At 64.6% G+C, this 57671-nt stretch carries 51 protein-coding genes (2 of these 51 cut by a window edge); 34 read left to right on the forward strand and 17 right to left on the reverse strand.

What is annotated here, in order from left to right; genetic code table 11:
- The 3 genes from GC148_RS03515 to GC148_RS03525 all read right to left on the reverse strand — a co-directional run.
- Positions 1 to 923: the 5' portion of a DHA2 family efflux MFS transporter permease subunit gene (locus GC148_RS03515; protein ID WP_291068725.1), read on the reverse strand. The gene continues 685 nt to the left of window position 1, outside the view; 923 of the gene's 1608 nt are visible here — the first part of the coding sequence; the start codon lies at positions 921 to 923; its stop codon lies off the left edge, out of view.
- Between the two features lie 14 nt (positions 924 to 937).
- Positions 938 to 2101, reverse strand: a complete 1164-nt coding sequence (locus GC148_RS03520) for an HlyD family secretion protein (protein WP_291068727.1) — start codon at positions 2099 to 2101, stop codon at positions 938 to 940.
- A 162-nt stretch (positions 2102 to 2263) separates the two neighbouring features.
- The gene (locus GC148_RS03525) at positions 2264 to 3388 is read right to left on the reverse strand and encodes an acyl-CoA dehydrogenase family protein (RefSeq protein ID WP_291068729.1); all 1125 of its coding nucleotides are present in this window, start codon (positions 3386 to 3388) and stop codon (positions 2264 to 2266) included.
- Positions 3389 to 3582: 194 nt separating this feature from the next.
- Between GC148_RS03525 and GC148_RS03530 the strand changes: the two genes are divergently transcribed.
- A complete protein-coding gene (locus GC148_RS03530) occupies positions 3583 to 5007 on the forward strand; it encodes an aldehyde dehydrogenase family protein (RefSeq protein ID WP_291068731.1) in 1425 nt (474 codons plus the stop codon).
- A 97-nt stretch (positions 5008 to 5104) separates the two neighbouring features.
- Positions 5105 to 5890, forward strand: a complete 786-nt coding sequence (locus GC148_RS03535; protein ID WP_291068733.1) for a glutathione S-transferase family protein — start codon at positions 5105 to 5107, stop codon at positions 5888 to 5890.
- Here GC148_RS03535 and GC148_RS03540 read toward each other — a convergent pair.
- Positions 5877 to 6797 carry a LysR family transcriptional regulator gene (locus GC148_RS03540; protein WP_291068734.1) on the reverse strand — a complete coding sequence of 307 codons (921 nt, stop codon included), beginning with the start codon at positions 6795 to 6797 and terminating at the stop codon, positions 5877 to 5879. The genes GC148_RS03535 and GC148_RS03540 overlap by 14 nt on opposite strands.
- 110 nt (positions 6798 to 6907) lie before the next feature.
- Between GC148_RS03540 and GC148_RS03545 the strand changes: the two genes are divergently transcribed.
- The 13 genes from GC148_RS03545 (at position 6908) to GC148_RS03605 (ending at position 21263) form a co-directional block, all read left to right on the forward strand.
- On the forward strand, positions 6908 to 8404 hold the full coding sequence (locus GC148_RS03545) for a CoA-acylating methylmalonate-semialdehyde dehydrogenase (protein WP_291068735.1): 1497 nt from the start codon (positions 6908 to 6910) through the stop codon (positions 8402 to 8404).
- 93 nt (positions 8405 to 8497) lie between these two features.
- Positions 8498 to 9280: a hypothetical protein gene (locus GC148_RS03550; protein ID WP_291068736.1), complete on the forward strand. Its 783-nt coding sequence runs from the start codon at positions 8498 to 8500 to the stop codon at positions 9278 to 9280.
- Between the two features lie 49 nt (positions 9281 to 9329).
- On the forward strand, positions 9330 to 10106 hold the full coding sequence (locus tag GC148_RS03555; protein ID WP_291068738.1) for an enoyl-CoA hydratase-related protein: 777 nt from the start codon (positions 9330 to 9332) through the stop codon (positions 10104 to 10106).
- A complete protein-coding gene (mmsB, locus tag GC148_RS03560; protein ID WP_291068739.1) occupies positions 10107 to 11006 on the forward strand; it encodes a 3-hydroxyisobutyrate dehydrogenase in 900 nt (299 codons plus the stop codon).
- A gap of 128 nt (positions 11007 to 11134) precedes the next feature.
- Positions 11135 to 12190, forward strand: coding sequence for a hypothetical protein (locus GC148_RS03565; protein WP_291068741.1), 1056 nt, complete (start codon positions 11135 to 11137; stop codon positions 12188 to 12190).
- Positions 12187 to 13404 (forward strand): oligosaccharide flippase family protein, encoded by a 1218-nt coding sequence (locus GC148_RS03570; protein ID WP_291068744.1) that lies wholly within the window; start codon positions 12187 to 12189, stop codon positions 13402 to 13404. The genes GC148_RS03565 and GC148_RS03570 overlap by 4 nt, the downstream gene beginning before the upstream one ends.
- 3 nt (positions 13405 to 13407) lie before the next feature.
- Positions 13408 to 13674: a hypothetical protein gene (locus GC148_RS03575; protein WP_291068746.1), complete on the forward strand. Its 267-nt coding sequence runs from the start codon at positions 13408 to 13410 to the stop codon at positions 13672 to 13674.
- Positions 13671 to 14672, forward strand: coding sequence for a glycosyltransferase family 2 protein (locus GC148_RS03580; protein ID WP_291068747.1), 1002 nt, complete (start codon positions 13671 to 13673; stop codon positions 14670 to 14672). Before GC148_RS03575 ends, GC148_RS03580 begins: the two co-directional genes overlap by 4 nt.
- A 162-nt stretch (positions 14673 to 14834) precedes the next feature.
- Positions 14835 to 16337, forward strand: coding sequence for an NAD(P)/FAD-dependent oxidoreductase (locus GC148_RS03585; RefSeq protein ID WP_291068749.1), 1503 nt, complete (start codon positions 14835 to 14837; stop codon positions 16335 to 16337).
- Positions 16338 to 16396: 59 nt separating this feature from the next.
- Complete coding sequence (gene mgtE / locus GC148_RS03590; protein WP_291068750.1) at positions 16397 to 17773, forward strand: magnesium transporter; 1377 nt, start codon at positions 16397 to 16399, stop codon at positions 17771 to 17773.
- A 120-nt stretch (positions 17774 to 17893) separates the two neighbouring features.
- Positions 17894 to 19096, forward strand: a complete 1203-nt coding sequence (locus tag GC148_RS03595) for a lysozyme (RefSeq protein ID WP_291068751.1) — start codon at positions 17894 to 17896, stop codon at positions 19094 to 19096.
- Positions 19097 to 19134: 38 nt separating this feature from the next.
- The gene (locus GC148_RS03600) at positions 19135 to 20307 is read left to right on the forward strand and encodes an isovaleryl-CoA dehydrogenase (protein WP_291068753.1); all 1173 of its coding nucleotides are present in this window, start codon (positions 19135 to 19137) and stop codon (positions 20305 to 20307) included.
- Positions 20304 to 21263: an alpha/beta hydrolase gene (locus GC148_RS03605; protein WP_291068755.1), complete on the forward strand. Its 960-nt coding sequence runs from the start codon at positions 20304 to 20306 to the stop codon at positions 21261 to 21263. Before GC148_RS03600 ends, GC148_RS03605 begins: the two co-directional genes overlap by 4 nt.
- Here the strand turns inward: GC148_RS03605 and GC148_RS03610 are convergent.
- The 3 genes from GC148_RS03610 to GC148_RS03620 all read right to left on the reverse strand — a co-directional run bounded on the left by GC148_RS03610 (position 21256) and on the right by GC148_RS03620 (position 25659).
- Positions 21256 to 21672 (reverse strand): SRPBCC family protein, encoded by a 417-nt coding sequence (locus GC148_RS03610; RefSeq protein ID WP_291068757.1) that lies wholly within the window; start codon positions 21670 to 21672, stop codon positions 21256 to 21258. The two genes, GC148_RS03605 and GC148_RS03610, sit on opposite strands and share 8 nt — an antisense overlap.
- A 174-nt stretch (positions 21673 to 21846) precedes the next feature.
- On the reverse strand, positions 21847 to 23805 hold the full coding sequence (locus GC148_RS03615; RefSeq protein ID WP_291068758.1) for an ATP-binding protein: 1959 nt from the start codon (positions 23803 to 23805) through the stop codon (positions 21847 to 21849).
- An 87-nt stretch (positions 23806 to 23892) separates the two neighbouring features.
- Positions 23893 to 25659, reverse strand: a complete 1767-nt coding sequence (locus GC148_RS03620) for a patatin-like phospholipase family protein (RefSeq protein ID WP_291068760.1) — start codon at positions 25657 to 25659, stop codon at positions 23893 to 23895.
- A 146-nt stretch (positions 25660 to 25805) separates the two neighbouring features.
- Here GC148_RS03620 and GC148_RS03625 point away from each other — a divergent pair, with 146 nt between their 5' ends.
- The 6 genes from GC148_RS03625 (at position 25806) to GC148_RS03650 (ending at position 30448) form a co-directional block, all read left to right on the forward strand.
- Entirely contained in the window at positions 25806 to 27413 is a 1608-nt protein-coding gene (locus GC148_RS03625) for a carboxyl transferase domain-containing protein (protein WP_291068762.1), read from the forward strand.
- A 64-nt stretch (positions 27414 to 27477) separates the two neighbouring features.
- The gene (locus GC148_RS03630; protein WP_291068764.1) at positions 27478 to 28077 is read left to right on the forward strand and encodes an NAD(P)H-dependent oxidoreductase; all 600 of its coding nucleotides are present in this window, start codon (positions 27478 to 27480) and stop codon (positions 28075 to 28077) included.
- A gap of 159 nt (positions 28078 to 28236) precedes the next feature.
- Positions 28237 to 28527: a hypothetical protein gene (locus tag GC148_RS03635; RefSeq protein WP_291068766.1), complete on the forward strand. Its 291-nt coding sequence runs from the start codon at positions 28237 to 28239 to the stop codon at positions 28525 to 28527.
- Between the two features lie 197 nt (positions 28528 to 28724).
- Complete coding sequence (locus tag GC148_RS03640) at positions 28725 to 28892, forward strand: hypothetical protein (RefSeq protein WP_291068768.1); 168 nt, start codon at positions 28725 to 28727, stop codon at positions 28890 to 28892.
- On the forward strand, positions 28885 to 29070 hold the full coding sequence (locus tag GC148_RS03645; protein ID WP_291068770.1) for a DUF465 domain-containing protein: 186 nt from the start codon (positions 28885 to 28887) through the stop codon (positions 29068 to 29070). The genes GC148_RS03640 and GC148_RS03645 overlap by 8 nt, the downstream gene beginning before the upstream one ends.
- A 577-nt stretch (positions 29071 to 29647) precedes the next feature.
- A complete protein-coding gene (locus tag GC148_RS03650) occupies positions 29648 to 30448 on the forward strand; it encodes an enoyl-CoA hydratase-related protein (RefSeq protein ID WP_291068772.1) in 801 nt (266 codons plus the stop codon).
- A 9-nt stretch (positions 30449 to 30457) separates the two neighbouring features.
- Here the strand turns inward: GC148_RS03650 and GC148_RS03655 are convergent, their stop codons facing one another.
- Positions 30458 to 30790, reverse strand: a complete 333-nt coding sequence (locus GC148_RS03655; protein WP_291068774.1) for a hypothetical protein — start codon at positions 30788 to 30790, stop codon at positions 30458 to 30460.
- 131 nt (positions 30791 to 30921) lie between these two features.
- On the opposite strand from GC148_RS03655, the gene GC148_RS03660 reads away from it, so the two are divergent.
- Entirely contained in the window at positions 30922 to 31821 is a 900-nt protein-coding gene (locus GC148_RS03660; protein WP_291068776.1) for a DUF817 domain-containing protein, read from the forward strand.
- Positions 31784 to 33685, forward strand: a complete 1902-nt coding sequence (locus GC148_RS03665; RefSeq protein WP_291068778.1) for a biotin carboxylase N-terminal domain-containing protein — start codon at positions 31784 to 31786, stop codon at positions 33683 to 33685. Before GC148_RS03660 ends, GC148_RS03665 begins: the two co-directional genes overlap by 38 nt.
- Positions 33686 to 33804: 119 nt before the next feature.
- Here GC148_RS03665 and GC148_RS03670 read toward each other — a convergent pair whose 3' ends face one another.
- From GC148_RS03670 to GC148_RS03685, 4 genes are all read right to left on the reverse strand, one after another.
- Positions 33805 to 34641 carry a MaoC family dehydratase N-terminal domain-containing protein gene (locus tag GC148_RS03670; protein ID WP_291068780.1) on the reverse strand — a complete coding sequence of 279 codons (837 nt, stop codon included), beginning with the start codon at positions 34639 to 34641 and terminating at the stop codon, positions 33805 to 33807.
- A 60-nt stretch (positions 34642 to 34701) separates the two neighbouring features.
- On the reverse strand, positions 34702 to 36501 hold the full coding sequence (locus tag GC148_RS03675) for an NAD(P)/FAD-dependent oxidoreductase (protein ID WP_291068782.1): 1800 nt from the start codon (positions 36499 to 36501) through the stop codon (positions 34702 to 34704).
- Positions 36502 to 36608: 107 nt separating this feature from the next.
- A complete protein-coding gene (locus GC148_RS03680; protein WP_291068783.1) occupies positions 36609 to 37448 on the reverse strand; it encodes a hypothetical protein in 840 nt (279 codons plus the stop codon).
- The gene (locus tag GC148_RS03685; protein ID WP_291068784.1) at positions 37438 to 39153 is read right to left on the reverse strand and encodes a molecular chaperone HscC; all 1716 of its coding nucleotides are present in this window, start codon (positions 39151 to 39153) and stop codon (positions 37438 to 37440) included. The genes GC148_RS03680 and GC148_RS03685 overlap by 11 nt, the downstream gene beginning before the upstream one ends.
- A 159-nt stretch (positions 39154 to 39312) precedes the next feature.
- Between GC148_RS03685 and GC148_RS03690 the strand changes: the two genes are divergently transcribed.
- Complete coding sequence (locus GC148_RS03690) at positions 39313 to 41244, forward strand: PhoX family phosphatase (RefSeq protein WP_366063094.1); 1932 nt, start codon at positions 39313 to 39315, stop codon at positions 41242 to 41244.
- Here the strand turns inward: GC148_RS03690 and GC148_RS03695 are convergent.
- Both GC148_RS03695 and GC148_RS03700 read right to left on the reverse strand, forming a co-directional pair.
- Complete coding sequence (locus tag GC148_RS03695; RefSeq protein WP_291068786.1) at positions 41241 to 42404, reverse strand: META domain-containing protein; 1164 nt, start codon at positions 42402 to 42404, stop codon at positions 41241 to 41243. The two genes, GC148_RS03690 and GC148_RS03695, sit on opposite strands and share 4 nt — an antisense overlap.
- 20 nt (positions 42405 to 42424) lie before the next feature.
- Positions 42425 to 42931: a hypothetical protein gene (locus GC148_RS03700; protein ID WP_291068787.1), complete on the reverse strand. Its 507-nt coding sequence runs from the start codon at positions 42929 to 42931 to the stop codon at positions 42425 to 42427.
- Positions 42932 to 43138: 207 nt separating this feature from the next.
- Between GC148_RS03700 and GC148_RS03705 the strand changes: the two genes are divergently transcribed.
- The 8 genes from GC148_RS03705 (at position 43139) to GC148_RS03740 (ending at position 55341) form a co-directional block, all read left to right on the forward strand.
- Positions 43139 to 43951 carry a hypothetical protein gene (locus GC148_RS03705; RefSeq protein WP_291068788.1) on the forward strand — a complete coding sequence of 271 codons (813 nt, stop codon included), beginning with the start codon at positions 43139 to 43141 and terminating at the stop codon, positions 43949 to 43951.
- Positions 43952 to 43999: 48 nt separating this feature from the next.
- The gene (locus tag GC148_RS03710; protein WP_291069019.1) at positions 44000 to 44134 is read left to right on the forward strand and encodes a hypothetical protein; all 135 of its coding nucleotides are present in this window, start codon (positions 44000 to 44002) and stop codon (positions 44132 to 44134) included.
- Positions 44124 to 44774, forward strand: coding sequence for a hypothetical protein (locus GC148_RS03715; RefSeq protein ID WP_291068790.1), 651 nt, complete (start codon positions 44124 to 44126; stop codon positions 44772 to 44774). Before GC148_RS03710 ends, GC148_RS03715 begins: the two co-directional genes overlap by 11 nt.
- A 45-nt stretch (positions 44775 to 44819) precedes the next feature.
- Complete coding sequence (locus GC148_RS03720; RefSeq protein WP_291068792.1) at positions 44820 to 46280, forward strand: AMP nucleosidase; 1461 nt, start codon at positions 44820 to 44822, stop codon at positions 46278 to 46280.
- A 5-nt stretch (positions 46281 to 46285) separates the two neighbouring features.
- The gene (cdd, locus tag GC148_RS03725) at positions 46286 to 46669 is read left to right on the forward strand and encodes a cytidine deaminase (RefSeq protein WP_291068794.1); all 384 of its coding nucleotides are present in this window, start codon (positions 46286 to 46288) and stop codon (positions 46667 to 46669) included.
- A gap of 60 nt (positions 46670 to 46729) precedes the next feature.
- The gene (locus GC148_RS03730; protein WP_291068796.1) at positions 46730 to 50317 is read left to right on the forward strand and encodes a TIR domain-containing protein; all 3588 of its coding nucleotides are present in this window, start codon (positions 46730 to 46732) and stop codon (positions 50315 to 50317) included.
- A gap of 107 nt (positions 50318 to 50424) precedes the next feature.
- Positions 50425 to 54690: a trypsin-like peptidase domain-containing protein gene (locus tag GC148_RS03735; RefSeq protein ID WP_291068798.1), complete on the forward strand. Its 4266-nt coding sequence runs from the start codon at positions 50425 to 50427 to the stop codon at positions 54688 to 54690.
- A 24-nt stretch (positions 54691 to 54714) separates the two neighbouring features.
- Positions 54715 to 55341, forward strand: coding sequence for a DUF1353 domain-containing protein (locus GC148_RS03740; RefSeq protein WP_291068800.1), 627 nt, complete (start codon positions 54715 to 54717; stop codon positions 55339 to 55341).
- Between the two features lie 9 nt (positions 55342 to 55350).
- Here the strand turns inward: GC148_RS03740 and GC148_RS03745 are convergent, their stop codons facing one another.
- Both GC148_RS03745 and GC148_RS03750 read right to left on the reverse strand, forming a co-directional pair.
- On the reverse strand, positions 55351 to 55707 hold the full coding sequence (locus tag GC148_RS03745; RefSeq protein WP_291068802.1) for a RyR domain-containing protein: 357 nt from the start codon (positions 55705 to 55707) through the stop codon (positions 55351 to 55353).
- 50 nt (positions 55708 to 55757) lie between these two features.
- A complete protein-coding gene (locus GC148_RS03750) occupies positions 55758 to 55913 on the reverse strand; it encodes a hypothetical protein (protein WP_291068804.1) in 156 nt (51 codons plus the stop codon).
- Between the two features lie 135 nt (positions 55914 to 56048).
- Between GC148_RS03750 and GC148_RS03755 the strand changes: the two genes are divergently transcribed.
- Entirely contained in the window at positions 56049 to 56837 is a 789-nt protein-coding gene (locus GC148_RS03755; RefSeq protein WP_291068806.1) for a tyrosine-protein phosphatase, read from the forward strand.
- A gap of 3 nt (positions 56838 to 56840) precedes the next feature.
- Here the strand turns inward: GC148_RS03755 and GC148_RS03760 are convergent, their stop codons facing one another.
- Positions 56841 to 57401 carry a dihydrofolate reductase family protein gene (locus GC148_RS03760; protein ID WP_291068808.1) on the reverse strand — a complete coding sequence of 187 codons (561 nt, stop codon included), beginning with the start codon at positions 57399 to 57401 and terminating at the stop codon, positions 56841 to 56843.
- 164 nt (positions 57402 to 57565) lie between these two features.
- Here GC148_RS03760 and GC148_RS03765 point away from each other — a divergent pair, with 164 nt between their 5' ends.
- Positions 57566 to 57671, forward strand: partial view of a transglycosylase domain-containing protein gene (locus tag GC148_RS03765; protein ID WP_291068810.1) — the beginning only. The gene runs 2324 nt beyond the window's last position; only the first 106 of its 2430 coding nucleotides appear in the window; its start codon is at positions 57566 to 57568; its stop codon lies beyond the right edge, outside the window.

The raw sequence follows: 57671 nt of genomic DNA on the forward strand, positions 1-57671 counted from the left end.
ATCGCAGTGCCGGTCGCCACGATCACTATGCTGAACGCCCAGAACTGCCGGTACTTGAAGATCGCCGGATTGAGCGCGGGGAAAGGATGACGCCGTTCCCAGAAGAAAAACACGATGCCCGCCAATGTCGAAACGGCGATCCGGATCAGGGTCTTGTCCGAATCCCATCCGTCCCGGTTGGCGTTTGCGAAGGCGGACAGCAAACCCACCAATGCCACTGCCAGCAGGATCAAGCCCTGCCAGTCGAGCGGCTGCTTCCTTGCACCGGCCCGGTCGCCGGAAGGCATCAGGAACGGAGACACCATCAGCGCGAGTATCGCGAGAGGCAATGTGGCCACGAAAACAAGCCGCCAGCTGGCGACGTCGACCGCAATTCCGCCCAGCGCAGGTCCAAAGGCTGGCGCCAGAACCACGCCAATGGAGAACAATCCCATCGCGGTGCCGCGTTGGCGGTCCGGAAAGGTCTTGAAGATCAGGAACATCGACATCGGCTGCAGCAGGCCCGCCGACACGCCCTGCATGGCGCGGGACAGGATGAGCAGCTCGAGGGTATTGCTGACGGCGCCCAGCAACGACCCCAGAATGAACGATGCCATTCCGAACACATAGGTAGCGCGCGGGCCAAAGTTGGTCATGGCCCAGGCATTCGCCAGCATGGCCAGCGTTGAGGAGGCCAGGAAAGCAGTCGACATCCATTGTGCCTGATCCTGGCCCAGGCCGAATGCCCCAATGATGGCGGGCAGGGCCACGTTCACGGTCGTTGCCGCCAACAGGGTCGACATGGACCCCATCAGCATCGTCAACAGGAGGAACCAGCGATAGTTTGCCCCGAACTGCGCAAAACGCTCGCGGATCGCGGCACCGGCATCTTCAGGAATCTCAACGCTCGCCCGTGCAGGTGGCGAGCCGGCAGGTAGCGACATGCCTGCCGCGCTGGTCAAGTCTTCGCCGGCGAGCGTTCGGACTTGCGGATCCGTACACGCACCATCGTGCCAGCCCTCAGGTGGACAACCGTCGAGTCGAGATCAATCCGGACCTTGATCCTCTGGGTGATCTTCGTGAACACGCCATTGGCATTCGGGTTCGGCATCATGGCCGCTTCCGACAATGTCGTCTCGCGGATACCCGTCACATGCCCTTTCAGGGTATTTCCCGGATTACTGTCCGCTATCACGAGCACGCTCGCACCCGGATGGATATTGCGGATGTCGGTTTCCTTGATGTTGGCCGTGATCCAGACATTTGCCGGATCGTGCATCAGCGCCATCCGGAAGCCGCGCAGCGAATGCTCGCCGGGATCATAGAAGAGTTCGTCTATGACACCGCCGACGGGCGCGCGGATCGTATGCTGTTCCACCACCACCTTCTGCGCCTCGACGCGCGCTTCGGCCTGTTCCAGCTCAGCCTTCAGCACGGTCAGGTCATAATCGATCAGCCGCACTTCTTCGCCTGTGATGCTCGCCGTGCGTTGCTCGGCTGCGGCGGTTTCGCGTTCGGCCTGTGCCCTCAGCAAAGCTTGCTGCGCGGTCTCCAGCGCGTTCTTTGCCTGATCATAGGTGCTCTTCGGAATCCGGCCCTGATCCAGCAGGTTCTTGGTCCGGTCGTGTTCCTGCTGCGCCGTTTCGAGATTGGACCGGGCGGCTTCGACTGATGCCGATGCCGAGCGCGTACCTGCCTGGCGGGCAGCGACCTGGCTGCCGGCCTTGGATGCGGAGAGACCTGCGCGGGCCTCTTCACGGGCGATTTCGGCGCGTAGCCGCGCGGCCTCCGCCTCGTACTCCGCCAGCGTGAATTCGGCTTCTCGGTCGTCGATCGTATAGAGAACGTCGCCTTCGGCCACGCGGTCGCCTTCGCTGACCGCCACGCGTGTGATCCGGCCGGATATGTCGGTAGAGACAGCGATCATTTCGGAGGCGACGCGCGCGTCCGCAGTCGTCACATAAGCGGCGCGGTCCATCACGAAATGCGTTGCCAGAAGCACAAACAACAACACAGCCCCGGCAGCCAGCCAGCGCCGGGACTGCTGCGACTGCAACAGGCGCCGGGCCCGCTGCGGAAGCGTCAATTGGCGGTCATCAAGCAGTTGCGTATCACCGTCCATTGGTCGCGTCCGGCAAAGGGATTGCCGGCCTTTTCCTCCCTGCGGTCAGTTTCCGGACCCCGGGTTCCCGGTGATTCCACTGCCGTGAATTCCGATTGATCGGTATATAACGCAAAGGCAAGCAAGCCCTATTTCGTGAGGGCAGAGCCCGACCTCCAGTCGCTAGGGGCAACCGATTGCCCGGGCGATGATGTTGCGATGGACTTCGCTGGTTCCGGAGTAGATCGTGGCGGCCCGGGTCGCGAAATATTTCGCCAGTGCAAAGTCGCTGTTTGGTGCCAGTTCGATGCCGATTTCTGTGATCGCCTGGTGCAGTTCGGTTGCGAGCACCTTGAGCACAGATGTGGCAGGCGCCTCGTCGATCCGGATACGTCCGGCACCCGCGTGGACCTCCAGCGCTTCGAACATGTCGATCCGCAAGTCGAGTTCGGCAAGGCGTGCCTGCAAGGCCGGATCGGCATACCCGGAGTCCCTGTACCCGCGCTCGGCAGCGCGAAAGGCCCGGCGCAACATGCCGGTGGTCGTGTTGTTCGACCGCGCAATGGCCATTAACCGCTTCGCTGTCTTCCAGCCCGCTCCAATGTTGCCAACGCGGTCAGCAGCCGGTGTGCGTACACGGTCGAAGAAGACCTCGTTGGTTTCGTGGTCGCCATCGATGAACCGGATCGGGTTCACGGTGATACCGGGGCGGTCCATCTCGATCAGCAGGAAGACGAGCCCGTCGCCGCCTGTGCTGCCTGCCTCGCAGCGGGCGAGCAGGAACATGTGCGTTGCGTACTGGGCGAAGCTTGTCCAGATCTTGCTGCCGCTAAGAATGAAGTCGTCGCCATCACGTTCAGCGCGCAGCGACAGGGCGGAGAGGTCCGATCCGGCTTGCGGCTCGGAAAAGCCCTGGCACCACTCGTGCTGCCCGTTCAGAATGGCGGGCAGGTAACGGGCTTTCTGTTCAGGCGTGCCTTCCGCAATGATCAGTGGGCCGATCGTGCGAATTCCGGACGATTGCAGCAATGGTGCGTCGCGCATCGCGCAAGCATTCTCGAAATAGAGCCGCTGCTCCGTGCTCCAGCCCGCACCGCCATGTTCGACCGGCCAGGATTGGGCGTACCAGCCCTGCGCATGCAGTTTTTCTCGCCAGGCTGCGCAGGCCCAAGGGGCGGACTTCAAGCCGGTTGTCGCACGGCCCGCTGCCCGCAATTCGTCGGTCAGGGCTGTGTCGAGAAAGGTATCGACCGCGCGCTGGAATGCCTCACCGGCCTCGCTGGTTGTGATTCCGAAGCTTCCGTCCACGGCGACTCTCCCATGTCACAGCATCGGGTCGAGTACCGCCCGGCGCAAGAAACCGGGCAATCAGGGAAAGTACGTGGTTGCCCCGCGGTCCACTCGTCCACCTCCGGGTCTTGATCAGCCAAACGGGCCTGTAGAGGGCTCCGAACTCTTGTGCCATACCTTATCGGGACCAAAAAAACTCGGGAGTGAACACAATGGCAAATCAGACCTATACAATGACGATCAACGGCAAGGCCGTTGCTGGCGGCGAAACGTTCGGGGTCGAGAACCCAGCGACCGGACAGGTCTTTGCGCAGGCCCCTGATTGTTCGAAGGCCGAACTCGATGCTGCCGTTGCGTCAGCCCGTGCGGCATTCCCGGCCTGGAAAGCCACCCCGATTGCAAAGCGACGTGAACTGCTCAACGCCATGGCCGGCGTCATCATGCAGAACTTGCCCGAGCTGTCGCGCCTGCTGACGCGGGAGCAGGGCAAACCGCATCCGGACGCCGAAGGCGATGTCGGCGGCGGCGCTTTCTGGCTCATGGAATCGGCCAAGCACGAAATTCCCGAGCATGTCTCTGAAGACTCGGCAGAACGCCATGCCGTCACCCGCTACGGGCCCATCGGCGTCGTCGCTGCCATCGTGCCCTGGAACTTCCCGATTATTCTCGCTGCCTTCAAGCTGGGGCCCGCCCTGCTGGCCGGCAACACGGTTGTCCTGAAACCCGCGCCGACGACTCCGCTGACCACGCTGCGTATTGGAGAGCTGCTGCGCGGCGTCCTGCCGGACGGCGTGCTGAACGTCGTTTCGGGATCCGATCGCCTCGGGCCCTGGCTGACGGCCCATCCGGGCATCGACAAGGTCAGTTTCACCGGCTCCACCCAGACCGGCAAGAAAGTGATGGAGAGCGCCGCTCACTCCCTGAAGCGCGTGACGCTGGAACTGGGCGGCAATGACCCGGCCATCGTGATGCCGGATGTCGATGTGAAAAAGGTCGCAGAAGATCTCTTCTGGGCCGCGTTCCGCAACACCGGGCAGATCTGTATCGCCACCAAACGTATGTACATCCACAAGGACGTGTACGAACCATTGAAGGCGGCCATTGTGGAATACGCCGCCACGGTGAAAGTCGGTGACGGCGCCGAACAGGGCACCCAGATCGGCCCGATCCAGAATTCGGCCCAATACAAGCGTGTTCTGGAACTGATCCAGGACGCCAAGGACAATGGCTACAAGTTCCTGATTGGCGGGGACGAGGCCAAAGTGCCCGGCTACTTCGTACCGATCACCATCCTCGACAACCCGCCGGAAAATGCCCGCATCGTGCAGGAAGAGCAATTCGGCCCGGTCCTGCCGCTCCTGAAGTTCGACAACCTCGATGAGGTCGTCGGTCGCGCCAATGACAGTGAATACGGTCTCGGCGCCTCGATCTGGACCAGCGACATCGAACGCGCGCAGGATATCGCAACGCGCCTTCAGGCGGGCACGGTGTGGATCAACGAGAGCCAACACCTCAGCCCGCACGCGGCCTTCGGCGGCTTCAAGCAGTCCGGTATCGGCGTCGAGGGCGGCCCCGAAGGCGTGCTCGAATTCTGCCAGGCACAGACCGTGTTCACCCGCAAACCCGCGACCGCCTGAGCCTTGACGTGGCGGACGGGCCACCCGGCGTCACATCTTGTGCGCCGGGGCGTTCATGGCAGTGTGAAGGTCCTTACGGTTCTTCAGAGGCCAAGCCATGACCGACCTCGTTCTCTACGAACATCCGCTGTCGCCCTATGCGCAGAAAGTCAAAATCGCCCTGCGCGAAAAGGGTGTGCCTTTCGAGGCGCGCTTGCCCGAGGGCATTGGCACGGGCGTCACCGGCTCCGGATTCGCTAAGGCCAATCCGCGCGGCGAGGTGCCTGCGCTTGTGCATGGCGACACATCCATTTTCGACAGCACGATCATCCTCGAATATATTGAGGAGGTCTGGCCATCGCCGCCCATGCTGCCGTCCACGCCGGCCGGCAAAGCCCGCGTCCGGATGATCGAAGACATCATGGACACCCAGTTCGAGGCGATCACCTGGGGGCTCGGAGAGCTCAACTTCTTCAAGCGCGCAGAAGGTGACTTGAAGGCTCAGATTGAATCCTGCGCCCGGACCCAGGCGGCCGCCTTTTTTGCGATGCTTGAAGCGTGGCTCGGCAAGGCAGACTGGTTCAATGGCGCGGACTTTGGTTGGGGCGATCTGAGTGTCATGCCCTTCCTGAACGGAGCGGCGGGCTTTGGCATTGCGCCGGAAGCGGGCAGCGCGCTTTCAGCCTGGGCCGCCCGCGCCAACGCGCGCGGAAGCGTCCGGCAAACTCGCGCCGAGTCTGAAGCGTCGATGTCAGGCATGGCGCAGGTTGATCAGGCCGTGAAGGCGGGCCTGTTCAAGCGTCAGTACCGGGACCACCGTCTGGAGTGGATGATGAAATCCGGCGGCGCAGAAATCGTGCGCCAGGGACTGAAGGACGGAACGATCCGGTTTACCGGCCCTTGAGCGGAGGTTTGGACGCTTGCTCTCCGAGAAGCTTGCCAGGTGAGGCTTCGAACAGATCGATCAGGAATTCACTGGTCGCCCGGACCCGGGCAAGGGTGTGGACGTCTTCATGGATCGCCAGCCACAGCGCCCGCTCGATCCGGACGGCATCGGGCAGAACCTGCACAAGCTCCGGATCAGCTGCGGCCATGAAATGAGGCAGTACCGCTATCCCGGCGCCCGCCCGTGTCATCTGCCATTGCGCGACAATCGAGGGACTGCAGAAGCGCAGCGACAGACCAGCCATGATCTCCTCATGGTAGCGCAGCTGGGAGGAGTAGATCAGGTCGTCGACATACCCGATCAGCGAATGGCCAGCCAGATCGGTGACATCCGTGATCGCCCCGTGCGCGTTCAGGTATTTCGGTGCAGCATAGAGGTGCAGTGAATAGTCGGACAGCTTGCGCACTTTCAGCCGCCCTGCTTTCGGGCGCGTCAGCAGGATGGACATGTCGGCCTCGCGCTTGGGCACGCTGACGAAGCCGGACAGGGCGATCAGGTCGAGACCCAGACGGGAATGACGGGTCGCGAAGTCGGCGATGGCCGGCGCGATCAGCTGATTGCCCAGACCTTCGGGCACGCCGATGCGGACCCGCCCCGTGGCCTGCGGTCCGCCAGGTTCGGACACGGCCGCGACCTCGGCGGCGGCGTGTTCCAGTGCCTCGGCCCTCGACGCGACGGTCTGGCCGTTGGGGGTCAGCAGGTGCCCCTTGGCCGTGCGCTCGAACAGATCGAGGCCCAGATCGGCTTCGAGTCTGCGCAAGCGCCGGCTGATTGTGGTGGCATCCAGCCCCGTCCGGGCGGCGACATCGGCCAGGCGCGGATGGCGGCTGACCTCGAGCAGCAGTTTCAGGTCGTCCCAGTTCAAATCGATCTACCTGCAAATTTGCAGCCACTGGCTGCGATATTGTCCGTTTATTTGGACTTACGCGCTCTATAGGTTGCCGTCAAAATTCGAGGGCAAAAGGGAGACACGCGATGCGTGAAGTGCACCATTTCATCGGCGGCAAGGTCGTTTCGGGCCAATCCGGCCGGTTCGGCGACATCTACAATCCCAATACCGGAGAGGTTCAGGCCCGCGTGGCGCTGGCCACCGAAGCCGAGCTGGACGCCGCGGTTGCAGCCGCCCGGGCCGCACTTCCTGCCTGGGCCGCCACCAACCCGCAGCGCCGCGCGCGCGTCATGTTCGAGTTCAAGCGCCTCGTCGAAGCCAACATGAATGAGCTCGCCCACCTCCTGTCGTCCGAGCATGGCAAGGTGATCGCAGACTCCAAAGGCGATGTGCAGCGTGGCCTCGACGTGGTCGAGTTTGCCTGCGGCGTGCCGCACTTGCTCAAAGGCGAATACACCGAAGGCGCCGGCCCTGGCATCGACGTTTTCTCCATGCGTCAGGCGCTCGGTGTCTGTGCCGGCATCACGCCGTTCAACTTCCCCGCCATGATCCCGTGCTGGATGGCCGCCGTTGCGATTGCCTGCGGCAACACCTTCATTCTGAAACCGTCCGAGAAAGACCCCTCCGTGCCGATGCGGCTCGCCGAGCTCATGCTCGAAGCCGGTGCGCCGGCCGGCGTGCTCAACGTTGTCAACGGCGACAAGGTTGCCGTCGACGCCATCCTCAAGCATTCGGACATCAAGGCGGTCAGCTTCGTCGGATCGTCCGACATCGCACAATATGTCTATTCGACCGGCGCCGCGAACGGCAAACGCGTGCAGGCGATGGGCGGCGCGAAGAACCACGGCATCATCATGCCGGACGCCGACATGGACCAGGCCGTCAAAGACATCGTTGGCGCGGCTTACGGGTCGGCCGGCGAGCGCTGCATGGCGCTGCCTGTGGCGGTCACGGTCGGCAAGAAGACCGGCGACGAATTCGTGGCGCGCATGATTGATGCTGCGCGCGGCCTCAAGGTTGGCATCTCGACCGACAAAGACGCGCACTACGGCCCCGTCGTCTCCGCCCAGCACAAGGCGAAGATCGAAAACTACATCCAGATGGGCGTCGATGAAGGCGCCAAACTCCTGCTCGACGGCCGTGGCCACACGCTGCAGGGCCACGAGAACGGCTTCTTCGTGGGCCCTTCGCTCTTTGACAATGTGAAGCCCGGCATGCGCTCCTATCAGGAAGAGATCTTCGGTCCCGTCCTGCAGGTCGTTCGCGCCGAGTCGCTTGAAGAGGCTGCGGCCCTTGCCACGAACCATCAGTATGGAAACGGCTGCGCCATCTTCACGTCGAACGGCCGCGCCGCGCGCGAGTTCGCCGCGCAGGTCAATGTCGGCATGGTTGGTATCAACGTGCCGATCCCGGTACCGGTCGCCTACCATACCTTCGGCGGGTGGAAACGCTCTGCCTTCGGCGACACCAACCAGCACGGCCCGGAAGGCATCAAGTTCTGGACCAAGATCAAGACGGTCACCCAGCGCTGGCCGGACGGCGACGTCGGCGACCAGGCCTTCGTCATCCCGACGATGGGGTGAGATCGCAGGCAACGGCCAGGCCCCTGCGCTTGTCGGGGGCCGAAGCCTGCGATACTTGCTAGGCGGTCTCGTTTTCAAGCCGGGGAGGGTTTGATGTCTGACTTGTCCATCGGGTCGCCAGCAACAGGTGACCGTGTTTTCATCCGCAACCTTGTCACGGTCATGGCCGTCATTCTCGTGTCCGGGTTCGTCGTCCAATTGGCGGCCGGCAGGTCGAGTTTCAATGCGCCGTTGATCGTGCATGCACACGCCTTCGTATTCATGGGATGGGTGGACATCGTGATGATGCAGGCCTGGCTTGCCGGAGCCGGCAACATGAAGCTGCACCAGCAACTCGGAAAGCTCGCCTGCGTTTGGGCGATCGGGCTCCTGATTTTTGGAACTTGGGTCACGGTCGCGGCCGTTCAAAGCGGTCGAACGCCTTTCTTCTTCCAGCCGCAGCATTTCATCGTTGCCAATCCCCTCAGTCTTGTGGCGGCGATGGGGCTGCTCGGCGCGGCGGTCATGTTGCGCCACCGGCCTGACTGGCACGCGCGTTTGCAGGTCGGCTCGTTCATGCTTCTGATGGGCCCGGGATTCGGTCGTCTGCTACCTATGCCGCTTCTCCCGCCCTATGCTTTTGAGATCGCCGGACTCATAGCGATTGTCTTCCCGGTCTTCGGCATCTTGCGCGACTGGCGCGTGCTCGGCCGTCCGCATCCGGCCTGGTTCTGGGCGATTGGTGTACTGATTGCCGTCACGCTCCTTGTCCGCGTGATCGGTCTTTCCCCTGTCGGGGCAGGTGTCTACGAGGCTGTCGTTGCAGGCACGCCGCTCGAGGGCACCAGCGGTCTCGACTATCTTCCGCCGCCGGGGCCGCCACCGGCTCCAAGCTGACGCCGGGCTCGGCGCCGGCATGTATGAACACTCACAACAGGCTTTCTTCATGTCCCAATACAAGACCATCACCTTCGAACAAAAGGGCCGCGTAGCCGTTGTCACGCTGAACCGGCCGGACAGTCTGAACGCCCTCAATGCGGAGATCATGCGTGAAGTCGTCGATTGCTTTGCCGCCATCGACCGTAACAAGGACATTGCCGTCAGCGTCCTGACCGGGGCAGGGCGCGCCTTCGCCGCTGGCGCCGACATCAAGGAGATGCAGCCGCAATCCTTCTCCGACATGTATGTCGAGGACTACTTCGCCGGCTGGGACCGCTTCGCTGCGTGTCGCAAGCCGGTCATCGCGGCGGTCAACGGCTTCGCCCTCGGCGGCGGCTGCGAACTCGCAATGATGTGCGACCTGATCATTGCGTCCGAGAAGGCGAAGTTCGGCCAGCCGGAGATCAAGCTTGGCGTCACCCCCGGCATGGGCGGCTCTATTCGCCTCACCAAGGCTGTTGGCAAGGCAAAGGCCATGGACATGGTGCTCTCTGGCCGCATGATCGACGGCGCCGAAGCCGACCGGATCGGTCTTGTCTCTCGCGTCGTGCCGCATGACACGCTGATGGACGCCGCCATGGCCGCTGCAAACGAAATAGCGGCCTTCTCCATTCCGTCCTTGATGGCAGCGAAGGAGATGGTTGGTCGTGCACTGGAACTTCCGACCACGGAAGGTGTCAAGTTCGAGCGCCGACTCTTCCAGGGCCTGTTCGGCACTGCCGACCAGAAAGAAGGCATGGCGGCGTTCAGCGACAAGCGCGCTGCGAAGTTCGAGGACAAGTAAATGACGAAGATCGCCTTCATCGGCCTGGGTAACATGGGCGGCGGCATGTGCGCCAACCTCGTCAAGGCGGGTCACACCCTTGCGGCCTTCGATCTCAATGCGGATGCGGTCAAGGCTGTCGCCGCAAAGGGCGCGCGCGCGGCGGCGTCCGTCGCCGATGCGGTCAAGGATGCCGAAGTCGTTGTCTCGATGTTGCCGGCCGGCAAGCACGTCCTTAGCGTCCATTTCGGACCGGACGGCGTGAAGGACCACGCCCCCCGCGGCACGCTCCTGATCGATTGTTCCACCATCGCCGTTACGGATGCGCGCGAAGCCCACGTGCAGGCGGACCTCTCGGGCTTCATCATGGTCGATGCGCCGGTCTCGGGCGGGGTTGCCGCCGCCGAGGCTGGCACGCTCACCTTCATGGCGGGCGGCACGGCCAAGGCGTTCGAAAAGGCGGAACCGATCCTGAAAGGCATGGGCAAGAACATCTTCCATGCCGGCGGCGCCGGGAACGGGCAGGCCGCCAAGATCGCCAACAACATGCTGCTCGGCATCTCGATGATTGGCACCTGCGAGGCCTTCAACCTTGCCGAAAAGCTCGGCCTCGACGCGGAGACGTTCTTCAGGATTTCGTCGGTCTCCTCCGGTCAGTGCTGGTCCATGACCAGCTATTGCCCCGCGCCTGGTCCGGTGCCCTCATCTCCTGCGAACCGCGACTATGCCCCCGGCTTTGCCGTCGCGATGATGCTCAAGGACCTGCACCTGGCCGCCGACGCCGCGCGCTCGGCCGGTGCGGAGATACGCCTCGGCGAGCACGCAGAAAGCATCTACCAGTCACTCGCTGACCGGGGGCTCGCCGGGCTCGATTTTTCGGGTGTGATGAAGGACGTCAAAGGCGAAATCCCCCGCAGTTGATTCAATTAAAAGGTTAGAGGTCACAGCGCTTTAACCATCCGGCCCGTGGCACGGGAGTTGCGCCAATACCGCCCAGAAGCGCCGCATTTGCAGCGGTGCCTGATGCGTATTGGGACAGAGACCGCCAAATGGCCGCCGGATCCGAGGGGAACATTCTCTTTGTAACACACGGCGCGGGGCGAGGCCGCATCGTGCCGACCGGCGACGTGTTCTTCTCGCGGCTCAAGGTGCGCGATCCGGAACTGGCCGCCCGGCTCCAGTTCCACCAGACCGGAACCCCTGCACCGAGCCTGAATGGCGTGGCCCTGGCCGTGTTCTGGCTGGGCGATCCGCTGCGCCAGAAATATCCGGATTGCTATGCCGACGCATCCGCCATCGCCCGCGACGCGGCGCGCCGTGGTATTCCGGTGCTGAACCATCCGGACGGTTTGTCGAACACAACCAAGGCCGTACAGTCCGAAATCTGGATGAAGGCCGGCCTTCCGTGCGCGCCCGTCGCGTGCGTCTCGACATCGGCCGAACTGACCGACGCTTTCGCCGGCATGGACGGCCCGTGCTTCCTGCGCGGCAACGATACCCATGCAGAACGCGAAATCCGCATGCTGTGCGCGCCGAAGCAGGTTCGCGCCGCAGCAGAGGCGATCTGCAATCCGGTCGCGCTCGTCAGGATCCACGATGTCCGCGCCGAATACCGCCGCGCCGGCACCCCGGCGTCGAGCCTGTACAGCCGCTTCCACCACAAGGCCCGCGCCTTCGTGTTCCAGGGCGACGTAAAATCCAGCCACCTGTTTTTCTCGCACCATCTCGCCGTTGGCCTGTCCAACAGCCTGTTCGCGCGCGAAGAGCGGCCCAAGCGCCGCCTGCTTCGCAAAATCGGTTTCCGCAAGCAGCTGTTCAACGACATGATCGCGGAAGACCTGAGATACTTCCGCACGCCCGCAGCGCACCGGAACGTTCTGGTCAAGGCAGTCGCCGCGCTGGGTCTCGATGTGGCCGCCGTCGATTACAGCATCCGGCCCGATGGCTCGCTGATCCTTTGGGAAGCCAACCCGTACTTCTTCCTGCCACCCGGCGAACAAAGCGTTCTCGCCGACGAACGCCTGGCCGTTGCCCGCGTCAACGCTTCGCTGGACTGGATGGCCAACTGCCTGTGGGCGGCGCTGCCGAAGCGGCTCGCATCATGACTTTGTCGGTTCCGGTCTCTGCAGGTCGAGGTCGCCGCGACCTCCTCAAGAAGTTCGGCTGGACCAGTCTAGCTTCGATCGTGCAGATGCTTGCCGGGATCGCTTCCGTCGTCGTCCTGACGCGCTTCCTCTCGCCTTCAGATTACGGCCTCTACGGCATCGCGATCATGTCGGTGGCCGTCGCCGAAATCCTGACCGGCGGCATCCTGTCCAGCCCCATCGAGCAAAAGGCCGAGGTTTCGCGCGCCGATCTCAATTCGGCCTTCTGGGCGAATTTCGGCCTCGCCCTGATCTGCAGTGCCATCACAATCCCGGCAGCTGCCCTCATCGTATCTTCGCTGGATGCGGCCAGAGCCTTGCCCGTCATCGCAGCGGCCTGCCTCCTGATGACGCTCACTGCCGCCGGCATCGTGCCGGAAAGTCTGCTGCGCCGTCGCCAGCAGTTCCGCGCGCTCGCCAAGGTGGGCATGTTTGCGGCCATCGCCGGTCTCGCCACCGGCATCACGATGGCTGTCATGGGGGCAGGGGTCTGGTCCCTGATCGGACTGGAACTCGTGCGCCGCGTGATACTGGTCACGACAAATTTCGTCCTGTCGCGCTGGCGTCCGGACGGCGGCCTCGACTTCGCCGCGATGCGCACCACGCTGCCTTTCGTGTCCGGCATGTTCGTCGCCAACGCGCTCGGCCGTCTGGACCGGATGGCTCCGCAAATCGCCGCAACCGTCTTTTTCGGCCCGCAAGGCCTCGGTCTCCTGACCGTGGCGACGCGCATCGCCGAGCAGATCCAATCCTTCGTGGCCCAGCCCGTCGGCGCGATGGCGCTGCCGGTCCTGTCGAATGCGGCCACGGACCGGACCCGGTTCCACACGCTCATGGCGGATGCCTGGCGCGCGATCTCGATCTCCAGCTTCCCGATGCTCGCGGGTTTCGCGGCCATTGCCCCCTTGCTGGTGCCGATGGTGGTCGGGAAGGAATTTGCCAGCGTCGGCGTGATCTCGGCCTTGACCGTGCTCGCGTATCTGCGCGTCGTGTCCTCGAAGGTGAACATTGCGGCGACCCAGGCAGCGGGCAAATCGCTCGCCGCCAGCGCCTCGATCGCCACCAGCGTCGGCGCCCACCTGATCCTGCTCGTCTTCCTAGCCCCGTTCGGTGTGGTCGCGATTGCCGGCGCGTCTTTGCTACGCGGTTGGCTCACGTGGCCGTTTGCCGCCTAGTTCGTGAAGATCACCACCGGCTTCTCGCTCCGCCGCCAGGCTGCCATCCTGGTTCCGCCTTTCTTCGCCAGCCTGCTGATGGGCGCCGGCGTCATGTCTTTCTCGTCGATGCTGCAAGGGCATCTCAATCCTGTTGCGGTCCTCGCCGTACTCATCCCGACAGGCGTTGTTCTGTACGCCGGCCTGCTTTGGCTTCTGGACCCCTGGGTCCGGCAAGCCGTTGCCTCGCCGCAGATCCAGCGCCTCATCTTCAAGGCGGGTTCTCCATGATCGTCATTCTTTCCACGTTCAACGGTGAAAGCCGCCTGCGCGACATGTTCGAAGCCATGCTCCGTATCCGGATTCCGGAAGGCACGCGCTTTCACGTCGTCGACAATGCCAGCACCGATCAGACGCGTGCCGTCCTCGCGCAGTATGAGTCGACGCTGCCACTCACCGTCCATGAACAGCCAGTGCGCGGCAAGAACAATTGCCTGAACCTCGTTCTCGACAAGGTCGTCCATCAACTGGCTCCGGATGAGCTCGTTGTGCTCACCGACGATGATATCCTGCCCAGCATCGAATGGCTGGACGAATTGCAGGCCGCCGCCAATGCGCACTCGGATTGCGATATCTTCTCGGGTCGCATCCTGCCGCATTGGCCGAGCAATTTCTCGCCCTGCCTCGAACCGGTCCGTCGCTATTACGGCATCCTGTTTTCGTTGACCTCGAATGTCGAAGGACCATGCGACGCAACTCAGGCCTGGGGTCCGAACATGGCGGTGCGGGCTCATGTCTTCCAGTCGGGTGTCCGGTTCGATCCACGCTTCGGTCCCAACAGCACGATCGGTTATCCCATGGGCTCGGAAACCGAGCTGATGGAGCGCCTGGACCAGGCCGGCCACCGAGCCTGGTTTGCCGAGCGCGCCTGTGTGCGCCACATGATCCGCGCCTCCCAGCTCAATCCCACCAGCGTTGTCCAGCGAGCGTTCCGGCATGGTTACGGCGTCGGCTGGCGCTACCAGCGCGGCCGCGGCCGTCTCGGCCTCGCGACGATGATGTTCCGCGCTGTGCGGGGCGTGGCGGCGGCCCGGATCCGGAGTATCTGGTCTTCAGCCGACGACCAGCTGCTGCAGGACTATCACGAAGCCTGGGCTCGCGGCCTCGCCAGCGGCGCCTTGTTCGAATATCGCCGGTCGCGCCGGGTTCCCACCGCGACAGAGCTTTTCCCGGAAACGGCCGAACAACTCGGCACCAATGCCGGCGCGGGCGCAAATATCGGCGACTGAAATCCGGACCAGCTGCCAAACCGCTTGCTTGCCTCCACGGCATATCAGGTCGTTTACTTATTGCAGCGCCTTCCTCCCGGGCGAAACTGAGACGTGCAAAGTCAACGACTGGCGCCTTGAAGCGCTGGCAAGGAACGCCTGCAGGCAAACCGGAGGAATATCATGCCCGACACCGCCACACTCCAGACGAGGAAGCCCAAAGCAAAGACCGAGCATTTCGACGTGCTCATCGTCGGGGCAGGAATCTCGGGGGTCGGCGCCGGCTACCACCTCAAGACCCGGATGCCCAAAAAGAAGTTCGTCATCCTTGAGGCTTACGAAAGCTTCGGTGGCACCTGGTACATGCACCGCTATCCGGGCATCCGGTCGGACTCCGATCTCTATACGTTCGGCTACCGCCACAAGCCTTGGGTCGGCCCGCCGATCGCCAGCCGTGACGAAATCCTCAAATACATGGACGAGGTGATCCGCGAGAATGATCTCGCCGACCACATCCGCTACCGCCACAAGATCAAGTCGGCCAGCTGGTCGAGTACGAAGAAGAAATGGACGGTCAAGGCCGAACAGTTGGAAACCGGCGAAATCCTGACCTTCACGGCCAAGTTCCTCTGGATGTGCCAGGGCTATTATGAGCACGCTGCCGGCTACACGCCGGAATGGCAGGACATGAACAAGTTCCGTGGGCAGATCATCCACCCGCAGACCTGGCCGGAAGATCTGGACCTGACCGGCAAGCGCGTCATCTGCATCGGCTCGGGGGCAACCGCGGCCACGGTCGTGCCTGCCATTGCGGCCAAGTGCGAACACGTCACGCTGCTCCAGCGCTCGCCGACCTACTTCATCCCCGCACGCAACGAAAACGTGTTGGCCGACGAACTGCGCGTTCTGGGCATCGACGAGCACTGGATCCACGAGATCGTCCGCCGCAAATACCTGTTCGAGCAGGCCGAGTTCACGCGGCGTTCGTTCGAGGATGCCGAGGCGCTGCGCAACGAACTTCTCGAAGGCGTCAAGGCCTATCTGCCGGAAGGCTATGACATGTCGCACTTCACGCCGGCCTACCGGCCTTGGCAGCAGCGCGTCGCGTTCGTTCCGGATGGGGATCTGTTCCAGGGCATCAAGGCCGGCAAGGCTGATGTCGTCACCGACCATATCGACCGTTTCACGGAAAAAGGCATCCTGCTCAAGTCCGGCCGTGAGCTGGAGGCCGATGTCATCATCACCGCCACGGGCTTCAACCTGTCCGTCCTCGGCGGGATCCCCTTCGAGGTCGATGGCAAGCCCGTCGACTGGGGCAAGACGATCACCTATCGCGGCATGATGTTCACCGGCGTGCCGAACCTTGTCTGGGTCTTCGGCTATTTCCGCGCCAGCTGGACCCTGCGGGTCGACATGCTCGGCGATTTTGTCATCCGCCTGCTGCAGCACATGGACGCCAAGGGGGCCAAGCAAATGGAAGTCGCCCTCCGCCCGCAGGACCACAATATGGAAATCCTGCCCTGGATGGACGCCGACAACTTCAACCCCGGCTACCTCATGCGGTCCATGGACCAGATGCCCAAGCGCGGCGCCAATCCGGAATGGCAGCACACCCAGAATTACTGGAAAGAGAAAGACGAGTTGCCGCTGGTCGATCTTGATGCCGAGGAATTCCGCTACAGCTAGCCGGTCGCCCCCAAGCCCTCTCTTGCCGCGGCCTTGCAACCCCGGCATGAGAGGCGGCTATGAGTGATACCAGCGCCCCCACGCCGACCGAGCAGGGCAAGATCGACCCGGTCTTCCTGCACGATCTCGCCGATGCCATCGACGAGCGCGATGTCCGCTGGCTGTCGCGCACGCTAAAGCGCATGCACCCCGCCGATGCGGCCGATGCGCTCGAGGCCCTGTCCTACGACACGTTCGAAGAGGCTGTGGAGCTTCTGGGCGGTGAGCTGCCCCCCGAAATCCTGATCGAGCTGCGCGATTCCTACCGCGAAGGCGCTGTGGAAATGCTGCCTGACCAGGCGGTGGCCCAGGCCCTCGACGAGCTCGACTCGGACGATGCAACCACAATTCTAGAAGACCTCGAGGAAGACCGCCGCGAGCGCATCCTTGAAGACCTTGCGCCGGTTGACCGGGCGGAGCTGGAGCGCAGCCTCGGATATGACGAGGAAACCGCTGGCCGCCTGATGCAGACCGAATTCGTGGCCGTGCCCGAATTCTGGAGTGTCGGGGAAACCATCGACCATGCCCGCGCCCTCGGCACGGACCTGCCGGAAGTCTTCTACGACATCTACGTCATCGACCCCGCCCACCGCCTGCTCGGAATCGTTCCGCTCGCCAGCCTGTTGCGCCAGCCCCGCGATACGGCGCTGGAGGACATCATGCACGATCCCAGCATGACCCTCAGCACCGATGACGACCAGGAAGACGTCGCCTACCAGTTCCAGAAATACTCGCTCGCCTCCGCGCCGGTCACCGACCATGCCGGCCGCCTCGTCGGCATGATCACGGTTGATGACATGGTCGACGTCATGCAGTCGGAGCACACCGAAGACCTGCTTGCCCTGTCGAACGTGTCGTCGGCGGACGCGTCCGACACCGTGTTCGAAACGGTAAAGGCGCGGCTGCCCTGGCTCGCGATCAACCTGTTCACCGCTTTCATCGCCTCGGCGATCATTTCCGTGTTCGAGGGCGCGATCGAACAGGTCGTGGCGCTGGCCATCCTGATGCCGGTTGTTGCTGCGCTGGGCGGCAATGCCGGCAGCCAGGGGCTCGCAGTGGCCGTGCGCGCCATCGCCTCCCGCGAACTCGAAGGCGCCGCCGCCCGCCGCTCCGTTCTGCGCGAATTCCTCGCGGCCGCCATCAACGGCCTCCTGATCGGCGCCGGCGTTGGTATCATTGCGATGTTCTGGTTCGGCGATACCGGTCTCGGCCTTGTCATCGCCTTCGCCATGTTTGGCACCTTCCTGTGGGCCGGCCTCTCTGGCATCCTTGTGCCGCTGGGCCTGAAACGCCTCGGCGCGGACCCCGCGGTGGCGTCCTCGGTCTTTGTGTTGACATTGACCGACGTCATGGCGTTCTTCAGCTTCCTTGGCCTTGCATCGCTCGTCCTGTTGTAAACAGACGGAATTTCAGCCGAATCTCGTGCTTCAGGCGAATGGGCGCGCGTTTTGCAGGGCGTACCTGTAGGCATTTTGCCTGTTGTACCAGATCGGGAGCGAGGGGAATTGGCCCGTCCCATGCGCATGTCAGCAAGTGGCATCGAGCTCATCCAGAGCTTCGAGGGCTTCCGGCCGCGCGCAGCGCGTCTGCCGGGCGGCGGCTGGCTGATCGGTTACGGCCACACCGCCACCGCTCGCGCCGGCCTCCAGATCACCCCGCGCGACGCCGTATTGATCCTGCGCCACCATGATCTGCCGCCCATCGAGGCCCTGATCGCCGAACAGGTGCTCACCCCGCTCAGCCAGAACGAATTCGACGCCCTGGTCTCCTTTGCCTTCAATATCGGCGCGGAAGCCTTCGCAGCATCGGAAGTCGTGTCGGCCCTGAACGCAGGCGACCGGGCCCGCGCGGCCGATGCCATGTGGGCCTGGCGCCTCGCGAACGTGTCAGGGGAACTGCGCGTCGTGGACGCGCTCGCCCGCCGCCGGGCTGCGGAGATCGCGATGTTCCTCGAACACCCGGCCGGCCGCGCCGCCATTCCCGGCGCGCTGGTGCGCCCGCTCGCCCGTCAGGGCCATGACGACGAAGACCATGACGCCGGCGCCCGCTCGGTCGTGATCGGGCCGCGCCCAACAACGGACTCTGCGCCGGGCCCCGTCTTGCCGCCCGAAAACTCCACGCAGGCCGCCGCCCGCGCCGTCAGCGAGCGCATCGCCCGCATCCTGGGCGAAGCGCCGCGCCAGACGCCGGCCCCGCCGCTTCCGCCGGTTGCGCCCGGCGACGGCCCGACCCCGGAAGAAATCACCGACGCTGTGAAAGCCCTTGTCGGTGACGAACCGCCCTCCACGCTGCCCGCCCGGGCCAAAGGGCCGCCGGAAGGCATCGAGCGCCGCCGCACGCCGCGTCCGGCTGGCGACACCGGCGCCCCGCAGGAAGACGCGCCGTTGCTGCCGCCTCTGCCGCTCGCCGAAGGCGTGGTTGTGGACGATCTTGAAATCGTCGAGATCGACGAAAGCGATCTTGAGCGCGCCATTCAGGAAAACGGCGAGCTCGACACGGCCTCGATCCGCAATCTCGGCGCATGGCTGCCCTACGCCACGCTATCCGGCCTTGGCTTCGTCGGCATGATCGCCGGCCTCGAACGCTTCCTGTCGCAGGGATCGCGCCCCCTGATGCACCAGAGCGACGTCTATGCCGGCCCGGTGCTGGCCCTGGGCGGCGGGTTCCTGTTCCTGATCGCCAGCTATTACCTTTACCGGGCGCTGACGCGGCAAGATTAGTCGCTGACAGGGCAGGGCGTGCTTGCTAGTAAACGCCCATGATCCCGAACACCTATCCCACCCTGAACTTCGATCTCGGCGAAACCGCGGACATGATCCGCGAAACCGTGAAAAACTTTGCCCAGAACGAGATCGCGCCGCGCGCTGCGGAGATCGACCGGACGGACAAATTCCCGCGCGACCTTCTGCCCAAGATGGGCGAGCTAGGCCTCCTTGGCATCACGGTCGAAGAGGAATGGGGCGGCACCGGTCTAGGCTATCTCGAACACGTCGTTGCAATGGAGGAAATCTCCCGTGCCTCGGCCTCCGTCGGCCTCTCCTACGGCGCCCACTCGAACCTCTGCGTCAACCAGCTGCGCCGCTGGGGCAGCGACGCCCAGAAGGCGCGCTACCTGCCAAAGCTGATCTCCGGCGAACACCTCGGTTCCCTCGCGATGAGCGAGAGCGGCGCCGGCTCCGATGTCGTCTCGATGAAACTGCGCGCCGACAAGAAGGGCGACCGCTACGTCCTCAACGGCACCAAGATGTGGATCACCAATGCTCCGGATGCGGACACTCTGGTCGTGTACGCTAAGACTGATCCGGACGGCGGCTCGAAGGGTATCACGGCCTTCCTGATCGAGCGCGGCTTCAAGGGCTTCTCCGTCGCGCAGAAACTCGACAAGCTCGGCATGCGTGGCTCGGAAACGGGCGAACTCGTGTTCGAGGATTGCGAAGTCCCCGCCGAGAACGTCATGGGCCCGGTGGGTGCCGGCGCACGCATCCTGATGAGCGGTCTCGACTATGAGCGCGCCGTACTGTCCGCTGGCCCTACCGGCATCATGCAGGCCTGTCTCGATGTCGTGATCCCTTACATCCACGACCGCAAGCAATTCGGCCAATCCATTGGTGAGTTCCAGCTCGTGCAAGGCAAGCTCGCCGACATGTATGTGCAGATGAACGCGGCCAAGGCTTACGTCTACGCCGTCGCCAAGGCGTGCGACCGAGGCGAGACCGCCCGCAAGGATGCGGCCGGCGCCATTCTGTATGCGGCAGAAACCGCCACGAAGCTTGCGCTTGACGCCATCCAGCTCCTCGGTGGCAACGGCTACATCAACGAATACCCGACCGGCCGCCTGCTGCGCGACGCCAAGCTCTACGAAATCGGCGCTGGCACCAGCGAAATCCGCCGCTGGCTCATCGGCCGGGAACTCTTTAGCGAAACGGCATGACCTTTCGCCCGGCGATCACCGTCTTCGGGCTCATCTTGACGGTCTTGGCCGTCGCTGCCGTTACCATGACAATTCTGGCGCGTTTGGAAGCTGGCCAACGACGCGCGACGCTCGCAGCCCGAAGCCTCGTGACGGACACGCCATTCGGCCAGATCGAATACAAGATCTGGGGATCTGGACCCGCAGTGCTGGTGCTGCACGGCGCAGGTGGTGGATTCGATCAGGGCGAGTTGTTGGTCGAAGCCTTGGCGGGCGGCGAGCATACGTGGATTTCAGTTTCCCGCTTCGGGTATTTGCGCAGCAAGGTTCCCGAAGACGCTTCCACGCCCGCGCAAGCTGATGCGCTGGTCAGCTTGCTGGATCAGATTGGCATAGAGCATTTCAGCGTGTTGGCCATGTCCGGCGGAGTGCCGCCGGCCCTACAACTGGCGATCCGAAGTCCGGATCGGGTTGAAGCTATGGTGCTCCTTTCGTCTGCGCCGTTTACGCCGTTTGCGCCGCAGGTTGACGGACGCCCGGTTCCCGCAAGCGTGTACAACGCCGTGGCTGGCAATGATGTTGGCTATTGGCTGATGTCGCGAATTGCCCGTCGTCAGTTGGAGTCCGCCTTCGACGCGCGTCCGGAACTGCGCGGCGCAGCGGCGGACGACCTGTTCGTCCGTCGCCTGATAGAAACATTTTCACCCGCGTCGGACCGCTTGAGGGGGCTTTTGAATGAAGCCGCCGCCGTTGATCCGGATACCGTCTACGATCTGGAGTCGATCATCTCACCCGTGCTTCTGGTGCATGCCGAAGATGATCGAATCAATCCTGTGGAGATCGCTGAGACCATCTCGAAACAGATTCCATCGGTCCGCTTCCTGCGCCTGCCGTCGGGCGGTCATCTGCTGCTGGGTCACCATGCGTTGCTGCAAGCGCAGGTTACAAGCTTTCTGTCGTCCGCTGAGCCTACTTGAACCGCTCCGGCTGGCTCGCAATCAGCGCTTCCAGCTTCGGCATGCCTTCTTTCAGCCCCTTCGTCAGTTGCGCCGTGACAAGCCCGCCGAGAAACAGCGGCGCGCTTGCCTTGCCGCTCCAGTGTAGTTCGCACCCGCCCTCGACCGGCACGACGCGGTAATCTTCGACGGCAGCCGAGACGGGCAGGGTGGAACGCTCGAACCGGAACGCCATCCGCTTGCCCTCGTCCCAGGCGAAGAATGTTTCCTCAACCTTGTGGTCCCCGACTTCCACCGTCCGCGTCGTACCCGGACCAAACGGTTTCGGGCTCGTCCAGGTCACCCCTGTGATCGCCAGCCACTCAGTCCACGCCGGCCCGTCCAGCAGGGCGTTCCACACCATCTCCGGCGGGAAGGGAAACTTGTGCACCGCGCTCGATGGCTTGGCTGTGGCGAGATAGTCCTCGCCGACCTGCTTGTGCGGTTTCAGTGTTCTGGCGATGGGCGGCGATCCTCCTGAGCTGACCGACGGAGCGTGCCATCATCCGCGGGGCGCGTCACGGGCAAACTGCGCTGCGCGGCAGGATCACGCGGCGTCAGGCGCTCAGGCGGTGAAGCGCCATTCGTCTTCGGCTTCCGCAACGCTGAGGATCTTGTTGATCGCGGTGATCAAGGCGCGTTCCTCGATCGGCTTGGACACGTATCCGTCGAAACCCTTGGCGAGGAATTTCTCCCGGTCGCCATGCATCGAATCCGCCGTCAGCGCGATCACCGGCGTCGTGCGGTTCACGCTGCCGGAATTACGCAGGCGCTTGAAGGCTTCAGCGCCATCCAGGCCCGGCATGTGGATATCCATCAGCACGATGTCCACCTTGCCGCGGCTCAGCACGTCCAGCGCCTGGTTGCCGTCGGCTGCTTCGCTGATGATCAGCCCGTGGATCTCCAGGAAGGAGCGCGCGACCCGGCGGTTGATTGCGTTATCGTCCACAACCAACGCGCGGCAGCCCGTCAAGCCCGTCCGGGGCTTGCGGACCGGCATTTCGCTGACCGTCGAGTCCACAACCGAAACTGCCATCGGCGTGTGCATATCCGCCTTAAACGTCAGTATAAAGACCGATCCCTTGCCAACTTCGCTGACCGCCGTTACATCGCCGCCCATCATCCGCGCCAGCTTGCGCGTGATCGCGAGGCCAAGCCCCGTGCCGCCGAAGCGGCGCGTTGTGGAGCCGTCTTCCTGCGCGAAGGATTCGAAAACGCGGTCGATCTTGTCGGCGGCAATGCCGCATCCCGTATCAGAAACGTGGATCTTCACGATGTGATCGCCCGCCGGTTGCGGCTCGCTGGTCACCACGATCATCACCTGGCCCTGCGCCGTGAACTTGATCGCATTGGAGACGAGGTTGCCGACGCACTGGCGCACGCGCACCGGATCGAACACCAATCTCGAGGGCACGCTCGGGTGCACGAACAGCTGCACGTCCACGCCCTTTTCGCGTGCCGAAGCTTCCAGCAGCTTGAACAGCCCGCTCAGCTTGTGGCGCAGGTCGCCCGCGACGGGCGCCGCTTCCATCCGGCCGGCTTCGATCTTGGACAGGTCGAGAATGTCATTCAGCAGCACCATCAGTGTGTTGCCGGAATCGAGGATCACCGAAACCTGTTCGGCCTGGCTCGGCGTCAGGTTGCTGTGCGCCAGAACCTGCGCCATCCCCAGCACGCCGTTCAGCGGTGTACGGATCTCATGGCTCATGTTGGCGAGGAATTCGGACTTGAGCCGGGTCGCCTGCTCGGCGCGGTTCAGCGCATCGCGCAGCTCATGCGCCTTGCGGCGTTCTTCGCGGATATCGCGCACATACGTGATGAACACTCGTTCGCCGGTATCGCCCCAGGGCGCGCTCGACAACGACAACTGGACCTGGTTGGTACCGCCCGATTTCGTCGGCGTTTCGGCATCGCTCACATGGCGCAGCACTTCGCCGCGGGCCATCTGTTTGGCCAGTTCGGGATCCGGACGATAGGATTCCTGCCCCGTCAGTATGCCCACATTCTTGCCGATCAACTCCTCGCGCGACCATTCGGACATTTCGCAGAGCGCATCGTTCACGTAGACGATATTGCCGGCCATATTGGTCAGCACGATTCCGTTTACGGCATGGTCACAGGCCGCGCGCGCCAGTTCGTACAGCCGGTTGGCCTCGTCGCGCTCCTCGGCAATATCGGTCACTTCGTGGGAGCAGGACAGGGCGCCGCGCTCGGTCGGGATGATCATGGTTTTCATGACCTTGCCGAGCATCTTCGCCGCACGGCCCTGCTGCGTGATGAACGAGGTCGGCTCGCCGGTCTCGATCACCGTCATCACCTGGCGCACCATTTCGGACTCGCGATAGGCCGGATCGAACTCGAAGATCCGCATGCCGACGACGCTGCCCCCGTTCGGCAGGATCGATTCGTTCATCAGCTTGTTGGCCGCAATCCATTCCAGATCGACGATCTGACCCGCGGCGTCCCGGACGGGCGCCGTCTCGCAAATGACGACTGGAAGCACGTCAAGCAGGTCAGCGCTCATGTGTGGTCCTCGGTCGGGAATCAGCCCAATTCCCGAATCTTGGCCCAACATGCTTAATGCTCTGTTGACATTACATTAGGTTGCGGCTCACGCCGGACAGCACAGGCGGGGGATTTCGCTCGCCTGCAGGGCTGCCTTGGCCGCTACATAGCCCGCCTCGACGGCGTTGTCATAGGCGGTCCAATCCCTCAGTTCGATGCCCGGAAGATCCGGCAGGATCATCACATCGGTCAGGTCGCGGCCCAGTTTCGGGTCATTTCGCACGGTCGCCGCCCGCATCAGCAGGCCGGCAATCGGCGGGGGCGAGGAGAATCCATTGCGCACCACCCACTGCCAGAAGTTCAGCGGCCGGACGAACTCCTCCCGGTTCAGGCCCTCCGGCTGGCCGGACACGTCCGACCCGATCACGAAACCCTGGTGCAGATCGCGCATCGTCTCGGCCGGGAAATTGTTCAGTACAGCCCCGTCGACAAGGATGTCATCCCCCTCGACGACGGGCGGCAGGATGCCGGGCAGGGAGATCGTTGCGCGCAGGGCTGACCGGAGCAGGCCGTGGCGGTGGATATGCACAGCGCCGGTCGTCAGGTTGGTCGACAGCGCGAAGAAGGGAATTTTCAGCTCGCCGATCTCCGCGTCGCCGAAATGCTCCTCCAGCCTTGTGTTCACCCGCTTGCCCTTCACCATGCCCACCACAGGCAGGTTGTAATCGCCCAGCGGATTGGTCTCGACGAACGCCTTTCGGATCCGCTGTTCGATCTCGGCATCGTCCCAGCCCATCGCGGCGCAGGCCGCCACTACGGCGCCCATCGAGGCCCCGCCCGCAAAGTCGATCGGGATGCCCATCTCGCGGATCGCCCGGATCACGCCGATATGGCTGTAGGCGCGCGCGCCGCCGCCGGATAGCACGATGCCGACCGAACGGCCCGCCATCACCCGCGCCAGGCGCGCAGCATCTTTCTGCGCATCGCCGAACCAGTGGAACAGCCGGTTTGCGCCGGCCGCCAGCAGCCATTCCTGCGGCCGCGCCGCCCGTCGCTCCGCCCCCGGATGGATCAGGATCACGTCGACCAGTTTCAGCCGTTGCGCCGGTGAGGTCTCTTCCGGCATCAGCGGCACGGACGGGCGCGCATCGCCTCGGCCGAGCACCCAGATCCGGTCCGCCTGCCGCGTCGACAGACGGAACCAGGGCGTATCGCCAATCGCCGTTATCAGGATCACCGTGTCATTGTTGCGTTCTAGTTCGTCGAAGAAGGCCGCCGGCTTTTCGTCGCCCTGCGCCTCGTCGACAATCGCCACCTTCTGGCCAAAGCGCATCAACTCCTCGCGCAGCGCCCGCGCCCGAACGCGCAGGTCGATGGTGGGAGAGGTGGCAATGAGCGTGTAAACCTTCGGCAGCGTGGTCACGCTGCGCTGTCCGGTCCGGCCCAGACGGCGCAGGATGATCCGGATCATCCCCTCCAGCAATTCGGGCTCGGACCGCGCCAGCTTGTTCCAGCCTGCCCGGGACAGCGCCAGCACTTCGGAATCGCGCAAGGCATAGACCGAGCCGGTATGCGGCTTGTCGTCGGTAACCCCGTCTCCGTTGGCATCCACCCCGCCGAGGAACAGGGCCATCTCGCCCACCGGTTCGCCCGGCCGGATATGGCCCACAAAGTCATTGCCCGCCCCGAACGCGCCCAGCGAGCCGGAGACCACGAAATAGATCGAATCGGCGGGTTCACCCGCCAAAAACAGGGGCTGTCCGGCTGGCAGCGAGAACCAGCGGGCCTCCTTGCCGGCGGATTTCATCGCGCGTTGCGACACGTCCTTGAGCAGGGGGATGTTCCTGAGATCGGTGGTGAAATCGGTCCGCATTCCGCGATCCATGCGTGTTTCCAGAAGGGATTTGAAGATAGGCACGCAACTCCCGTAACACAAAAGAGTTTACCAACGGGTGACAGTGTCGTGAGGCGCCGCTAATCCTGCCGCACCGGCCCCGAGACCGGCCAGAGGGAGTTCCCATGCCTGTCCTGAAATCCGCGCTGGACGTTGCCGGCGCCAAGTTTGCCGCCAATCGCCGCGCCATGGAGGCGCTGCTGACGGACCTCGGCGCCAAGACGGCCGTTGCTGCGCTCGGCGGCCCGGAATCGGCCCGCCTGCGCCATACCGAACGCGGCAAGCTGCTGCCCCGCCAACGCGTGGAACGCCTGATCGATCCCGGCAGCGCCTTCCTCGAAATCGGCGCGCTGGCCGCCAATGGTATGTACGACGACGAGGCGCCCGGCGCCGGCCTGATCACCGGCATCGGCCGCGTCGAAGGGCGCGAATGCGTGATCGTCTGCAATGACGCCACCGTGAAGGGCGGCGCCTATTTCCCGGTCACCGTTAAGAAACATCTGCGCGCGCAGGAGATCGCCATGGAGAACCAACTCCCGTGCATCTACCTGGTGGACAGCGGCGGTGCGAACCTGCCGCACCAGTCCGAAGTCTTCCCGGACCGCGAGCATTTCGGACGCATCTTCTACAATCAGGCCCAGATGAGCGCGAAGGGCATCCCCCAGATCGCCGCCGTCATGGGCAGCTGCACGGCCGGCGGCGCCTATGTGCCGGCCATGTCGGATGAAACCATCATCGTGCGCCGGCAAGGTACCATCTTCCTCGGCGGCCCGCCGCTGGTGAAGGCGGCCACGGGCGAAGTCATTTCCGCCGAAGATCTGGGCGGCGCCGACGTGCATGCGCGCCGCTCCGGCGTCGCCGACCACTACGCGGCCCACGACTCCCACGCCCTCGCCATCGTGCGCTCCATAATCCGTACCTTGAACAAGCCGAAGCCGGTCCCGTTCGAGCTGACCGAGCCGATGGAGCCGCTTTACGATCCCGCCGAACTGCACGGCCTTGTCCCGCAGGACGTGCGCGAGCCCTACGATGCCCGTGAAGTCATCGCCCGCCTCGTGGACGGTTCAGACTTCCACGAGTTCAAGCAGCTGTATGGCGAAACCCTCGTCTGCGGCTTTGCGCGGCTTTACGGCATGCCGGTCGCCATCCTGGCCAACAACGGCATCCTCTTCTCCGAGAGCGCCCAGAAGGCGGCGCACTTCATCGAACTCGCCGACCTGCGCCGTATCCCGCTCGTCTTCCTGCAGAACATCACCGGCTTCATGGTCGGCTCCAAATATGAGGCCGGCGGCATCGCCAAGGACGGCGCCAAGATGGTCACCGCCGTCGCCACCGCCTCCGTTCCGAAGTTCACGGTCGTCACCGGCGGCAGCTACGGGGCCGGCAATTACGGCATGTGCGGGCGCGCCTATTCCCCGCGCTTCCTGTTCATGTGGCCGAACGCGCGCATCTCCGTCATGGGCGGCGAGCAGGCGGCCTCGGTCCTGGCCACGGTCAAGCGCGAAGGCATCGAGCGCAAGGGCGGTCAGTGGAGCGCAGAAGAAGAACAGGAATTCAAACAGCCTATCCGCGACCTCTACGAAGCCGAGGGCAACCCGTACTACTCCACCGCGCGCCTCTGGGATGACGGTATCATTGACCCCGCCGACACGCGCCGCGTCCTCGGCCTCGCCCTCTCCGCCAGCCTCAACGCCCCCTTCGGCGAGCGCGGCTTCGGTCTGTTCCGGATGTAAGTAATTCGCCGGATGCTCTTCGCGGGTCTGTGGCTCTAGCCTGTTCCCGTCAGGAGCCCGTGCCATGACCCGCCATGTCTGCATTCTCGACGGTCATCCCGATGTTGACCCCTACCGGCTGATCCATTCGCTGGCGAACGCCTATGCCGAAGGCGCCATAAAGGCCGGCCACACGGTCTCGCGTATCAAGATCAGTGACCTCGACTTCCCGCTGCTCACCAGCGCGGCGGACTTCCAGACGCCGCCGCCCGAGCCTGTGCTGACCGAGCGCAAAAAGATCGCCGACGCCGACCATGTCGTCATCTTCTTTCCGCTCTGGCTCGGCGGCATGCCGGCCAAGCTGCGCGGTTTCCTCGAACAGGCCGCGCGGGCGTCTTTCTTTCTGGGCGTCGCCAGGGACGGGGCGAACTGGCCTGCCAGGATGATGGAAGGCAAGTCCGCCCACACGGTCATCACCATGGGCATGCCGGGCCTAGTCTACCGCTTTGCCATGGACGAGGGCAGCCTGAAGGCGCTCGAGCGTGCCGTGCTCGGCCTTGCGGGGTTCAAGCCACTGCGCCACACGATCATCGGCGATGCGGGCAATGTGTCGCCGGAGCGCTTTTCGAAACTCTGCACCGAGATGCGCGCCCACGGACGAAACGATCTGGAACCGTCTGCCTAAGGAAGATCCGCGCGCAGCGCGTTCCGCCCCATTCCCGCCACATCCTTGCCGTCATGATGTAAAGTCTGTCGTGAAGGCATTGTCACCCCACATTTCGGCGTTTGCCACTACATTCGTGTTGCCGCGGACAAACCTGCGGCGCAACAAACGGAGCAACACATGAAACGCACATCCATACTTGCGGCCGGCCTTTTCGCCGCCGCACTGGGGGCACATGCGGGCGAAGTGGCTGGACTCCCGTCCTACGATACCGACGCTGACAGCAAGATCAGCAAGGCCGAGTTCGTGATCGCCAAGACCGCTGATGGCAAGGTCAGCGAAGAACAGGCCGAAGAAAAATTCCTCAAGGCCGACACGGACGCCGATGGCTACCTGACCCAGGCAGAATACGACACCGCCCTCGAAGCCTGGAAAGCGGCCAAGGGCGAACCCGCCCCCTCTGGCCAGTAACCCCCTCCCACTCACCCTCCCATCCGGCCTCCGCGCTTTCCCCGCGGAGGCCGCTTTGTATTCCGGGTCCGGGTGCTCGCCGGATTTTGATAGCTACAGGCTATGAATCCGGCAGATTCTTTCAATTTGAACGATGGCCGCGCGCGGCCATTTCTTCAGCAGGGCGAGGGGTTGTCCCAACTGAAGGAGAAACAAAGATGATTTCCGCCGCTGACTTCGATCACGTGTTCGCGCGCCGGGCCCCCGCCCTGGTGCCGGCGCCTGCGCCGAAACGGCCGGCCTTCCCGAACCGCGCAATACCAGCGCCAGGCCCGCGCCTGCCGCTGCCGCGCCCCGCTCGCCAGCCGGAGACGAGCGATGTCTGACTATCCAAGCCCCGAAACCTCACGCCGGCTGGCCTCGCTGCGTACACACCACGCGCGGCTCGAAGCGCAGGTCGATCACGAATACCGCCAACGCGTGCCGGACAACGAACGCCTGAAGCGCCTTAAACGCCGAAAGCTGACTCTGAGGGATGAAATCGTCCGGCTCGGCGGGCAGTGACTGCCACGGCGTTGCGGGTGGCGCCGCCCGCATCGCTTCCCTCCCGCGCAACCTGCCTCTACGCGGAGCACGCCCCAGCGGTGTAGCCAGCGTAGATGAGTGGAATGCGGCCGGTTCGTTTCGACCTGATCCGCCTTGTCCTCGCGGGGGTTTTGTCTTTGATGCTGCGGGCTCTCAGGATTTCGGGTGCGCCGGAGCAGGGGCTTGCCCAGCGGGCCGCGTCACTGAAGTCAACGGCGCGCTGTGGACGCTGAAGATCGAGGTAGTTTTCGATATCATATTGCCCTTGATCCTCATTGGGCTGAATAAGCTGCGCGGTGCTTGAAGGTTGGGTATACTCGCGCTCTTTGCCGCCATCGCCTTCGCGCCCGGCCCCCGACTCAATGCCGTGCGTTTCGGAGACATGTCCTACGGCCTCTTTTCTACGCTCGGCGCGCCGGCATTCTTCGGTCTTGCGACAGAGCTGGTCGCCGCGGCAAATTCTGCGCTTTGGCACTTGATTGAGAAGCCCGCCTTGCGCCCTTAGAGCCAGTACCGCACAGTGGTTGCAAACAGCCTTCCTGAGAGGAAACCCGCCATGCGCGATGCCGATTACGATCTCATCAAACTGGACGTCACCCGCGCCGGCGTGGCCATCGTCACGCTCAACCGGCCGGACGTTCACAACGCCTTCAATGCCGAGCTGATCGCCGAGCTCACCGATGTGTTCGCGATGATCTCGGACCAACCCGGCATCCGCATGATGATCCTGCGCGGGGAGGGCAAGTCCTTTTCGGCCGGCGCCGACCTTGAGTGGATGAGGCTCGCCGCCACCCACACGCGCGACGACAACGAGACCGACGCGCTGCGCCTCGCCGAAATGCTGCTGCGCCTTTACGAGATGCCGCAGATGACGCTCGCGCTCGTCCAGGGCGCGGCCATGGGCGGTGGAGCCGGGCTGATTGCCGCCTGCGATGTCGCCATCGCCATGCGGGGCACGCAGTTTCGCTTCTCCGAAGTCCGCCTCGGTCTGACGCCCGCCACGATCAGCCCCTTCGTCATCGAAGCCATCGGCCCGCGCTGGGCCCGCGCCCTGTTCGTCACCGGCGAGAGCTTCGATGCCGACTACGCGCACAAGATCGGCCTCGTGCAATATGTTGCTCAGTCAGCGGATGAAATGGCGGAACTGGAAGAACACGTCGCCAAGCTTGTCTTCGCCGCCGCGCCCGGCGCCATCGCGGACTCGAAAAAGCTGGTGCGCGATTTCTCCGGCAAGACGATCGACAGGGAAGTCAGCCACCGCACAGCCCGGCGCATCGCCGCGCGCCGCACATCGGATGAAGGCAAGGAAGGCGTCAGCGCGTTCCTCGAAAAGCGCACGCCGAGCTGGAAAAACTAGGGGCCCGTTTTACTCGGGCGGCGGCGGCAGCGGAATGCCCCAGCCGGCCATCGTCCGGTAAACCGCATCAACCGGGTTGATCCCGGTCAAGCCTTCTATCGTGTCCCTGAATATATACACCACCAGCCCGAACATGATGACGTAGACGACGAACTGCATCGCCGATTTCAGCACGAAGGCGCCCGCGCTGAACGCGATCATGCCCACAGCGCCAAGGATCAGCGCGCCCTGCACAGGCGGCATGCTTTCCGCAATCGCGTAGTTGTAGCCGAAATAGGCGCCCAGTCCGCCGCCGACGATTCCGGCGAGGCCTGCCAGTTGAACACCAGAATTGTAAGCCATCGGATCCCCCGTTGCTTGCTGAGGCTTCATGCTTACGCCATCCGGCGGGCCCGACAAAGCCTCAAAATCACGCCGCCCCGTCCACGCGGGGGCCTTGTTTGCGCCGCCAAACCCGGCGATCTCGTCAGGCGATGACATCAGAACTCTCCGCGCCCGCGCGTTTGCGCGCCCGTCTGCACGCTGCGCGCGAATCGCTGCGCGCGCGCTGGGTCAAAGGCCCGTTCAGCCTCGGCCTCTTCGAGTTCGTCAGTTTTGGAATCAAGCAGGCCTGGGCCTGCCTGTTCGGCGGCGCCATGCTGTCCCTGCTGCTGCTGACGCACCTGTTCTATCCGGAAGGCGCCGCCCTTTCGCGCTACGATTTCCTCGTCCTCGCCGCCATCACCCTGCAGGCGGCGATGATCCTCTCCGGCCTCGAAACGTGGGAGGAGGCGCGCGTCATCCTCGTTTTCCACATCGTCGGCACCATCATGGAGCTGTTCAAGACCTCCGCAGGGAGCTGGATCTACCCTGAACACAGCTACCTGCGCATCGGCGCCGTCCCGCTTTTTTCCGGTTTCATGTATGCCGCCGTGGGGTCCTATCTCGCGCGGGTCTGGCGCATCTTCGAATTCCGGTTCGACCGGTTCCCGCCGCTCTGGCTGCAAGGCCTGCTCGCTGCGGCGATCTATGTGAACTTCTTCGCCCACCACTGGCTGGCGGACATCCGCCTCGGCCTCTTCGCCGCCATCGCGGTCATCTACCTGCGCACCGTTGTCTGGTTCCGCCCGGACGAGGTCCACCGCCCGATGCCACTGCTGGTCGGCTTCTTCCTCGTTGCGCTGTTCATCTGGTTTGCCGAAAACCTCGGCACCTTCGCCCGCGCCTGGTCCTATCCGGGCCAGGAACACAGCTGGAAGATGGTGTCTTTATCCAAGCTCGGATCATGGTATCTGCTGATGATCATCAGTTTCGTTCTGGTTGCCACCGTGCACCGGGGCGCGGGAGGCAAAAAAAGTGAAAATCAACAAGCTCCTCGTCGCGAACCGCGGTGAAATCGCCGTCCGCATTTTCCGCACCTGCCGCCGCCTCGGCATCGCCACGGTCGCCGTCTATTCAGACGCTGACCGCGCCGCGATGCACGTGCGCGAAGCGGATGAAACCGTGCATATCGGCGCCGCGCCCGCCGCCGAAAGCTATCTGCGCGTCGAGGCGATTCTCGCCGCCGCGAAGGCGTCGGGCGCCGATGCCATCCATCCCGGCTACGGCTTCCTGTCGGAGAATGCCGCCTTCGCTGAAGCCGTCGTCGCAGCCGGCCTCATCTGGGTCGGTCCGCCAGCAGCGGCCATCCGGTCGATGGGCCCGAAGGATGAAGCCAAACGCATCGCCGAAGAGGCCGGCGTGCCGGTGCTGCCGGGCTATCGCGGCGAAGCGCAGGATATCGGCACACTGACGAAAGCGGCCGAAAAGGTCGGCTACCCGCTGCTCATCAAGGCCGTCGCGGGCGGCGGGGGCAGGGGCATCCGCCAGGTCTCGAACGCCGCCGATCTCGAAGCTGAACTCGTCAGCGCCGTGCGCGAAGCCGAATCGAGCTTTGGCGATGGCCGCGTGATGCTCGAAAAACTCGTGGAGCGCCCGCGCCATATCGAAGTGCAGGTCTTCGGCGACAGCCATGGCAATGCCGTCCACCTGTTCGAGCGTGATTGCTCGCTCCAGCGCCGCCGCCAAAAGGTCATTGAGGAAGCCCCCGCACCCGGCATGCCGGACGCGGTGCGCAAGGCGATGACCGACGCCGCCGTGAAACTCGCCAAAGCGGTCGGCTATCAGGGCGCCGGCACGGTCGAATTCATCGTGGACGGATCAAAGCCGCTCGGCGTCGACACGTTCTGGTTCCTTGAAATGAACACGCGCCTTCAGGTCGAACACCCGGTCACGGAGGCGATCACCGGCACCGACCTTGTCGAGTGGCAGCTGATCGTCGCCTCCGGCGGCAAGATCCCGCTGAAGCAGAAGGACATCAAGCTGAACGGCCATGCCTTCGAGGCGCGCATTTGCGCCGAAGACCCCGCCGAAGGCTTCCGCCCCGGCGCCGGTCTCATCCTCGAATTCGGACTGCTGGAAGAACCGGACGACGAAACCGTGCGCTGGGATGCTGGCTTCGAGTCCGGTGACCGCGTACCCTCCAGCTACGATTCCATGATTGCAAAGCTGATCGTACTCGGAGAAACTCGCGAGGCGGCGCTCCAGCAGCTGACCGATGTGCTGGCCCACACGCAGCTCTGCGGCGTCCCCTCCAATGCCGGCTTCCTGCGCCGCTGCGCCCTGTCGGACGCCTTCGCGGCCGGCACCCACCACGTCAACTGGATCGGCCAGCACCTTGACGCTCTCGCCGCTGTGCCGGAGGCGCACCGCGCTGCCGCCCTTGCCGCCACCATGTCCATGCTGCTGGACGATGAAGGCGCCGTCTCGCCCTGGGGCCTGCACGACGGGTTCCGCCTCAATAGCGTGCCGAACCGGCATGTGCTCCTTGCGGCAGACGGCCATGCGCAGCTCATCGACGCCGATGCTCCGCCCGGCGAGGATACGCCGTTCCCTCTGATCACGGATCTTTCGCCCCGCCGCTTCGCGGTCACCTGCGGCGGCGACACGTTCCTCGTTACCATCCCGGAATTCTCCGCCGATGCCGACGCCGCCCTTGGCGGCAATGTCGTCAAGGCGCCGATGCCCGGCAAGGTCCTCGCCGTTCACGCCAGGCCGGGCGCCACCGTCGCGCGCGGCGACACGCTCGCCGTGCTCGAAGCCATGAAGATGGAGCACGCCCTCACGGCGCCCCGCGACGGCACCATTGAAGCCATCCACGCCACCGCCGGCCAGCAGGTCTCCGAAGGCGAGCTGCTTATCGAAATGGTCGAAGAATAATCCGCCCTGTCCCCTCCCGATTCATGGGGAAGGGACCGGGTGGGGCGAGGCCATGCGCGCCGCTGAAGTCGCGCCCGCACCCCAACCCCTCTCCCTCCGGGACGTGAGGGGGCTTCAGGTCAGGCCCACACCAGCTGCGCCTGCATCGTCGGCCCGCCATCGGCCTTGACGACACTGAGGTCCAGCTTGTCCAGCACCGTCCGTCCACAGACCGTCGCCGTATCGCTGACAAACAGTGGCCGCACGCCCCGGAACGTGAAGGCGGCGACCTGGCGGTCCGGCGCGCGCCGCCGCGCGGCCTCCATCATCCAGATCGCTTGCAGCGGCCCGTGGACCACGAGGTCGGGATACTTCTCCACGCCCTCGGCATAGGCCCGGTCATAATGAATGCGGTGTCCATTGCGCGTCAGGGCCGAGAAACGGAATAGCAGCACCGGATCGATCGCCGCCGGCTCTTCCCAGTGCTGCGGCTCGGCCGGCAGAGGCTCTACCGGCACATACGTCTCGGGCAGGCCCATATAGACGATGTCCTGCTCCTCGCTCATCAGTTCCGCCCCGCCGCGCGTCCAGGCATGGCGCACGGTCACGAACACCATCTCGCCGGACCGACCGGTCTTCGCCGACACTTTCGCGATGGTCGACACCTTGGTCAGTTCGTCGCCGATGCGCACCTTGCCGGAAAACGTGCAGCGGCTGCCCGCCCACATGCGCCTGGGCAGGCTCACCGGGGGCAGGAATCCGCCCCGCTTCGGATGCCCGTCCGTCCCGGTATCGCGGGCCCGCACCACCGGCAGGAAATATAGCCACAGCCAGAGCGGCGGCAGCTCGCTGCGCAGCACGAACTCGTCCGGATCCCGGTCCAGCGCGGCCGCCAGACCCTGCGCCGGTCCCGGCGCAATCGTATCGATCTGAACGTCGGTCCGCCCGATCCAGCTCTGGAAATTGCTCGTGTCCATGTCTGAACCGTTAGAGCAATTGCGCGGCCTTTCAAAGCCGCGCCGTGCCCCTGCGGCGGTCTAGCTCAGCTCCAGTCCCGCGAGACTGCCCTCTTCGCGCCACTGTTTCAGGATGCGGAAATAGGCGTTCGGTCCTTCGCCGTAAGGATTGTTCTGGGTCGACCGGTCGCTCGGCTTGCCTTCGTTGTTGTAATAGCCCGGCGTGCACTCCTCCAGGAATTGCTGGCGCATCATCGCCTTGTCGATGATCGTCTGCACCCAGGCCGCCTCGGCCTCCGCGCTCGGCTCGAACATCGTTGCCTGGCGCGCCTTCGCTTCGGCGAGGATATAGCCGATTTGCTCGGCCTGCTCGTCCAGCGAGTGCGGATAGTTCGCCGTGAAGCCGGCCTGCGCCGGGCCCATCAGGAACATGTTGGGAAATCCGTGCACGGTCAGTCCGTGCAAGGACCGCATCCCGTCCGCCCAGTAATCCTTCATGTGCACACCGGCGCGCCCCACAGGATCATACCCCGCCCGGCGCGTGTAATCCGTGCCGACTTCAAACCCGGTCGCATAGACAAGGCAGTCGATCTTGTAGGCTTTGCCTTTCACGATGATCGAATCCTCGGTGATCCGGTCCACGCCCTGTCCGTTGGTGTCCACCAGCGTCACGTTCGGCCGGTTGAACGCCGGCAGGTATCCGTCATGGAAACATGGTCGCTTGCAGAACTGGCGATACCACGGCTTCAGCAGCGCCGCCGTCGCCGGATCCTTGATCAGCTCATCGACGCGCGCGCGCACCTGTTCCATCTTCTTGAAATCGGCGAGCTCGGCGAGCTCGGCCAGCCGTTCCGGCGTCAGGCCCTGGCTGTCGCCCTTGGAGGCGATGAACAGGATGTTGCGAATAATGTCCGTCCACCCATCATTCACCAGGTCTTCCGGCTCATAGCCGCCCGAGACCAGCGTATTGAAATTCTCCATCCGCCGACGCTGCCAGCCGGGCTGCAGGCTCTTCGCCCAGTCCGGATCGGTCGGCCGGTCATTGCGTACGTCGATGGAAGAGGGCGTGCGCTGGAACACGTAGAGATGCTTCGCGCCGGCCGCCAGATGCGGCACGCATTGCACGGCGGTCGCGCCCGTGCCGATGATGCCGATCACCTTGTCGCCGATCTTGTCCAGCCCGCCTTCCGGCCCGCCGCCCGTATAGTCATAGTCCCAGCGGCTCGTATGGAAGCTGTGGCCCTTGAACGTTTCCACGCCGGGAATGCCGGGCAGCTTCGGCCGGTTCAGCGGCCCGTTCGACATCACGACATATTGCGCGGTGAACTTGTCGCCGCGGTCGGTCTCGATCGTCCAGGCTTTCTTCTTCTCGTTCCACTTCAGACCGGTCACGCCGGTGCCCAGCAGGGCCTTGTCATAGAGGTTGAAGTGTTTCGCAATCCGCGCCGAGTGCTCCAGGATTTCCGGCGCCTTGGTATACTTCTCCTTCGGCATGTAGCCGGTCTCTTCCAGCAGCGGCAGGTAGATATAGCTCTCGATATCACACGCCGCGCCGGGATAGCGGTTCCAGTACCAGGTGCCGCCGAAATCGCCGCCGGTCTCGATCATGCGGATATCGTCAAAGCCCGCCTTGCGCAGGCGCGCGGCCGCCAGCATCCCGCCAAAGCCGCCACCGATCACCGCTACCTCGACATGATCCTTCACCGGCGCGCGCTCGACACGCTCCGTGTACGGGTCTTCCAGGTAATGCGCGAACTGGCCGGCCACATTCACGTATTGCTCATTGCCGTCCTTGCGCAGGCGCTTGTCGCGTTCCGCGCGGTAGCGAGCCTTCAGCTCTGCCGGGTCAAACCCAAGGTCAAGTGCGCCGGTATCGGCCATGGTCGGTTCCTCCAAGATATTGCGAGGCCCGCGTCTGCGCGCCGGTCTCCCGCTTCCGCCTGCAAATCTAACCGCAAATATTGCGCCGCAACAGTCATGCCGCGGCGTCATCCGCCAATGTTGCGGGTGAAGAACTGGAAGAGCGCATAGCCGAGGATTCCGCCCGCCGCACCCAGCCAGAGCAGGCTGCCCTGCTCTTCCTTGCCGGCGCCCGAAAGCTCCTGCAGCACCGCCTGTTTGCGGGCCTCCTGAGGCGCCGCATACCAGGCGATATCGGTGCGCACTTTCGCCAGCCAGTCGTTCAGCCGGCGCACATAGGGGTGTGTGGTCGGCTGCGTCGTCCAGCCATAAAAATTGTCCAGCGTGTCGAACACCTCCAGCGACAGCCACATCGGCCGGCGGATCTGCTGCGGCTCCAGATTGTATCCCGTCCGATCGCACAGCAGCTGGCGCACCCGCCATTGCAGCGCCTGGAATTCGTCGATCCCCGCCACCTCATTGTCTTCCAGCCGGGCACGCAGCGCCTTCAGCTCCGGCTCAAGTCCCGTCGCCGTCAACAGGTCCACCAACCGGTCCATTGCCCGGTCGATCCGCGCCTCGAAGGCCTGTTCATCCGTGTCCTGCGATTCCGGCTCATAGGCGGGCTCGGGCTCCGGGGCCTGCGCAAGCGTTAGCGTGCCGCGATCCGGCTCAGCGCGCGACGTCTCCGGCGCCCCGTTTTCGTCCTCGTCTTCCTCGTAATCCTCATACGGATCGTCTTCCGGATACTCATCGCGCCAGCGCACGCTTTCACGGGCGTGCTCGAACGCCGCCCGCAGTGCCATGAACCCCGCCCGGTCATCCTCCGGCCGGGTCACCTTCAACCGCTCGGCATAGGCCCGGCGCACGTCCGCCTCGGTCGCGGTCGTCCGGTCAAGGCCAAGCAGCTCGAAAGGATCAGAAGACATCGTCGCGTTCGAAGTTACCGATGATCTGCTCGATCTGCCGCCGCGCCTCGTTGATCTCGCGCGGATCCTGCCGCGCCATCACGGCTTCGAACTCGGCGATCAACCGGCCGACAGACTGGCGCTTGTCACCCAGCGTGTTTTCATAGGCGGCGCGCAGCCGGGCGATCAGGGCCGCATTCTCCTGCTGGTCGCGCGGGTGGATCTTGATCGCGGCCAGGCCCTTCAGCCGCTTCTCGATTTCGTCGCGGGGCAGGCTGCCCGGGTTGCCTTCGATCACCAGACGCTCGGTCTTCTTGGTGGCCAGCGGCGTTGCCTCCACCTCCAGCACGCCGGACGTGTCATACGTGTAGCGCACCTCCACCGATTTGTCCTCTTTCGGCGAAGTCTTCAGCGGCACGCGCAGGGTGCCGATCTGGATATTGTCCTTCACGAACGGGCTTTCGCCCTGGAAAATCTTGAACAGGATCTCGGTCTGGTTTGGGTGCAGCGGCGAGACGATGTCGGACTTCGACACCGGCACCACCGTGTTGCGCTCGATCATCGGCGAGAAATGTCCGTGTTCGTACTTTCCCTCGCCCACGGGGATCGATGTCTCGAAGCCCAGCGTGAAGGGGCACACATCCGTCATCACTACATCGTCCAACGCCTTGTGCCGCGCGGCGAGGCCGGCCTGCACGGCGGCGCCGAGCGCCACCACATGGTCGGGGTCGATGGAGTGTTCCGGAAACCGTTTGAACAAACGCGTCACCAGTTGGCGCACCGCATGCATCCGCGTTGCGCCGCCCACCGTGATGATCCGGTGCAGGTCATCGGCCCGCAGGCTCGCATCGGAGATCGCCCGCTGGATCGGCAGGCGCAGGCGCTTCAGGATCGGGTCGGTAATCTCGTCGAACTTCTCGCGCGTGATCGACACCGGCTGCGCCTTGCCCTTCAGCGCGAACTCCGCCTTGGCCTCCGGCGCCTCGGTCAGCTGGATCTTCATCCGGTCGGCCAACGCGCGCAAGCGCGCCCCGTCCTCGCGGCTCACATCCTCCGGCTTGATCCCCATCTGCCGGCCGAGTTCCAGCGCCAGCGTATCGGTGAAATCCTCCCCGCCGAGGAAGGCATCGCCCGCCGAAGCGCGCACTTCCATCACGCCGGAGAACATCTCAAGGATCGACACGTCGAACGTGCCCCCGCCAAGGTCCACGACAAGGAAGGTCGATTCGCCTTGCCGGTCCTGCAGGCCGTAAGCCAGGGCCGCAGCGGTCGGCTCGTTGATCAGCCGGTTCACCTTCAGGCCGGCGAACTCGGCTGCCGTGATCGTGGCCCTTCTCTGGATGTCGTTGAAATAGGCCGGCACCGAAATTACCGCCTCGTCCACCGTCTGGCCCAGATAGACCTCCGCATCGGCCCGCAGGGCGCGCAGCACGAAGGACGACAATTCCTCCGCCCGGAACGCCTTCTTGGCCAGCGTCATTTCATGGTTGGTGCCCATATAGCGCTTGAAGCGCGCCGCTGTCTGCGCGGGGTGCGTCAACAGCCTGTCCTTCGCGGCCCGCCCCACCAGCAGCGCACCGTCATCGCCATACCCCACGGCCGAGGGCGTCAGCAGGTCGCCCAGGCTGTTGGGGATCAGTTTCGGCCCTTCATCGGTGAACACGGCAACGAGTGAGTTGGTCGTGCCCAGGTCGATGCCGATCAGGGTCTTGGAGGGCTCTGTCATGGAAGCGGCGGAACTTTCTGCGACGTTGTATGGCGTCCAGCCTTAGCTTCTCTGTGGGAGAGGTCAAACGGCGCAATCCACCAGCTGCCATGCCACTGTTACAAACCCCGCCTACACTGTCACAAAGGCAGGAACCCGGGAGACTTTCAGATGGCCGTCATGGACGATCGCGAGAACACGCCCGTCAATCCGCGGGCCTTGTCCGGCGCGGAAGCCATCGGTGATGTGGTCGCGCGGCGTCTCTCGCGCCGGGGCTTTCTCGGCGGGGTGACCGCCTTGTCGGGCCTTGCGCTCACGGCCTGCGCTGGGCGCCCCGGAACAGGGGCGGCCCAGGCGGGGCCCTCTGCGCCCGGCCAGGCCCCGGCCTTCGATTTTCCGGAACTTGCCCGGGGCATGGACCAGACGCACCATGTCGCCGAAGGCTACCGCGCCGAGGTGCTCCTGCGCTGGGGCGATCCGCTCTTTGCCGACAGCCCGACCTTTGACCCGGCGAACCAGTCCGCCGAGGCCCAAAGCCGCCAGTTCGGTTACAACAATGACTTCATCGGTTTCGTGCCGCTCGAACCCGATGCAACCGGCGCCGAGCGCGGCCTGCTTTGCATCAACCATGAATACACCAACACAACCCTGATGTTCCCGAACGTGGCCGCCGGCTATCCGGCATCGGTCACGCGGGACATCTGCCTCACCGAGATGGCGGCGCATGGCGGCACGATAATCGAGATCCGCAAAGGCGCGGACGGTTGGAGGCCGGTGGCCGGCGCGCCGCTCAATCGGCGGATTACCGCCGACACCCCGATGCAGATCACCGGCCCTGCGTCCGGCCATGATCGTCTCAAGACGCCTGATGATCCCAGCGGCACGCTGGTTCTCGGCACCATGAACAATTGTGCCGGCGGCATCACGCCCTGGGGCACGTACCTGCTGTCGGAAGAGAATATCAACGGCAACTTTCTGGGAGATCTGCCTGCGAATCATCCTGAAGCCGGAAACTACAAGCGCATGGGCATTCCCGGCGAATCCTACCAGTGGGGCCGTCACATCGACCGGTTCAACCTCGCCAGGGCGCCCAACGAACCCAACCGTTTTGGCTGGATCGTCGAGGTCGATCCCCTTGATCCGCTCAGTCTGCCGAAAAAGCGTACCGCGCTCGGCCGCTACAAGCATGAAGGCGCCGAAACCGTGCTCGCCCCGGATGGCCGCGTCGTCATCTATTCCGGCGACGACCAGCGCTTCGATTATGTCTACAAATTCGTCAGCGCCGGACGATACGATCCCGGCAACCGTGCTGCCAATGCCGATCTGCTCGATTCCGGTACGCTTTATGTGGCGCGGTTTGACGCCGATGGAAGCGTCACCTGGATGCCTCTTGTGCAAGGGCAGGGGCCGCTCTCGCCTGCCAACGGATTTCATTCGCAGGCGGACGTTGTCATCGAGGCGCGCCGCGCCGGTGACCTGCTTGGCGCCACGCCGATGGACCGTCCGGAAGACATCGAACCCGATCCGAAAACCGGCCGTGTCTGGGTGATGCTCACCAACAATGACATGCGTCAGTCCGGCCAGGTCGATGCCGCCAACCCGCGCGCTGCAAACCGGTTCGGCCATATCATCGAGATCACCGAGCCGGATGGCGATTTTGCGTCGAAAGCTTCCCGCTGGGACATTCTCGTGCGCTGCGGCGATCCCTCGGTGGCCGAAGTCGGGGCCACATGGAACCCGCTGACCTCCGAAAACGGCTGGCTCGGCAGCCCGGACAATTGCGCATTGGACGCACAGGGCCGCCTCTGGGTTGCCACCGATGGCAACGAGAACACCGGCGCCGCAGATGGCCTCTGGGCCCTGGAAACCGAAGGCGAACGCCGCGGCACGGGCCGGCATTTCTTCAGCTGCCCCACGGGCGCCGAAATGTGCGGACCTCGCTTCACACCGTCCGGCGACGCGTTGTTCCTGGCGGTCCAGCACCCCGGCGATGGCGACGATGCGAACTACGAGGCGCCCGCCACCCGCTGGCCGGATTTCGACGACGCCATGCCCCCACGCCCCAGTGTCATGGTCATTACACGGATCGAAGGTGGCCCGGTCGGCGGCTAGCGCCGCAGCAGCAAGCGCTGGCCGGCCGGGCCGGTCAGTTCGAGGGCGCCGTCGGGTGTGATCGTCCAGGCCATCTCGCCGTTCAGGGCTGCCATGTACCTCTGTTCCTGGTGTGCCATCGCCGGGGCGGTACAGGCGCGCTGCGTCATTGCCAGAGGTGCGAGGGTCAGTGTGGTCTCATCGGCAAGATAGACCCCGCCGAACGTGTTGCAGTTGGTGGAACCGCTGACCCGTCCATCTGCGCCGAAAGTCAGCGTCAGGTGCGAATTGTCGATGATGCCCGTGCGGTTGATGTCCTCGACGGTCCATTCCCCGCCGATCAGGACCTCCGGGTCCGGTGGCACCACTGGCGGCGCCGGGCTGATCGGGGTGCCGGTGAAGCTGACGCCGCTCTCGCTGGTGAGCGTCAGCGCGCCGGACGGGCCTGGACGGATAGTGAGTTCAGTGATGCCGCCGAGGAGGTCCAGGAAGGTCCGTTCCTGCTCCATGATGCCATCGCCGAGGCACATCATCCGGGTCGATCCGAGGCCGGTGACGGTCAGTTTTGAACCGTCCTGCTCATAGCGGCCGAAATAGCTGTTGCAGCCGCCCGAGCCGCCGAGCTGGCCGTCGCTCCGAAACTCCAGAACCGGCTCCCGGCCGGAAATGATTGCCGTGCCGCCCATCTGCGTGATCTGCCACTCGCTACCCGTCAGGTCCGGGAAAGAGGCGGGTTCAGCGACGACCACAACGCCGTCAGCGCCGGTCAGGACGAGGCGCCCTTCGGCGTCAAGCGCGATCGGAACGGTGCTCTTCAGCGCCGCCGCGAGCGCCGCTTCCTGCGCCATCACACCGCCACCGAGGCAGGCCTTTTCGGTCATCTCGAACGGGGCGAAATAGATCGACCGGCGGCTGTGCTTGAAGCTGCCGCGAAACGAATTGCACCCCGATTGACCCTGCAGGATCCCGTCCCGTGTGAACTGGATCGTGGGCACATGTCCGGCGATGACGGGTTGCCCGCCGATCGCGGTGATGATCCATTCGCTGGCCATCAGGGCGGCCTCTTCAACCTCTGCCATCGGCGCGTCTTCTGGTGCAGCGGCAACAGGCGGTGCAGTGGTGGTGCAGGCCGCGAGGACGAGGGCCGCTGCGCCGAGCAGCGCGGCGTGGAATCGGGTCATGGTCATCTCCTCAGGCAGCCTCAGAACACGTCCGTGATCTGTGTGATCTCGGCGAGCGGCGCGCCGCCGCAGCTGATCAGGACGCGGCTGTAGCCGGTCGCAAGTGCGGGGGCTTCATACTTCACCTCCATCGTGGTGATTGCCTGCAGCGCCATGCCATCCGGCGCGAAGGGCACCAGGGTCAGGCGCAGGGCCGGATGGGCCGAGCGGTCGAGCGGGCCTTCCTGCCATTCGAACGTGTAGCCGCCGGTGCGCACATCGACCTGGCCGACCACGTGGATTGTCGGCTGCATGTCGGGGCCCGGCATCTTGTTGACCCAGGCCTGCCAGCCGCGGGATCCGATCACGGCGCAGGCTTCGGATTCGGGCATCGTTGCAGGCTCTCCGGTGCTGACGGTGATGGGTGGCGCGGCTTCGGAGGGGGCTGGATTTTCAACCGTTCCGGCGCCGATCCAGGGCATGTACTGGCAGGCCGTGAGCGTGAGCGCGGCGGCGGTGGCGATGAAGGCGAGGTGCGGTCTGGTCATCGGATTCCCCTGTGCGTTCCTGTCCGGCCAGACACATTTGGGCGCGCCGGCCTGTCAAGTTAAGAGCGGTCCATCCTGTTCGCCCGGAAAGGGGGCACAAGTATGGCCTTGTGCAACGGGCGCGCCCTGCTGTGGCCGCGCTGGGCGCGCCGCCAATCCGGCAGGAAATCGCGCGGGGATTTGATCCGCGTGAAGGAGAAGCCCGACATGGCACCCAATTCCTTCGCCGCAGCCGCCTTCCGGCGCCTGCGCCCGGACAGCGACCGCGCCGTGCGCCTGATGCGGCCGGCCGTGCTGATCGGCTGGAGCGTCGCCGAAATGGCCGCACAGTTCGCCCTGTCGCGCAGCACGATCAAACGCCGCCTCAAACGCCACGGCCTTTGCGCGCCCGAAGCCCCGGAAGAACGCGACCGTCGGATGACGGATGAATTGAACTGCAACCTCGCCGAAGCGCTGCTGCGCGGAGACGACGGCGCGGCCAAGGAGTTTGCCGCGCTGCTGCAGAAGCTGAACCCGGGTAGCCGCCCGAAGGCCGCCCCGGCTGAAACATCAAAGGAAGAAGATAATCCGTACACAAATGAACGACATGATGCATTCATGGAAAAGCTCGAATCCCTGGCTGCACCGGAGTTTGAGCTGGCCGCACGCGATCATGATGGAAACCCGCTGGAAGGGTGGGGAGAACCTGGACGAATGGACAAAAGGCTGGCGCGCCGACATCCGTTCCTGCTGAACGCCCGTCCTATGCAGCGTCCGCCGCCGGGCCTGACGCGGACGTGGTTGCATTCAGGCGGACGTGGCGCCGACAAGACACGGGCGTACGCCGAATGGGTCCGCTGGGCGGTGCTGATGGCGGGTTATGGCCGGGTGGCGCTGGTGGCGCCGACCTTTGCGGATGTGCGCGAAGTGATGATCGAGCGGCCGAGCGGCCTGATCTGGTCGGCGACGCACGAGGACGACCGGCCGGCCTGGCAGCCCTCGCGCCACCGGCTTGAAGGGCAGAATGGCGCGGTTGCCTAAGGCTTCAACGCCGAGGATCCTGACAGCCTGCGCGGCCCGCAATTCGATCTGGCCTGGTGCGACGAGGCGGCCGCCTCGGCGAAGGGGGAGGCCGCGTGGGAAAACCTGCGGCTGGCGCTTCGCCTCGACCCGAAACCGATGGCGATGGTGACGACGCCGCCGCGCCACTGCCTTGATCCGTAGGCTGAAGGCGGATCCAGGCGTCGTGGAGACGCGGATGCGGATGGCGGACAACGCGGCCAACCTGGGGGCCGGCTTTCCGGAAACGATGGCGGCGGCCTATGGCGGCGCGGCGCTGAGGCGGCAGGAACTGGACGGCGAGATGATCGACGATTGTATCGACGCGGTGGACCCGTGCATCTCGACGCGGCCCGGGTCGGACGCGTGCGGCATCGTGCTGGCGGGCGTCAAGAACGGGGTGGCCTATGCGCTGGGCGATTCCTTGGCGCCGGGCCTTACCCTGCTCGTCTGGGCGGAGCGCCCAGTGCAGCTGGCCGAGATGGGCGGCGCGTCGGCGACCCTGGCGGAGGCCAACCCGGGCGGCGACATGGTGCGCGATGTGATCGCCATGCCCGGCACGCGCATGCCGGTGCGCCTTGTCACGGCGCGACTTAGCAAACGGGGCCGGGCCCAGCCGGTCGCGGCGCTCTACGCGCAGGGAAAGGTGCGCCAAATGGGCACCTTCCATACGCCGGAAAACCAGATGTGCCGGTTCGGCACGGCGGAGGAGCCGGGCTCTCCCGGCCGGGAGGACGCGCTGGTCTGGGCCCTTTGGGCGCCGATGGTGGAAGGGCGCGGGCCGCGGGTGCGGGTAGTGGGGTGAGGGGGGAGCGAGGCGGGCAATTGACTTCCGGTGAAAGGCGCGCCAATGGGTGCCATGTCGAAACTCACCACACCTGAGGCTATCGTGGATGCGCTGGAAGCGCTCTACACCGAAGCCGTTTCCGCTCTTACCGAAACCCTGAACCGCTTCCTGCACGATGGCACGCCGCCCGACGGCGAGCTGCGCGCGAACGGGACCTTCTGCTATCCGCAGATCCGCCTCGTCTATAACCCGGACGGCCCGCCGCCGCCTATTTCGCGGGCATTCGGCAAGATGAGCGAAGCGGGCATCTATATCACCACCGTGACGCGCCCCGCCTTCTTCCGGGACTACCTGATCGAGCAGCTGACGCCACTGATGCGGGATTATGCCGTGGATGTGTATGTCGAACGGTCGGCCTCCGAGATCCCGTATGCCTATGTCTGGGACCAGGGGCAGGCGGCCGGGCTGGAGGAGATTTCGCCGGCAGAACTGGTGCGCTGGTTCCCTTCGCCGAAGCTGACGTTGATTGGCGACGAGGTAGCGGATGGCGAGCCATTCGATGCTGGCGACGAGCGCCCGCTGGCGCTGTTTGATGCGCAGCGGGTGGATTTCTCGCTGAAGCGCCTGCAGCACTATACCGGCACGCCGGTGGAGCATTTTCAGCATTATGTTCTGTTCACGAACTATCACCGCTATGTCGATGCCTTCTGTGACTGGGCGCTGACGCAGCTGGGCGGACACACGCGCTATACATCCCTGTCGGTGCCGGGCGGGCTGGAGATTTCGCAGCCCGACGAGGGCAGCCGGGCGGCTATCGAAGCCTCGCCCTGGCGGCGTTACCAGATGCCGGCCTATCACCTGCGCGCGAAGGATGGCGCGGGCATCACGCTGGTGAATATCGGCGTCGGCCCGTCAAACGCGAAGACGATCACGGACCACCTGGCGGTGCTGCGTCCGCAGGTTTGGCTGATGGTCGGCCATTGCGGCGGCCTGCGCCACAGCCAGACCATTGGAGACTATGTGCTGGCGCATGCCTACCTGCGCGAGGATCATGTTCTGGACGCGGTGTTGCCGCCGGAAATTCCGGTTCCTCCGATTGCGGAGGTTCAGGTGGCGCTGGCCGAGGCGGCGGCGAAGATCACTGGCGAGAAGGGCGAAGCGCTTAAGAAGCGCCTGCGCACCGGCACTGTGGTGACCACGGACGATCGCAACTGGGAGCTGCGCTTCACGGCGTCGGCGCGGCGGTTCAACAAGAGCCGGGCCGTGGCGATCGACATGGAGAGCGCCACGATTGCGGCCAACGGGTTCCGCCTGCGGGTGCCGTATGGCACGCTGCTTTGCGTGTCGGACAAGCCGCTGCACGGCGAGATCAAGCTGCCGGGTGCTGCGAACCGGTTCTACGAGCGGGCTATCGGCGAGCACATCCGTATCGGGATCGAAACGTTAGAGCGGCTGTCTATCGATGGCGGCGCGAGCCTGCACAGCCGCAAGCTGCGCGCGTTTGATGAGCCCCCGTTCCGGTGAGCGGGGTGGACTGGCCTGCGCTCAAGGCGGCGGCCCTGGCGGTGCAGGCGCGGGCCTATGTTCCGTATTCGAACTATCAGGTTGGCGCGGCGCTGCTGACGGCGAGCGGCGAGATCGTGGCTGGCTGCAATGTCGAGAACGCAACCTTCGGCGCCACCTGCTGCGCCGAGCGCGCGGCGGTGTTTGCGGCGGTCGCGGCCGGGCACCGGGCGTTCCAGGCGGTTGCCGTGGTGACGAACGGCGCGGCGCCGGGCACCCCTTGCGGCATCTGTCGGCAGGTGCTGGCAGAGTTCGGCAACGACCTTGATGTATTGTGCTTCACGCCGGAAGGCATCGAGCAGCAATACCGGCTGTCCAAACTGCTGCCGCACGCCTTCACGCTGAAATAGGCCGCTTGCCTTGGCCCCGGATTTGGGGTGACCTATTGCGGACGGCAGCAGGAGCCGGCGGTGGGACAAGACGCGGACAAGATTGAGGAAATTCGGGCGCCCGAGGCGGCGGAGGACGCGCGCACGCGCGTATTCCTGAGCTATTCGCGCAAGGATGGCGAAGTCATGGGCCGGATCGCGGAGGGGCTGCAGCGGGCCGGCTTCCTCGCGGATTTCGACAAGGCGAGCCATGATCCGCACAATGTAACAGCTGGGATTTCCGCTGAGGATGAGTGGTGGAAGCGGCTGCAGGAGATGATCGCGGCTGCTGATGTGATGGCGTTCCTCGTGTCGCCGGATTCGGCGACGAGCGCAGTGTGCGACGAGGAGATCGCGTATGCCCGGGCGCTGGGCAAGCGGATCATCGCGGTGCTGGCGCGGCCGGTGGATTTTGCCAAGGCGCCGCCGCGCCTTTCGGCGCTGAACGTGCGGATCGACTTTTCGGAGAGCGGGCCGGGATTTGACGCGGCGCTGGCAGGGCTGGTGACGGCGCTGGAGATGAATGTCGGCTGGCACCGGGAGGGGCGCAAGTATTACGCGCGGGTGCAGGAATGGGACGTGGCCGGACGGCCAAAGAGCCGCCTGTTGCGCGAAGGCGCGGTGGAAGAGGTGCAGCGCTGGGCGCTGGCGCGGCCGCGCAATGAGCCGGAGCCAGGCGAGCTGTTCCTCGCCTGGATCGCCGCGAGCCGTGAGCAGATCAAACGCGACGCGGCGCGCCGGGCATTCTGGCGGCGGGTGACGGGCCTGTTCGTGATGACGACGCTGGCGGCGGTGCTTCTGGGGGCGTGGTTTGTCGTCCGTGGGCAGAGGAACCTCGGCCGCAGCGAGAGCCTGATGCTGGCGCGGACCGCCGACCAGTTCTACAACAACAACGATTACTTGCACGCTCTGCACCTCGCGATTCTCGCTTCGCGCGACAGTTTCCTGTCGCCGGCAACGGCTGAGGCGAAGGCCGCGTTTGCCAAAAGCGCGCAAGCGCTGGAGCTTGTGCGCGAGCTGGACGTGTCGGGCGGCGCAGCGGTCGATATCGTGGCGACGACGGTGGCGGCCAGCGGCAAGAGCCTGCTTGTCGAGTTGACCGACGGCTCGTCGGCGCTGTGGAGCCTGGAGACGGCTGAGCGGCTGGCGGGGCCGTTCACGACCGAGGTAGGCGACAACGGGATGCAAAAGAGCGTTTCGGCGGATGGCAGCCTGATCGTGCTCTATTGGGGCGAGGTGGCCTATGCCCTGCGCGCGGAAGCTGGCGAGGTTCTGGGGCCGTTCAAGTCAGATCCCGATGCCTATCTCTCGTTCGGCATGGGTGTTCCGTTTGCGGATGGATCGAAGTTCCTGCTGCGTGACCAGAAGGACGGTGTCGGCCTTCGCGACGGGACCAGGGGTGAGCGGCTTGCGGTGCTGGGCGCGGATCTGGGCATGATTATCGACGCGCAGGTGTCTGTCGACGGGCAGATCGGACTGATTGCCGGGCAGGAAAGCTATCAGTTGTGGAACCTTGAGACGTTGCAGCCGCTGAGGCCGGCGTCGCCCTATCCGCCATTCACGGTGCAGGCCTTCAAGCTGTCGCCGGACGGCACGCGGCTGCTGGTGCCGGCGGAGGGCGGGATACGGTATCTCGACGTGGCGACAGGCCGCGAGATCGCCCTGGATGGGCCGGCGCCGCCGGACACGGCGGAGGCGGAATTCGTGCCGGAGGCCGGGCGTTTCGTGTTGCTCGACGGAGACCACCACGCTCAGATCCGGGACACGGAGACCGGCGCGCTGGTCGGCGAGCCTGTGACCTTTGAATCGACGGTCGAACCGCTGAAGGCGTCGATCGAGGGCGGCCGGTTGGTCGCGCTGTCATACCTGACCGGTACGCGGGTCTACAGCCTCGCAACCGGGGAGCTGCTCTCCTACCCGGCCGAAGGCGAGACGCCGGCGCAAGCGGCGGTGCTGGTGCCGGGCACCAATGCCTATCTCACCTTCGATGGACGCAGCGTGCAGCTTCGGTTCTCGCAGGACGGCGAGTCGGTGCCTGAAACGCTGATCGAGGAGCATCCGGGTTTCATCGAGGACCTGACGATGTCGCCGGACGGGCGTGCGTTCCTGACATTCACGTCGGACGGCGAAGTGCGCCAGTGGGAAACGGAGTCGGGCCTGCAGATCGGCGGGCCGTGGAAGCATACGAACTATTATTCGCGAAGCGGATATCTCGGGAACGGCGACACGTTCCTGACCGTGACAGGCGCGAAAGCGTCTGTCTGGGCGTCGCGGCCATACACACAGAGGGCGGGCCCCCTGATCGACGGCGCGGAGCCGGCCACCAGTTCGCTGATGTCGCCGGACGGACGGTTCCTGTTTGCCTGGAACCAGGTGGGGCGCGGCGTGATGTGGGACTTGGACGCCGGTGAAGCGATCGGTCCGGGCATCCTGACTGGCGAGGAGGGGTTCTGGGGCTCAGCGTTTGACCCTGCGGGATCACAGCTGGCGCTCTGGTACGAGAACCAGCTGCAGCTGATACCGACCGCGACGGGCGTGGGCGGAGAAGCGCTGGCGGAGCATCAGGACGTAGTGACCGGCGGTGCGTTCACGGAAGATGGCACGCGGCTGGTGACAGTCGACATGAGCGGCATGGTGTATGTCTGGGATACGGCGACACTCGCGGCGGTGGGCGAGCCGCGGACGCACGAGGCGTATGCGCTGCCGCCTGTCGATGGGGTGCACAAGCGGATGCTGCTGTTTGCGGGCGAGGTGGGCTACCTGATCGATCTGACGACCGGAGACGTGATCGGCGCGCCCTTGGCGCATGGCCGGCATGGCGCCGAGGATGAATCGGCCGGGCTGATGAGCGGCGGGGCACTCTCGGGCAATGGCGAGGTGGCGATGACGTTCACCGGCGAAGAGGTGCGGCTGTGGGATGCCGCGACGGGCGCGCAGAAGGGGGAGGCGATCTTCAACGGCGCAGAACCGCGCAACGTGAAACTGTCCGCAGACGGATCGCGGGTGATGGTGCTGTACGAAAAGGCCGTGGAAGTGTTCGACACGGCGACCGGAAACCGGGCCGGCCGGTTTGCCGAAGAACAGCTGGCCGATGACGGCGTGCTGAACAGTGATGGAACGGTTGCCGCAACCTGGAGCGGCGCGGCGAAGGTGCAGATCTGGGATGTCGGGACGGCGCAGGCACGCGGCAATCCCTATGACGTCGGCCTGGCGGAGCAGACCGGGATGTTCACGCCGGACGGAACGCGCATCTTGATGATCGAGCCGAGCGGGACGTTCCGGATTGCCGATGCCGCGACCGGCGACGTGCTGAGCCAGATGGAACTCTATGCCTTCGCCGGCGGCGTCTGGCAGCCGGAGGCCGGGCAGCTGCTGACGCACCGCTATAATGGCGAGACGCAGGTGTGGGACATTTCCGCAGCGCTGCGCAGCGGCGCGACCGAGGCTGACGCGGCCGAGGTGTGCCGGGCGAAGCTGGCGGGGTCGGCCCCGGTGCGCCAGCTGGACGCCTGGGCAATCTTTGCGGCGCCGATCCTGCGGGGGCGGGAGGGTGAGGATGTGTGCGCGCCGCCGCGGGCGCCGTGGTGGGACAGGGCGGCGGGGCTGGCCTTTGGCTGGATGTTCAACTGACGCGGCACGCAGCCTGAAACAAATGGCACGGGGACAGACATGAATGCCTTTCCTGACGGCCATGATTAACCTAACCTTCATGAACAGACCGAAGCCGGAGTGGGACTATGGCCAACGGAAAGCAGGCAGCAGAAGCTGGCAGGGGTGAAGGCGGGGGCGGGTTCGACCTGAAGTCGATGCTCGTTGCGGCGCCGGTGAAGCCCCACATTGTGGCGCTGACCGCTGATCAGGGTTCGCCCGTGATTCCGCAGCAAGTGGATGAGGATTCGGATGTTTATCTCAGCATAGGTGTTCTGTCCTTCTACCATCCCGAAGCGCGCCGGGGCCTGACCAAGCAGGTGCCGCTGATCTTCGCGGATGCGAAATGGCGCCGGCCCACCGATAGTGACCTGCCGCAATTGGCGGTCATGGGGCCCAATCCTGAAGCGCACGAAAACCTGCGGAACAATGGCAGCTATGCCTTTGGCGGGCGCACATTCTTCGGTCCTGAACGCTATGACGGCTCGGTCGATCTCAATATCGGGCTGCATCTGTTCAGGGACAACAAGGCAGCGCGCAAGCTGATCGATTTCGCCAAGATGGGATCGAAGATGATGCCCAAAGGCGGCACGCTGGTGCTGGGCAAGGCGCTCGACGGTCTGATCGATGGCGGGTTATCGACGCTGCAGGCCTTGTTGCCCGATCAGAACACGCCGTGGATTCTGGGCGTCGTGCGCAGCCTGGGAAGCGGCGGTGAGAAGACATTTGAAACCGGAACCTGGGCAGTTATTGCGGGCGGCGGGCCGGAGCCCGGCGCTGTTCGTCTCGATGGTCACACAAACCAGCTGCTGGATGCCAAGGGCAAACCGCTGCAGCGCGCCTATGTCGTCTACTCGGTCGATGCGACCACGACTAATCGGGACAAGCTGCGCATCCCTGCGATCCGGCAGGCCCGCGAACGCCTCCGGCAGGCGCACTTGGCCGGGGAGAGCGTGTCGAGCGAAAAGCTGAGCCGCCTGTTCCAGCATTTCTGTCAGGAAGTGGAGCTGTCCGACGAATTGACGCTGCGCGACCGGGATGAGATCATCGCCGATGCGAAGCTGCGGTTTGACCGGATGATGGCGCAGCGCGCCGCATTCAATTTCACCGACGATCCGACGCTCTATCCGTCCCGCGAGGTTTCGCCCGAGGCGATTTCGCCCAAGGCGCTGTCGGCCTTCGCGGTGCAGGCGACCGGCGCCGATGTGGCGACGCAGGCGGCAGCCGCGATCGACACGTCGCTGGAGGCCCTTGCGGCGCCTGAGGCGGCGGCGAAGGATGAGGGGCTGGAGGAACTGATCCGTGAGCTGAACACAGCGGTTTCGGACTTTGCCGCGCTGGTGCGCAGCAATCCCGAACCTTACCGCGAGCAGGCGCGGCAGGTGGCCAAGAAGTTGCGCGACAAGCGCGAGTTCAAGACACTAGTGGCGTTTGCCGAGTCGGTGCGCGATGGCGGTGTGGAGATCGGTTGGCTGAACTATTTCGCAGCGGCGGCCGACATCGAGATCAACGGTGTGCCGAGCCTGGAAGACCTGGCGCGGGCGGCGAAAGGCGACGTGGCGCCAGCGATGGTGGCGGAGGCCTATTTGGCCAAGGCGATGCAGCTGGCCGGCAAGGATTTCGAGAATGATGCTCGGCTGATGTCGGACTGCCTCGGCCTGCAGGGCCGGATCTGGAAGCAGCGGGCGGTGCGGGCGCGTGAGGTGAACGAGGCGGCGCAGCAGGCGTTCGAGCGGTCCTATTCCTTCTACATGAAGGGTCTAAGTGCGACGATGCTGGCCCCGGCGGCAGATCAGGACCCGCAATTCCACCAGGTGAACCTCTTTGGGCTGATGAATGCCGCCGATCGGCGCGGCATCAAGCTGGGTAAGAAGGCCGACGCGGTGAAATGGGCCCGCGCGATCCTGAAGGATGTGAAGAAGGGCGGCGCGCCGACCGAATGGGCGCTCGCCAATGCCGGCGATGCGGCGCTGTATCTGGGCCGTCAGGACGAGGCGACGGAATACTACAAGGCCTATCTGGACGCGGCGAAGGGAAAGCCGTTCGCGGTGAACGCTACGCGGCGCCAGCTCATCGAGGTGTGGGGCGTTGATCCCAAGGGGAATACTGACCTGTCGGAACTCGTGCGCCTGATGGGCCAGTTGTCGATCCAATCGATGGCGACCGTGTCGCTGACGGTGGAAGAGATCGAGGCGATGGCCGAGGCGACCGATGCGGGCGATGGCAAGCTGGAAGCGCTGCTCGGCGGGCCTCCGGCGATGCCGGCCAAGCAGATCCGCCGTGTACTGCAGCTGGCGCAGAATGTCGGCAAGGTGACGGCGCCGAACGGGCGGCCAATCGGCACCGGATTCCTGCTGCACGGCCGGCATATCCATCAGGTGCTCGCGAACGAATTCGTGTTCCTGACCAACGATCATGTCGTGTGCGACGAGAAGACCTATGGCGGGGCGTGCATCAGCTCGTCGGAGGCGTGCATCATCTTCGAAGATCTGAACCCGGATGAAGTCTACAAGGTGTCAGAAGTGTTCTGGCGCTCGGACAGCCGCATCCATGACTGCGCGATCCTGCGCCTGCAAAAGCAGCCGAGTAGTGTGCAGCATGAGCTGGATGTGCAGGATTCCCTGCCGCTGCGCCACCAGACCGAAACGGGGCAGGCGGACAAGGTGAACCCGGCGAACGCACCGCGCGTGTTCATCATCGGCCATCCGAACGGGCGCGGGCTGGAGATCACGTTCGAGCAGAATTACCTGGTGGACCACGAGCTGCGCAATTCCGCCGCCAAGGCGACGCCGAAGCCGGTCCGCATCCATTACCGTGCGCCGACCGAGCCCGGCAATTCCGGCAGCCCGGTGCTGAGCGCGAACAGCCTGGGGCTGATGGGCATCCACCACAAGACGACCAAGGAACCGCTGGGACGTCCGCTGCGGGCGAACGAGACCTATCAGGCCAATGAAGGCATGTGGATCCAGTCGATCATTGCCGCCGTGATGGCCGAGAAGGGCAATGCGCCTGTATCGGCCGCGCCGTCCGGCGGACAGCCTGCCGAGCCGCCGCCGGCGCCGGTGGCCGCGCCCGCGTTGAAACCGGCCCCGGCAACCGCAAGCGCCGGACTCGAATCCCTGGTGGAAGGCGACGAAGCATTCCTGGAGAACATTGACGGCCGTCTGGATACGGAAGAGTCCGGCTATGAGGGCATGGGCTTCGGCGTATTGGAATCCGGCAAGTCGGCGGTGGCGGCTTTCGGGGCGCTGAACCCCAAGCCGAAAACGAAATGGGCGCCGCTGGCGCATCATCCGGATACGCAGCATCTGGCGCACCACACCATCGATCTCAACAATGGGCTGAGCTTTGCCTTCGGCGGCGCTGTGCTGCGTCAGGCGTTGACCGTGGCGTCGACCCCGGTGGGGGCGAACTGGAGCCGGCGCGTGTTGTTCGGCATCCGGGGCGCCGCGCCGAAAGCGGTGCCGCGCGAAGGGGCGCCGCCCGAATTTGCCGACACGTTGCAGCTGATGGAGACTGAGCCGGATCACCTCGATTACCTGTGCACGATGGGCGTGTGGGACCGCGACACCGACCGGGTGTGGGTGTGTCCGGCGTCAACCGTTCCAGCGATCGGTTATCTCTGGCATGCCACGCATGAGCGCGATGAGAGCCGGATGGGCATGGGCGCCAACATGCTGCCGCCAGGTGTTTACACCCATGTGGTGGGGACACACGCGAATGGTGGTGGCACGCGCCAGCCGGGCGCTTTCCGGCAGGCCTCAAAATATTGCGTGATGCGGCTCGCGAGCCCCGAGATTGCGTTCCGGGCCGGCAATGTGCGCTGGGATACGACTTCGGATGCCAACGGGCCCGCGATCTGGGACAATATCCATGCCGGGCTGGTGGCAGGGCCGAGCTGGCTGGCCAAGCATTATTCGGCCGGGTGCCAGGTGGTGAAGGGCTCGGTATCGACCTCTGCCACGCGCGACACGCCCGTTGGACATTGGGCAAACTTCCGCATCGCGGCGGGCCTGTCGCCCAAGCCGGAGATTTCGGCGGTGGGCGAAAATCCGAAGGTGGTGAAAACCGCCGAGGACGGGGCGACCTTTACCTATGTGCTGCTGACCGCGCGCGAAGTGCGCCTCGCATCCGAGAACATGGGCACGCCGCCGACTGACTTGAAATTCTTCAAGCTGCGCCGGGGCAGCCAGGGCGCTACCGTCCGTGCGCTGCAGACCGCGCTGGGCCTGAAAGCGGACGGCGATTTCGGATACCTGACGCAGCGGGCCCTGATCGAGAAACAGCTGGCGCTGGGCCAGGTGGCCGACGGTGTGGTGACATCGGCCAATGCGGCGGCGCTGGGGATTGCCTGATGCGCCGGACGGGGAGGAGCCACGATGCCATTCATTGATACCGCTGCCGATACATCCGGCCTGGAAAGCGTCACCGAGGAAGGGTTGGAGGCGATCCAGCGCAAGACGCATGTCGGCAAGGGGCAGGCGCGCCGCCGCCTGATCGCTGTTGCGATCCTGGCCGAGATGGAGAAACAGGGCCGCACGCTGGCGGTCGTGACCCGTCCGTATGCGTACATGCACGAGATCTGGGGCCAGGAAGTGGTGGTCAACGTCCCGCAGGGTTTCGTGACCGACTTTGCCTCCATCCCGAAGGCGCTGCAGATGATCATCCCGCCTTTCGGGCGCCATGCGCCGGCGGCCGTGCTGCACGACTATCTCTATGCGCTTGGCCAGAAGAAGGCGCGGCCGCTGGCCGACAAGCTGTTCCTCAATGCGATGCGCGAGGCGGGTGTGCCGGCCTTCAGGCGGTCTCTGATGTACCGGATGGTGCGCTTCTTCGGCGGCGGCGGATACGGCCTGAAGGATGACTGGATGTTCGTGGACACGGAGAATGGCGAGCCTGTGCAGCCGCCATATGGTCATGCCGATATTGCCTGGGCGCCGGAGAAGCCGAAGCGCGGCCGCAAGGCCAAAACCGCTCCGCCAGCGGATGATATCCAGACGGCCTGACGCGCGCCGTCAGGCGAGGGCGTGGGCGAGCGCGTTGATCAGCTTGTCCTTGCGGCGTTCCCAGTCCGGCAACGCGTCATAAGGCACTATCAGCGGATGGGTCTTGGCGGCGGCATCTTTCACCGGCCCTTGCGTCCAGCCATCGCGCTGTTTCTGGGCGAGCCATTGCTCATGCTGGGAGCGACCGTTCGGGGCGGGGTGTTCAAGCGCATGGACCACGCTTTCGCGGGTGGAGGCGTGCATCCAGTCCGGCGCATCGTCCCATTGCGGAATGTCATGCTGGCCATGGGCCGCCGCCCAGCCGCGCAGGGCTTCGTGGACGGTGCGGGCGATGGCGTCGAGGCGGGTGTCGTCGGGCAGAGGCATGGGATGGATTGTGTCGCAGGCTGGAGGGATGGGCAATGTGCGGTGTGCTGTCAGGGCGCGGCCGCCGGCGAGCGGGGCGGGCCGATGCGGAACCGGCGGCTGAGCTGGTCCGGACCATAGAGGCCCTCGACGGCGTGGAAGTGGAACAGGGCCACACCGAGCGCTGCGAGGCCGCGCAGGATCTGGATGCCATCGAGCTTGATCATAGGGCCCCCTTGCCGGACCGCGTTATCGCCTGAGGGCGGCCAAGGCAATCGACCGGGGCCGCGCGGCGGGAATCTGACGCTGCGGAAGGGAAAGGTTCACTGGACGGGGGGGAAATCGCGCGTTAACCCGGCGCCATGACGACGACACACGCACGCCTGCTGGCCTTCGAGACGATCCGCAATTTCCGTGACTTCGGGGGCTATGACAGCCGCCATGGGGGCCGGGTGAAGATGGGGCGGCTCTACCGGTCCGGTCACCATGCGGAGGCGAGCGCGGCGGAGCTTGAGCGGATGCACGCGCTCGGCATCCATGTGCAGGCGGACCTGCGCCGCCCGGATGAGCGCGAGAAGCAGAAGAGCCGGTTCACGGCGCCGGTGACGATCACCCATGATGGCGGCCGCGAGACCGAAGCGCCGCACATGCGGTTCCTGTCGCAGATGAGCGTCGATGCCGAAACGGCCGATCAGTGGATGACGGAATATTACGAGCTGGCGCCGTTCAAGGAACATCACATGTCGATGTTCCGCGACTGGTTCGTGAGGCTGGCCGAGGCGCCGGGCGAGGCGGCGGGGCTGGTGAACTGCGCGGCGGGCAAGGACCGCACGGGCATCCTGTGCGCGCTGACGCATCATGTGCTGGGCGTGTCCGAAGCCGATATTCGCGCGGACTATGACCTGACGAATGAAGCGGTCGGCGTGGACCAGCGCCTCCCGGAGGCGGCGGCCTATTTCAACCAGATGATCGGCAAGCAGTATCCCGATGAGGTGTACCGGCCGTTCATGGGCGTGCACCTGAAATATCTCGACCGGGCCTATGGCGCGATCACCGCCAAGGCGGGATCGGTGGACGCCTACATGACCGATGTGCTGGGCGTGGACGGCGCGCTGCAGGCAGACCTGCGGGCGAAACTGATCGAGGCCTAGCGTCTAGCCTTTCAGCTTGTAGCGCAGGGAAACGGCGCCGGACACGAATTCCTTGCGGCCGACAAGTTCCAGGTTCAGCGGCTTGGAGAGCCCCGCGAACGGCGTGGGGCCGTGGCCGGCGATCACGGGGTGGACGATCATCTCAAATTCGTCAATCAGTCCAAGCTCGGCGAGCGCCTTGGGCAGCGTCACACCGCCGACATAGAGGCTGTTTCCCGGCTGCTGCTTTAGAGCGCGGACCGTCTGCTCTAGATCGGCGCCGCGGATGATCTCGGCATTCCAGTCCACCTCGGTCAATGTGTCTGAAACGACGTACTTTTTTGCCGGATCAATGGCGTCGATGAAGGCATCCATCCAGCTTTCGGTCCAGTCGGGCTTCCTGCCGTTTGGCGAAACACGCCAGGCGGATTCCATCATTCCGTAGGTAATGCGGCCGAGCAGCAGTGCATCGGCGCTGGCTATGATTTCCGCGGCGTGGCGGTGCATCTCGATTTCGGGCGTGACGGCGGTGTGGTCGCAACACCCGTCCAGCGTGACATTTATGGAATAGCGAAGTGGCCTCATGCGTCCGGCGTATCAGTTTGCCGAATGGAGCTCAACAAAGCCCCAAGGGGCACTGCGACTGCAACTGCGTCTGCGTCTCACGGCTTCACACCCCGTTCATCCTCGTTAATGTTTTTCTTCTGCCTTAGCGATCAGAAGGACGCCTGACGCCGTTGCGATTCCTCGTGAGGACCCTCGAATCGGCCCGCGATTTCGGGATCGGCGTGGCGCGGTGGACGACGCGGGTTCCGGCTGTGGTGGTGCGCGGCGGACAGCGCCGGACGCTGGGTG

It is taken from the genome of Hyphomonas sp., assembly GCF_016125515.1.
Taxonomy (GTDB): domain Bacteria; phylum Pseudomonadota; class Alphaproteobacteria; order Caulobacterales; family Hyphomonadaceae; genus Hyphomonas.

What these genes read in the sequence shown, in the direction of transcription:
- GC148_RS03520 (WP_291068727.1), bottom strand. Translation starts at nt 2,101, where the DNA reads ATGGACGGTGATACGCAACTGCTTGATGACCGCCAATTGACGCTTCCG.
- GC148_RS03605 (WP_291068755.1), top strand. Translation starts at nt 20,304, where the DNA reads ATGACCTTTCGCCCGGCGATCACCGTCTTCGGGCTCATCTTGACGGTC.
- GC148_RS03570 (WP_291068744.1), top strand. Translation starts at nt 12,187, where the DNA reads ATGACTTTGTCGGTTCCGGTCTCTGCAGGTCGAGGTCGCCGCGACCTC.
- mmsB (WP_291068739.1), top strand. Translation starts at nt 10,107, where the DNA reads ATGACGAAGATCGCCTTCATCGGCCTGGGTAACATGGGCGGCGGCATG.
- GC148_RS03720 (WP_291068792.1), top strand. Translation starts at nt 44,820, where the DNA reads ATGGGTGCCATGTCGAAACTCACCACACCTGAGGCTATCGTGGATGCG.
- GC148_RS03755 (WP_291068806.1), top strand. Translation starts at nt 56,049, where the DNA reads ATGACGACGACACACGCACGCCTGCTGGCCTTCGAGACGATCCGCAAT.
- GC148_RS03615 (WP_291068758.1), bottom strand. Translation starts at nt 23,805, where the DNA reads ATGAGCGCTGACCTGCTTGACGTGCTTCCAGTCGTCATTTGCGAGACG.
- GC148_RS03565 (WP_291068741.1), top strand. Translation starts at nt 11,135, where the DNA reads ATGGCCGCCGGATCCGAGGGGAACATTCTCTTTGTAACACACGGCGCG.
- GC148_RS03620 (WP_291068760.1), bottom strand. Translation starts at nt 25,659, where the DNA reads ATGCGGACCGATTTCACCACCGATCTCAGGAACATCCCCCTGCTCAAG.
- GC148_RS03645 (WP_291068770.1), top strand. Translation starts at nt 28,885, where the DNA reads ATGTCTGACTATCCAAGCCCCGAAACCTCACGCCGGCTGGCCTCGCTG.
- GC148_RS03670 (WP_291068780.1), bottom strand. Translation starts at nt 34,641, where the DNA reads ATGGACACGAGCAATTTCCAGAGCTGGATCGGGCGGACCGACGTTCAG.
- GC148_RS03745 (WP_291068802.1), bottom strand. Translation starts at nt 55,707, where the DNA reads ATGCCTCTGCCCGACGACACCCGCCTCGACGCCATCGCCCGCACCGTC.
- GC148_RS03660 (WP_291068776.1), top strand. Translation starts at nt 30,922, where the DNA reads ATGACATCAGAACTCTCCGCGCCCGCGCGTTTGCGCGCCCGTCTGCAC.
- GC148_RS03635 (WP_291068766.1), top strand. Translation starts at nt 28,237, where the DNA reads ATGAAACGCACATCCATACTTGCGGCCGGCCTTTTCGCCGCCGCACTG.
- GC148_RS03675 (WP_291068782.1), bottom strand. Translation starts at nt 36,501, where the DNA reads ATGGCCGATACCGGCGCACTTGACCTTGGGTTTGACCCGGCAGAGCTG.
- GC148_RS03750 (WP_291068804.1), bottom strand. Translation starts at nt 55,913, where the DNA reads ATGATCAAGCTCGATGGCATCCAGATCCTGCGCGGCCTCGCAGCGCTC.
- GC148_RS03630 (WP_291068764.1), top strand. Translation starts at nt 27,478, where the DNA reads ATGACCCGCCATGTCTGCATTCTCGACGGTCATCCCGATGTTGACCCC.
- GC148_RS03530 (WP_291068731.1), top strand. Translation starts at nt 3,583, where the DNA reads ATGGCAAATCAGACCTATACAATGACGATCAACGGCAAGGCCGTTGCT.
- GC148_RS03535 (WP_291068733.1), top strand. Translation starts at nt 5,105, where the DNA reads ATGACCGACCTCGTTCTCTACGAACATCCGCTGTCGCCCTATGCGCAG.
- GC148_RS03550 (WP_291068736.1), top strand. Translation starts at nt 8,498, where the DNA reads ATGTCTGACTTGTCCATCGGGTCGCCAGCAACAGGTGACCGTGTTTTC.
- GC148_RS03585 (WP_291068749.1), top strand. Translation starts at nt 14,835, where the DNA reads ATGCCCGACACCGCCACACTCCAGACGAGGAAGCCCAAAGCAAAGACC.
- GC148_RS03735 (WP_291068798.1), top strand. Translation starts at nt 50,425, where the DNA reads ATGGCCAACGGAAAGCAGGCAGCAGAAGCTGGCAGGGGTGAAGGCGGG.
- GC148_RS03555 (WP_291068738.1), top strand. Translation starts at nt 9,330, where the DNA reads ATGTCCCAATACAAGACCATCACCTTCGAACAAAAGGGCCGCGTAGCC.
- GC148_RS03680 (WP_291068783.1), bottom strand. Translation starts at nt 37,448, where the DNA reads ATGTCTTCTGATCCTTTCGAGCTGCTTGGCCTTGACCGGACGACCGCG.
- GC148_RS03760 (WP_291068808.1), bottom strand. Translation starts at nt 57,401, where the DNA reads ATGAGGCCACTTCGCTATTCCATAAATGTCACGCTGGACGGGTGTTGC.
- GC148_RS03545 (WP_291068735.1), top strand. Translation starts at nt 6,908, where the DNA reads ATGCGTGAAGTGCACCATTTCATCGGCGGCAAGGTCGTTTCGGGCCAA.
- mgtE (WP_291068750.1), top strand. Translation starts at nt 16,397, where the DNA reads ATGAGTGATACCAGCGCCCCCACGCCGACCGAGCAGGGCAAGATCGAC.
- GC148_RS03700 (WP_291068787.1), bottom strand. Translation starts at nt 42,931, where the DNA reads ATGACCAGACCGCACCTCGCCTTCATCGCCACCGCCGCCGCGCTCACG.
- GC148_RS03650 (WP_291068772.1), top strand. Translation starts at nt 29,648, where the DNA reads ATGCGCGATGCCGATTACGATCTCATCAAACTGGACGTCACCCGCGCC.
- GC148_RS03740 (WP_291068800.1), top strand. Translation starts at nt 54,715, where the DNA reads ATGCCATTCATTGATACCGCTGCCGATACATCCGGCCTGGAAAGCGTC.
- GC148_RS03625 (WP_291068762.1), top strand. Translation starts at nt 25,806, where the DNA reads ATGCCTGTCCTGAAATCCGCGCTGGACGTTGCCGGCGCCAAGTTTGCC.
- GC148_RS03655 (WP_291068774.1), bottom strand. Translation starts at nt 30,790, where the DNA reads ATGGCTTACAATTCTGGTGTTCAACTGGCAGGCCTCGCCGGAATCGTC.
- GC148_RS03595 (WP_291068751.1), top strand. Translation starts at nt 17,894, where the DNA reads ATGCGCATGTCAGCAAGTGGCATCGAGCTCATCCAGAGCTTCGAGGGC.
- GC148_RS03600 (WP_291068753.1), top strand. Translation starts at nt 19,135, where the DNA reads ATGATCCCGAACACCTATCCCACCCTGAACTTCGATCTCGGCGAAACC.
- GC148_RS03690 (WP_366063094.1), top strand. Translation starts at nt 39,313, where the DNA reads ATGGACGATCGCGAGAACACGCCCGTCAATCCGCGGGCCTTGTCCGGC.
- GC148_RS03705 (WP_291068788.1), top strand. Translation starts at nt 43,139, where the DNA reads ATGGCACCCAATTCCTTCGCCGCAGCCGCCTTCCGGCGCCTGCGCCCG.
- GC148_RS03580 (WP_291068747.1), top strand. Translation starts at nt 13,671, where the DNA reads ATGATCGTCATTCTTTCCACGTTCAACGGTGAAAGCCGCCTGCGCGAC.
- GC148_RS03685 (WP_291068784.1), bottom strand. Translation starts at nt 39,153, where the DNA reads ATGACAGAGCCCTCCAAGACCCTGATCGGCATCGACCTGGGCACGACC.
- GC148_RS03695 (WP_291068786.1), bottom strand. Translation starts at nt 42,404, where the DNA reads ATGACCCGATTCCACGCCGCGCTGCTCGGCGCAGCGGCCCTCGTCCTC.
- GC148_RS03640 (WP_291068768.1), top strand. Translation starts at nt 28,725, where the DNA reads ATGATTTCCGCCGCTGACTTCGATCACGTGTTCGCGCGCCGGGCCCCC.